Raw genomic sequence first — 43,712 nt, 5'->3', positions numbered from 1 at the left:
CATTTTAACTGCGTTTCTTCAAGACTATTTTCGCGCGCCCGACACGCGGGTCCCAACCTCGGGTTCCTCATTCTGTCATCTGCCCAACCCCACCACACGGCCCGTAACGCCTCCAGCCCGGTCCTCGAAATCCGCGCTGAAACCTCGCTGTCACCTCACCCCAAAATCGCTCAAAAGTGTGACCAAAACACCCGAGAATCTTTTTAAAAATCAAGCCGTTCCTCCCGAGGTTTTTTCCTTTAGCTGTCATCGGATGCTGCGAAATTTCATACCCATGGCCTCACCCCTGGGTACCCCCCGGAACACAGCCCGGGACCGAAGCCATAGCGTCATCTACCCCAACGTACAAACACGACGAAAGGAGCTTCTTCATGTTTAAGCGCAACGTTCTCGCGGTATCCATGACCCTCGCTGCACTGTGCTCGGCCCAGGCTGCCATGGCAGACATCAACGGCGGCGGCGCCACCCTGCCACAACCGCTGTACCAGACCTCCGGCGTATTGACCGCCGGTTTCGCCCCGTACATCGGCGTGGGCAGCGGCAAGGGCAAACTGGCGTTCCTGAACAACGACTACAGCCAGTTCGGCACCGGCACCAAGAACGTTCACTGGGCGGGCAGCGACTCGAAGCTGACCTCGACTGAACTGTCCACCTACGCCTCCACCAAACAAGCGACCTGGGGCAAGCTGATTCAAGTGCCTTCGGTCGCCACTTCGGTTGCCATTCCATTCAACAAGGCCGGTACCAACGCAGTTGACCTGAGCGTTGATCAACTGTGCGGCGTGTTCTCGGGCCGCATCACCACCTGGAACCAACTCCCGGCTACCGGTCGCACCGGTAATATCGTGGTGGTTTACCGTAACGAAGCCAGTGGCACCACCGAGCTGTTCACCCGTTTCCTGGCGGCCAAGTGCGTCAATGAGTCCAAGAAATTTGTGGTTACCACCAACTTCGCGGACAGCTTCGGCGTGCCACCAGGCGCCGTGCCTGCCGTGACCAGCCAAGGCGTGATGACCGCGCTGAACGCCGGTGATGGTCGCATCACCTACATGAGCCCGGACTATGCCGCGCCTACCTTGGCTGGCCTGGATGACGCCACCAAAGTGGCCAAGGTCGCCGGTGTTTCTCCAGCCCCTGATAACGTTTCCGCCGCCATCGCTGCTGTGCCCGTACCGGCTGCTGCCAACGTCGCCAACCAGAACGCCTGGGTACCGGTGTTTGCTGCCGCCGCCGATGCCAACGATCCAAGCGTCGTGCCTTACCCAAGCAGCGGTTATCCGATCCTGGGCTTCACCAACCTGATCTTCAGCCAGTGCTACGCCGACGCCACCCAGACCTCGCAAGTGCGTGCGTTCTTCACCCGTCACTTCGGTGCCAGCGCCTTGAACAGCAACGACAACGCGATCAAGGCCAACCGCTTCGTGCCACTGCCAGCTGCCTGGAAAGCCGCGATCACCAGCAACTTCGTTACCGCAACCAGCGCGCTGAGCATCGGCAAGTCTGATGTCTGCAACGCCATCGGTCGTCCGCTGTAACCCACGCTTTTACCGACCGGCAACACCCGATCAGCAACGGCCTGTGCCGTTGCTGATTTTTGCGTTTGCGGCTCGGCTATCAGCCTTACATGAACTTTCCATGACAGAAGTTCAGTCCCGCCCCTCGCCAACCGCCTAACTCCCATACGTGACGCACGTCGCCAGTTCCCCATGGGCAATAACAAAGAAGGAAGCTTCCTGATGGTCCGCTGCAAACCACCGGTCAACCTGAATGCCCAAGGCCCTGGCGGCCAGACGATCCTGCGCCTCAAACCCCTGGCCCAGGCGATTGCCTTGTTCATGGTGGCAGGCAGCGCCCACGCGGCGACAGCGTTCAGCTCCGGCTGGTTTGCCGACAAGGGTGCCTCCCAGGCGGCGACAGCGGCCCGCCTCAACGGGGCGCAGGTGCCGGGGATTCCATCGTTGAATCAGCAGGCGCGGGCGAACCAGCAGTTGTCACGTTCCATCAGCACGCTCAACAACAGTGTCGCGGCGATTGCGGCCCAGCAGGCCGCCCAGGCCGCTGGCCGGCAAGCGGCGCTCGGCCAGGTCTCGACGATTCCCGACGGCCTCGGCAAGGGCGGCTTGCAGGTGGACAACAGCCTGACCCAGGGCTGGACCAACGCCAAGGGCCCGACCCAGAGCCAGTCCGGTGGCAAGACCACGGTGACCATCGAGCAGACCGCCGACAAGGCGATCCTCAACTGGGAAACCTTCAACGTCGGACGCAACACCACGGTCGATTTCCAGCAGCAATCGAATTGGGCCGTGCTCAACCGTGTCAACGACCCCAACGCGCGCCCCAGCGAAATCCAGGGCCAGATCAACGCCCCTGGCACAGTGATGATCATGAACCGCAACGGGGTGATCTTCAGCGGCAGCAGCCAGGTCAATGTGCGCAACCTGGTGGCGGCCGCTGCCACCATCACCGATGACCAATTCACCCAACGCGGGATCTATGTGGATGCCAACGGCACCCAGCCGACTTTCACCGACGCGGCGGGCAAGGTCGAGGTGCAGCGCGGCGCGTTGATCCAGACTCACAACCCGGCCACCTCTACCGACGCCGGTGGCTATGCCTTGCTGCTCGGCTCGGAGGTCGAGAACGCCGGCAGCATCATCACCGCCAGGGGCCAGGCCACCCTGGCCGCCGGCGACAGTTTTTATATCCGCAAGGGCGTCGGCACCACCGGCAACGACCGCTCCACCACCCGTGGCAATGAAGTGGCCACCAGCCTCAAGGCCGGCAGCACGTCGGGCAAGGTCAGCAACAGCGGCCTGATCATGGCGTCGACCGGCGACATCACCCTCACCGGGCACCAGGTGCAGCAGAACGGCGTGGCCCTGGCCAGCACCTCGGTGGATACCCGCGGCACGATTCACTTGCTCAACGCCGCCAGCGACACCAGCGCCAGCGTGACCCTGGGCGAGGGCAGCACCACGGCGATCCTGCTGGACGCCAGCGGCAGCACCGCCCTCAATAGCCAGAAGGACAACGGCCTGATCAAGCTCGACGGCTTGCCTGCCAACCTGATCACCGGCCAGTTCAACAACCTCAGCGCGGTGGCCGACCGCACTGACCAGTCGCGGATCGAGATCGTCAGCGGCGGCACTGTGGATTTGCGCAAAGGCTCGATCACCCTGGCCACCGGCGGCCAGGTGGCGGTCAGTGCCGGTCAGCGCAGCCTGGTGCGTGACGGCGCGATGATCGACGTGGCCGGCGCGATTGGCGTCAAGGTGGCGATGGAAGCCAACAACATCAAGATCAACGTGCAGGGCAACGAACAGCGCGACGCGCCCGCCAACCGTGACGGCGGGCAATTGATCAACAATGACGTGTGGGTCGACCTGCGGGACCTGGTGTTCGTCCCGGCCGGCACCAACGGCTATGCGACGGACCGCTGGTACACCGCCGGCGGGCTGCTGGAAGTCGGCGGTTACCTGGGCACCCAGGGCCACTCGGTCGGCGAGTGGATGGCCCAGGGCGGCACTGTGACGTTCACCGGCAAGGACGTGGTGACCCAGCAGGGTGCCCAGGTCAATCTGTCGGGCGGCACCGTCGATGTGCAGGCCGGCTACATCCGCCAGACCTGGCTCAAGGGGCCTGACGGCCAGCTCTATGAGCTGTCGAAAGCCCCCGGGGACATTCTCTACGCGGGGATCTACAAGGGCTTTGAAGACACCAGCGTCCGCTGGGGCCGCAGCGATTTCTACTACAACCCGCTGGTGGCCCAGCAAAGCCGCTACGAGGCGGGCTACACCGTGGGCCGCGACGCCGGCAAGCTGGTGGTGGGCACCACCAACGCGGTGCTGGAAGGCCAGTTGATCAGCGATGTATTCCAGGGCGATCGCCAGACCCAGGCACCGAATATCAACCTTGATGGTTATCAGCAGTCACAGCAGGCCATGGCCCAGCGGGCGCAGCTGATCATTGGCCAATACACGCCGGTGTACAACAAGGCCACCGGCACCTTGCGCTACGCCTTGACCCCGACCATCGACCAGGTGCTGATCGAGAGCAGCACGCAAAAAATCGCCGACGGCCTGGACCTGGCCACTGCGCTGCCGACCGAACGCCAGGGCAAACTGGTGCTCGACAGTGACCAGCTCAATGGCTACCGGTTGGGCGCGATCAAGGTCGGCGCAAAGCAGCAGATTGACGTCAATGGCGCACTCAAGGTGGCTGACGGCGGCGACATCACCCTGTTCGGCCCCGTGGTTTCAGTCAATGCCAACCTCACGGCCCACGGCGGCAGCATCAACGCGGGCAACCTGCTGAATCAGGTCGACCTCAATCGCTCCAATGTCGTTGGCGATGTGATTCTGCCGGGCATCGGCCGGCTCGATGTGGCCGCCGGAGTCAAGCTGGACAGTTCCGGGCGCTGGAATAATCTGGCGCTGGACCCTTCGGCCACTGACGGGGTGGCGTATATCAACGGTGGCAAGGTGTCGTTGCGCAACTCCGGCGACGTGAATCTCGCGGCGGGCAGCCTGGTGGAAACGTCGTCCGGGGCAACCATCGGCCTGGATGGCAAAGTCCGGGGCGGCAAGGGCGGCGACGTGACCGTGGGCGCACTGGGGGCTTTGGACCTGGGCGCCGAGATTCGCGGCTATGGCGTCAGCGCAGGCGGCACCCTGACCTTGCAGGCCAACAAGGTGCAGATCGGCCAGAGCCCGCAGGCGCCGGATGCCAAGACCTTGCAGTTGGCCGGGGATTTTTTCAACAAGGGTTTTTCGGCCTATGACATTACCGGCAACGAAGGATTGCTGGTCGCCGATGGTACTCAGGTGGATGTGAACGTGCCGGCCTACCGGCTCTCGGAGCAGGCCGCCACGACGCCGGGTGGCGGCGATGCGGCCAGCGTGATGGAGCGCTGGACCCCGCCGCTTTACCAGGAAGACGCGAGCAAGGGCGTACTCGGCCAACGCCGTGGCGCCAGCCTGACCCTTTCCGCCGGCCACCTGGAGTCGCCTGCCGAGCAACTGCCGACAACCGCGCTGGTGGTCGGCCAGGGCGCGGTGATCAGCGTCGACCCGGGCCAGTCGATCAACCTGCGCAGCATCGGCCAACTGACGGTCGACGGCACGCTCAATGCCTGGGGTGGCAGCGTCAACCTGAACGGCCTGACCACGCGCGCGTTCGAGCCGGCCAACGCGGTTGGCCACGGCCGCTCCATCTGGCTGGGTGAAAACGCACTGATCGATGTCGCCGCCCGGGCCGCGACCGCCGTGGAGAATCGTGGAAGCCAATACGGGTTGGTCCGTGACGGCGGCAAGATCAGCATCGGTGGCGAGATCAACCTGAGCACCGGCACGGTCACTGCCAGCGACCTGTTTGTGGTGGTACGCGAGGGCGCCCGGCTGGACGCGTCGGGCACGCAAGCGGTGTTGGATGTGCCGGGGCAGGGCGCAACCCGGGTGGCCAGCAATGGCGGCAGCATCAGCCTGGCGTCCAACAATGGCTTGTACCTGGACGGCAGTCTGGTGGCCCGGGCCGGCGGTGCCGGCGCAGCGGGCGGCAGCCTGAACGTAGCGCTGGACAGCCCGTATTACACCAAGAGCAGTGTCACGGATCGCGTGCTGAAGGTGCGTGAATTGGTGCTCGGCCAGACCCATCAGGCCCACACGCTCGCCGGCACCGCCGCCGACGCGGCCGACAGCCTGGAATACGGCCACGCTCGCCTGGGCGTCGACCAGGTCAGTGCGGGCGGCTTCGACAACCTGGCATTGATGAGCAACGGCCTGTTGAGTTTCGACGGCGATGTGTCCTTGAACATGGGCCAGAGCCTGCGCCTGTACAGCGGTGCCTTCAACCTCAGTGAGGGCGCGGCAGCCAATGCCCGGGTGAATCTGTCGGCACCGTCTCTGCTGCTGTCCGGCATGGATTCGCCGGCCCGGGAGTTCTACGTGAACCCGGTGTCGGTGTTGCCGTTACCCTCGCTGCGCGCCACCGAGGCGCAGTTCAATGCCAGCGGCAGCTTGATCGATGTGCGCGGCAGCGTGTTGTTTGGCAGCAAGGGCAAACTGCGCCAGGCCGACGACAGCCTGGTCGGCCTTGAGCGTCGCGGCTTTGATCAGGTCAACCTGACCAGCCAGGGCGATCTGCGCTTCCTGGCGGGTGCGAACCCGGACGGCGTGGCCTTGAGGGTCAGCACCCAGTTATTGACCCAGGGCGACATGACCTTGCGGGCGGCGCAGTTGTATCCGGCCACGGAGGTCGGTGCGCGGGTCATTGCCGGCTACCTGAGCGAATTCAACAGCCTCAACATCACGTTCGACCCGCTGCGCACCCTGACCATTGGCCGTACCGGCAACACGGATGCCGCGGTGCCTTACTCGGCATTCGGGCGCCTGCAACTGGGCGCCGCGACGGTGCGGCAGGGCGGTGTGGTGCGGGCGCCCCTGGGGTTGATCGATATCGGCAGCATGGGCAGCAGCCAGGTGCAATTGCTGCCGGGCAGCGTGACGTCGGTGAGCGGCAGGGGCCTGGTGCTGCCGTATGGCGGCACCCTGGACGGGCAGGTCTATAAGTACAACGGCAAGACCGTGACGTTTGTCGGCCAGGGCGGGCTGGTCAACCAGGACGCGGAACTCAGCGTCGGGGTGATTCTCGGCGGCCAGTCGGTGCAGGTGCAGCCTGAGGCTACCCTGGATCTGTCGGGTGGCGGCGAATTGCTGGGGGCCGGTTTCGTTTCCGGGCGCGGAGGCTCTACGGATGCGCGCTACAGCCCACTGGTGCAGTTTGGTGCCAATGGCGGTTTTGTGTTGCCGGGCCTGGGCACCAACCCGATTTACGCCATCGTGCCCGGGGTGCAGCCTGGCTCGGCGCCGGTGGCACCGGAGAAAGGCGCAGTCGATCCGTTGGTGGGCCAGCAGGTCACCATCGGCGCCGGAGTGCCGGGGCTGCCGGCGGGCACTTATACCCTGATGCCGTCCACCTACGCCTTGATGCCCGGCGCTTTCCGCGTCGAGATCAACGGCCTGGCCGGGCTCGGCAGTGATGCCGCCACCCAGCGCATGCGCAATGGCTCCTGGTCCACCGCCGGGCGCTTGTCCATCGCCAACACCGGGATCGGCAACAGCGTTGCCAGCCAGTTGATTCTGACCTCGGCCGATACCTTGCGTCGCTATTCCCAATACAACGAAACCAGCTACGCCCAGTTCGCCATGGCCGACGCTGCGAAACAGGGTGTGCCACGCCCGATGCTCGCCGTCGACGCCAAGACCCTGAAACTGGCCTTGCGGCCAGGGGGCGGCGCTGATGCGTTTTCGTTCCAGGGCATAGGCCGTTTTGAGGCCGCGGCGGGTGGCTATGGCGGCGCGGTGGCGGTGATTGATCCAGGCAAGCTTGGTATTGAAGTCGTCGCGGCGGGCAGTTCCGCAACCAGCGGTTTTTCCGGCATTACCTTCAACGATGACAGCCTCAACGCCTTGGGAGCCTCGCGTTTGATGGTGGGGGGGATGACGGCAGTTACGTATGGCCAGTCCGGGAATTACATCGTCCTGGCTGGCGGTACGAGTCGGGCCAACAGCACCGTCACGCTTCGGGAAGGTGTGACGCTCGCAGCGCCGGAAGTCTTTTTGTTGAGTGACACCAACGCGATCGTCCTGGAGCAGGGCGCATCCATCAACACCATCGGCCGTGGCAAAGCCAGCTACGACGCTCGTGACGGTTTTATCTACAAAGTCACCAATATGCTGGCGGCGTCCAACGGCTTGCTCAATGTCATTGCATTCAATACGACGGTGCCCAGCGGCGGGATCAGCATCGGTGTGTGTGACACGGGCCTGTGCAGCGGGCAAACCGGGCTGTACTCCGAAGGCAGCATCGTGGCGTTGACCAACAATACCTTCCAGTTGGGCGACCAGGTGCGCTACGGCACCCGTCACCTCAACCTGGGGGTCAACACCATTAACCTCGGCAGCGCCCAAGCCCTGGCCGCTGCCGCTGTGGCCAATCAGTTGCCGGCCGGCCTGACACTCACCCAGGCGCTTCTTGATCGCCTGCTCAAAGGTGATTCACAGTTCGGTGCGCCGGCCCTGGAAACCCTGCAGCTCTCGGCGCGGGACAGTTTCAACTTCTACGGCAGTACCTCCCTGGACACCTATGACCCACTGACGGGTAAGTCGCGGCTGAGCAACCTGATGCTCTCCACTCCGGCGATCTACGGTGCCGGTGGCGCTGGCGACGTGGCCAACATTCATACCGCCAACCTGATCTGGCAGGGCGCGACCACCCCACCGGGCTCGGTGATCGCCGGCGGGGCGGGTACTGGCAGCGGGCGCCTGGATATCAACGCCGAGCGTATTGAGTTCGGCTACGGCGCCTTTGCCCAGACCAACACCGTGAGCAGTTTCGATCGCCTGGCTTTGGGCTTTGCCAGCGTGAACCTCAATGCCAGCGAGCGCATTACCGCCAACCACAAGGGCAGCCTCTCGGTGTATCAGAGCCAGGGCGCCTATGACCCGGTGAAGGGCTTCCAGTACAGCGGCGGCGACCTGAATATCCTCACCCCGCTGATGACCGGCGAAGCCGGTTCGGTGAACCGCATCACCGCAGGTGGGGCGATTGATATTGCAGCGTCCGTGGGGGCGCGTGGCAAGGCCGACGGCCAGGGCGCCGAACTGTCCCTGCAAGGCGACAGCATTCGCCTGGCCACGGCGGTAGTGCTGCCCAGCGGTAAAATCAGCCTGGGCGCCCGGGGTGATGTGGTGCTGACGGATGCGGCGTTGATCGACGTGGCCGGTGGCGCCACTGTGTTCAACGATGTGAGCCAATACGGCGCGGGCGGCACTGTGCTGCTGGACAGCCGCAGCGGCAACATACTGCAGGCTGCCGGCTCGACCATCGACCTCTCGGCCAAAAACAACCAGGCCGGCAAACTGCGGGCGGTTGCGGTGGACGCGGCGGGCGGTATCGTCGACCTGCAAGGCACGATCCTCGCCGGCAGCAGTGGCTATTACGATGCGGGCGGGACCACGATGCCTTATGAGGCCGGTACCGTGGAAATCCAGGCCCAGCGCCTGGGCAGCAGCGGTTCGCTGGACCAGCAATTCGCCGACCTCAACCAGCGCCTGAATCAAGGCCAGGTGTTCGGCACACGCAGCTTCCAACTCAAGCAGGGCGACTTGACCATCGGTAATGGCCTCAAGGCCGGCACCGTCAACGTCTCCGTGGACAACGGCAGCCTGCGGGTCACCGGCCTGGTGGACGCCAGTGGCGAGCGCGTCGGCAGCATCAACCTGGCCGGCAAGCACGGCCTGACCCTGGACGGCGGCGCGGTACTCGACGCCCATGGCAGCAAGCTGCGGGTGGACAGCTACGGCAAGATCATCGACTCGCCCAACCGGGCCATGGTGGTGCTCGGCTCCGGCACCGGTCAACTGACCCTGGCCGATGGCGCACGCATCGACCTGCGCCACGGCACCGAGGCGGTCCAGGGCAATGACGGGCGCAACCGCGGCACCCTGGAACTGAATGCACCACGGCTGATCAACGTCGATGGCACCAGCAACGACATCAACATCGATGCCCATGGCCGCCTGACGATCCAGGGCGCGCGCTCGATCACCCTCAACGGCATGATCAGTTACGACGATGCGCCACTGGTCACCGATCCGACGGCCAGCGGGCGGCCTTACCAACAGATCGACCAGGCCTACCTGGATGGCAAGCATGTGCTGAGCACGGCCTTTATCAACGGTGCATTGCTCAACCAGAACCTGCTGCAAAACAAACTCGCCGGGCTTAACAATGCAACCTACGCCGATGCCTTCCACCTGCGCCCGGGCGTGGAAATCGTCAGCAAGACCGCGGACGGTGACCTGGTGGTGCAGGGCGATCTGGACCTGTCCGGCTACCGCTACGCCAGCCTCAACCCCAACAGCCAGAAAACCTCGGTGTATGGCTCCGGTGAGTCGGGCAGCCTGACCCTGCGCGCCGGTGGCGACCTGAATATTTACGGCAGCATCAACGACGGTTTTGCGCCGCCACCGCAGACCGTCGATGACAAGGGCTGGGTGTTGTTGCCGGGCATCGACTTTACCGGCGGCACGATCATCGTGCCGGGTAACGGCATCACCCTGGCGGACGGCACGACCTTCCCGGCGGGCACCGTGCTCAACTACGACCTGCCGATCAAGGCCGTGGGCGTGGCCGCCGGTACGCGCTTGCCGACCCGGGCGACGCTGAACCAGGACCTGACGCTGCCTGCCGGTACGGTACTGGCCGCAGCAGTGTTCGACAGCGCGAGCAATGTGCTGTTTGCCGCAGGCACGTTATTGAGCCAGGCACACACCCTGGCGGCCGGCTCACAGCTGGACGCCGGCAGCCTGCTGACCCAGGACACCCGGCTCGGGGCGCTGACCTGGCCCAAAGGGGTGCCGTTGCCGACGAACTACGAGGCGCTTAACCCGACGCAAAACCACGTGACCCTCAATGGCGACATACCGCTGCCGCGCGGCGCGTTGATTCCTTCCGGCACCAACGTCAAGTTGCCGGGCGGGGCTGAGTCGGTGGCGTTGCGTCCGGAAGTGGCGGGGCGCCAGGGCAAGCTGTGGGCCCTCTCGCCGATGCTGGCCGAAGGTTCGCAATCCTGGTCGCTGCGGTTGGTCGCAGGTGCTGACACCGAGGCGGCCGACAGCCGCATCCTGCAAGCCCATCCGCGCAGCGGCGACCTGCGTTTGGCTGACAGCCACTACGGCATGTTTGCCAAGGAGATGCCCGCCAAGGGCAAGTTGACCTGGACCGCCTTCGCGGTGGAGGACTTTGCGGCCAATGGGGTGGTGGTCAAGGAAGGCGACCCGATCGACCAAAAGATCCTCGATGATTTCGGGCTGGGTTCGATTGATGATTTCTGTGGGGGCAATCCGGCGTACTGCGCCGTGAAAGTTGGCTATGTCTGGACCGAATTCGGCGCCAAGGACCTGGCGGACAACGGGATTATCGTCACCGTCGGAACGCCGATCGAGCAAAGCATCCTGGACCAGTTCGGTATCCCGTCCATCGATGAGTTCTGTGCAAGCTCGCCCGCCTACTGCCAGGCCCAAAGCGGCAAAGAGTATGCGGCGACCCCCTCCAGCAGCCGTTTCAGTGTGATTCGCACCGGTACGGGCGACCTCGAACTGCTCAGCGCCGGCGACTTGAGCATGGACTCCCTGTACGGGGTCTACACCGCCGGTACATCGTCCACTGCAACCGGTGCCGGTGACCCCTACAACCAGCCCAAGGCGCTGAACAGCGCGAAGACGGTGCTGAACGATACCAACAGTTATTTTGAACAGTTCGTCAACGGCTCATCTGACAGCCTGTACCGTGCCTGGTACCCGGAGGCAGGGGGGAATTTGAGCGTGAACGTGGGGGGCAACCTGACGGGGAATATCCTGGGAGGCGTCTTCAACCCAAGTCGGCCCAACCCCCTGGATAACGGCATCGACTCCGCCGATGTGGCCAACTGGCTGTGGCGCCAGGGCAGCGGCACGGTGAACACCGGCGGGCAGGCGCAGCCGACGGCCTGGTGGATCAATTTCGGTAGCTATACCGCCAACGCCTCCAAGGCTGATGCGTTCGTCGGGTTTACCGGTTTCGGCACCCTCGGCGGCGGTGACGTGGATGTACAGGTAGGCGGGGATGCCGGTGTGCTTCGGCGCATGGACGGCAACCCAATGTCGGCCTCTGCCAACCCGCGCAGCCAGGGGCTGGTGCTGGCGGTTGGCAGTACCGGGCGGGTTGCCGGTGATGGCAGCCTGCAGTTGACGGGCGGTGGTGATCTGCGGGTGCGTATCGGTGGCGCCCTGAACCCTGGCAGCGTGGTTGATGTAAACGATCAGAACGGCCAGTTGGTGAATATCCGGGGCAATGTCCAACTGCAAAGTGCGACCACGGGCCGGATCGACCTGACCTACGGCAGCAACAGCTCTGAGCAGAGCCCGGGCGAAACCCGCGCATTCGATCCGTTCCAGGCGACCCGTGGTCGGGCAGTGGGGGGTATCACCCTGGTGCCGGGGGATGCCACATTCAACCTGACCACATTGGGTGACCTGGTGCTGCAGCAAGTGATTGACCCGGGCCGTGTCGTCCTGCTGAACAACTCATCGTTTACCCGTGGCGGGACGAGTGGGACCGGCGAAAGTTGGTTCTCGTTGTGGACCGGTCACACGGCAATCGACCTGTTTTCAGCGGGGGGCAACTTGACGCCATCTGTCTCCGCCGCAGCGTCCGACCTGGCAACTGTCTACCCATCGATCGTTCGAGCGACGGCGGCTGGCGGCAGTATTTATTACGGTAACGCCGTCCTGGGGTACCAAGCCGATACGAGTCCGATAAATGCCTTGGTGCTCGCCCCCGGTGCCAGCAGCCAGTTGCAATTCCTGGCCCATGACTCGATTTATGCGGGCGGTATGTTTGTCACGCCTTCCGGGGCCGACCCCAGCATCATGGCCACACCTTGGCGGCCGGCGTTCGTCGGGACCATTGATGGTCAGGTGGTTGTCGATGGCAACAATCTGTCGGAGAACGGTAGCTCGCCGGGTTCCCTTCCGCGGCCTCTGTTTGCCTTTGGCTCCGCCACGGCGTCGGCAGCCGCTTACGCGCCAACGGAACCGACGCGGTTCTATGCCTTGACCGGCGATCTGGTGGGGGTCAGCAGCGGCCGGACCCTGACGTTCAATTCTTCCCCCACGTTTTTGCATTCGGGGCAGACCTGGTACGAGGGCAACGGGCCGGTTTGGATGATGGCGGGGCGAGACATTGTCAGCAGTGGCAGCCGTTTTAATACGGCCCCCGGTGCGGTCAGCGAGCAGTCGACCGGCAACCTGTTCATCCACAACAACCCCACTGACATCTCCATCGTCTCCGCCGGGCGCGACATTCTGTACAGCAACTTCCAGGTTGCCGGTCCTGGCCTGCTGGAAGTGACGGCGGGCGGCAATATCCTGATGTCCGGGCGTGACCCGGCGAAGGGCGGCGAAGTCAGCATCACCAGCCTGGGCCCGGTGGTCGCGGGCGACAACCGCCCTGGCGCAGGCATCGTCATGCAAGCTGGCGTCGGCCCCAACGGCCCGGATTACCGGCGCTTTGTCGAGGCCTACCTGGACCCGGCCAACCTCGTCCAGCCAGGCGAAGCCCTGTCGATCCAGGGCGGCAAGGTCGCCAAGACCTATGAGAACGAACTGGTCACCTGGCTCGCCGAGCGCTTCGGTTTCGTCGGCACCCGCGAGCAGGCCCGCGCGGTTTACGCCGCACTGCCCGCTGAACAGCAACGGGTGTTCGCCCGTGATGTGTACTTCGCCGAACTCAAGGCCGCCGGCCGTGAGTACAACGCGGTGGGCGGTGTGCGCCAGGGCAGCTATGTACGGGGGCGTGCAGCGATTGCCGCGCTGTTCCCGGACAAGGACGTGGCCGGCAACCCGATCACCTACAAGGGCGATATCACGTTGTTCGGCGGCTCGGGTGTACACACCAATTTCGGTGGCTCGATCCAGATGCTCACCCCGGGCGGTGGGCAGACCTTCGGCATCGAAGGCGCGGCACCGCCGTCCACCGCCGGTGTGATCACCCAGGGCGCCGGCGATATCCAGCTGTATTCCATGGGCAGCATCCTGCTGGGCCAGAGCCGCATCATGACCACCTTCGGCGGCTCGATCATGGGCTGGTCCGGCGAGGGCGACATCAACGCCGGTCGCGGATCCAAGACCACCGTGGTGTACACGCCGCCCAAGCGTGTCTACGACAACTGGGGCAACGTGACCCTGTCGCCGGCGGTGCCGAGCACCGGGGCGGGGATTGCCACCTTGAACCCGATTCCGGAAGTGCCGGCCGGAGACATCGACCTGATCGCCCCGCTGGGCACCATCGATGCGGGTGAGGCGGGGATTCGGGTCTCGGGCAACATCAACATTGCCGCGTTGCGCGTCGTAAACGCCGCCAACATCCAGACCCAGGGCAAGTCGTCCGGGGTGCCGGTGTCGGCGGCGGTAAACACCGGGGCCATGACCTCGGCGAGCGCAGCCGGTGCGGCGGCGTCCCAGGCGGCGGAAGATGCCGCGCGCAGCCAGCAGGCGGCGGCCAAACAGGGCCGGGCGTCGATTGTCACGGTGGAAGTGTTGAGCTTTGGCAGCGAGCCAGTGGAGCGCAAGCCGGAGGACGGGCAGAAGACCTCGGGCTACAACCCCAACAGCCCGGTGCAGGTACTCGGCGCCGGACCGTTGAGTGACCAGGCGCGGGCGCGGTTGACGGATGAGGAGCGCCAGCAGATCAGCTTGTAGTTTTAGAAAAGGACCTCTCGTTGTATTTGGGGCGATCATTGATCGCCCCTTTTTTTCGTCTTGGGGGCCCGGCTTTCCCAGGTGGGATGGTGGTGCGGTCGAGCCGGTAGTCACTGAGGCCGGGATGAGTGATATCTCGGCCACCAAGTGCGAGCTCTATCACCCTGATCTGTCAGGCCAGGAGCTGGAGGCGATTAAAAGTACGAAGCGCTCAGCATTGGAAACCTACAGCGTTTCACAACTTTGGTCGGTGGCATGGACTGAGTAAATTGGTCAGGCGCTTCGCTCGTGAATTATTCAGCCAGTTGTTTGAATTGCCTCGCCAACTCCAACACGACTCGGCCGCTATTCGCGGTGGGCACCAAATGGGTAAAGGGAATATCGATCATCCGGTTCTCCCGCACCGCCCGCAAACGCGACAGCACCGGGTCGGTGGTCAGCAACTGACGTTTGCGGCTGGCCGGTGACCACAGCGCATCTGCCAGCAAAATCACATCCGGGTCACTCATCAGCAGGGTTTCGCTGCTCACGGTGACGCGGTATTGGTTGATCCCGGCAAATAAATTGCGCGCACCAGCAGCCGCCACCAACGTGGTGACAAAACCACGCCGACCCTCGCTGTCCAACCCGTTGACCTCACTGTCCAGGTAAAACACCGACAGCGGTTTACCCTCACCAGCCAGCGCCTGGGCACTGGCCAGGTCGGCGTCCATGGCATCGCTCAACGCCCGCGCCCGTTGCTGTTTGTGCACCAGGGCGCCGAGGGTAAACAGGTCGTTGCGAATATGCCCGAAGTAATCCAGCGAGTGCCCGTCGCACGCCGACTCCAGCAAGTACGACCCAACCCCGTTGCCTGCCAACCCTGTGCGGGAGGTGACACCAGTGCCAAAGGCAGTGGCGAATCCACCGACCACCAGATCCGGTTTCTGCGCATAGAGCACTTCGCTGGACGGGTACTTGGGCGCAATCACCGGCACGCCGAAATACTCGCCGTGTCGGTGGGCCACACCGTTGTCATCCAGATACGCCACGCCCACCAAGGCCGGGCCGACATCCAGCGCCAACAGCAGGTCTGCGGCATGCTGGTTGAGGGCCACGATGCGCGAAGGCGGTGAGTGGGCGGCGGTCCAATCCTGGTTGCAGTTGCGAAAGCTGTCGGCCAATACCGATGGCGCGCAGAGCAGGGCGCCCAGCAGCAGCCACGAGGCCTTCATGGGCGCTCCTTGATCAGCAGATCCTCGACGACTTCGCCGCCCACCAGATGCACTTCCACCAGCCGTTGCACATCGTCTTTGTTGTGCACGCCGTACCAGCAAGTGTCCGGGTACACCGTCACGATTGGCCCCAGGTTGCACGGGAACTGGCAGTGGGTGCGTGTCAGCAGCACGCCGCCAGGCTTTTCGATGCAGTCGTGTTGCAGCAGGTGGCGGCGCAGGGTTTTCCACAGTTGCAGCGCGCCACGCTGCGTACAGCGTGGGCCAGTGCACAGGAACACGTGACGGGCGTGGTCAGGCACGTGGGACCAGTCCGGATGAGTTTCCACGGGCGTACTCATCAGAAGCGATACGTGTAGCGTACTTCGGAGGTGAACGGCCGCCCGAGGTTGTCGACGTTGCTGGCGCGGCTGGTGACGTAGTCGCGGTCGAACAGGTTCTCTACCAGCAGGCTCACGCGGTGTTGGTGGGCGTTGTCGAGGTAGCGATAGGCGTCGGCATCCACCACGGTGTAGTTGCCGTATTCGACCTTTTTCGAGCTGACGATATCGCCGATGTAACGCACGGCGGTGCCGGCGCCCCACAGGCGGTCCGCCGATTCATAGCCGACCCGCGAGCGGGCGAAGAAGCCCGGGATATCGTTGATGGTGACACCCGCACGGGACTCGGTGAGGTTGCGGGTCATGTCGGCCTGCACGCTCCATTGTTCATTGAGCTGCAGCTTGGCGTCGGCCTCGAAACCACGCATCTGGATCTGCCCCTGGCCGTTGACCCACTGGATATCGTCCAGGGTGATCAGGTCGGTGATCTTGCGTTTGAACAGCGTGACGCTGGCGCTGAAGTCCCGGGCCAGCAGGCTGCCCTTGTAGTCGATGCCCAGTTCGGCGTTGCGGCTCTTCTCCGGCTTGAGGTTGCGGTTGCCTTTCTCATCGTCTTCGTTGACGAACAGTTGCTCGGCGTTTGGCAGTTTGTAGGCAGTGCCGTATTGGCCGCGCAGGGCCCAGTTGTCGTTGAGGTCGTAGAGCGAAGTGAGCATGCCGACAGTGGCGCTGTCGCCGCCGCTCATGGCTTCGTGGCGTACGCCGATGCTCGGGTGCCAGTTCGGCAGGGCTTCAATATTCGGGCGCAGTTGGGTGTACAGCGCGTGGGCCTGGGCCTTGTTGTCGTCGATGATCAATACATCGTCCTGGCCCTTGAACCACTGGTTGTCGGAACCGAATACCAGCACATGCTCACCGGGCAACACGGCCTTGCCTTCGGCCTGCACGCCCCAGTCGGTGAAGCCCCAGTAGTCGTTGTGGTTGATGGCCCGGGTGCCGCCGCCTTCGATATTGTTGATGCGGGTATAGCGCGTGTCCCAATCGTTGATATGGCCTTTGACGAAGTAGCTCAGGCGCTCGTTGAGGGTTTGCTCGAAGGTGGCCGTGGCGATCTGTTGCACGCGGTCGTTGGTGGTCTTGTGGTTGTCCACCGGGCGGGCGAAATCGAGGTTGGCGTCGGCGTACTGGTAAAACAGCTCAAGGCGCGTGTCATCGCCAAACGACTGGATCGCCTTGGTGCCGAAGGTGGTGACTTCGTAGGAGCGCTTCTTGTCGCTGACGTTTTTCATGTCGCGGTTGCGAAACGGCTGGTAGCCCTCGGAGACGTTGCGGCTGACGTAGGCCAGCAAGCCAAGATCGCCAAAACCGTTGTTGAAGATCTTCTCGACCCGGGCGTCGCCGGTGGTGCCGCCGAAGGTGTCTGCACCCAGGTTCACCTCGCCGGACGCCTCGCGGGTTTGCGGGCTGCGGGTAACGATGTTGATCACCCCCGACACCGCCTGGGTGCCGAACAGCAGGCTCTGGCCACCCTTGAGCACTTCGATGCGCTCGATGGCGTTGGCGGGCAGGGTGTCCAGGTACAGGCCGCCGTACAGGCGGTTGTTCAGGCGCACGCCGTCCAGCAGGATCAACGTGTCGTCGTTGCGCCCACCCAGCAGGGAATAAGTGCCGTAGTCGAACGGGCCATTCTTGGGTGCCACGTACAGGCCGGGGATGAACATCTGCATCACGCGCGACACATCGGCGGCGGGGCCGGCGCGTTCGATCTGTTCGCGGGTGACGATCTCGACCTTGCTGCCGTACTGGGCCATGTCGGCCACGGTAGTGGATTCCACCGAAGGTGCGGAAATGATCTGCTGCTTGAGCTCAAGGGGAGGGTCGTCGGCCAGCAGCAGGGGGCTGAACAGGCAGCCGAGCAACAGGCTGGGCACGGAAGTAGTGTAAGGTCGAATCATAGTCTTCTCGGAAAAGTATCTTTCGCGAAAAGCACGCACGAGTAGGCACCGAGCACACGCCAATACCGGCCCATGCCCGCCCACCGCAGGATTTTGCCAAACAGAATTCCAGGCCGGTCTCCGGGCTCACGCGTATGGACACCTTCACCTTCCCATGGCGCGCAGGCCACAGTGGTGTGTCGAAGGGGTCACGCGTCTACCGTTGCGGGGGCAGCACCGGACTGGCTCGAAAAGAGCGGCACCGGTTTCCCGTTTCACCCCATGCACGGCGGCATGAGGCACCTGAAACAGGCCGGCATCTGAACATTCGAAAGACCGTTCGTCAACTTGGCGGGTACTTTTCCGGTGGCTGCATGGGAAGCGACTGACGGATATTGCCAGAAAATTCCCACAGGAGTACAAATGTACTCCATGAAGAATCTAACGCCCCGCCGTACCGCCATCCTGACCTTTATCCGCGACCGTATCGCGCAGCAAGGCCAGTCTCCCAGCCTCGCCGAGATCGCCGAGGCGTTCGGCTTTGCCTCCCGCAGCGTGGCGCGCAAGCATGTGCTGGCGCTGACCGAGGGCGGCTTTATCGAGGTCAATCCCAACCAGGCGCGCGGCATCCGCCTGCTCAATCAACCGGCGCGGCCGGAGCTGTTGGATATTCCGGTGCTCGGCCGGGTGGCCGCCGGTTTGCCTATTGGCGCCGATGCCGAAGTGCACAACCGTCTATTGCTCGACCCGGGCATGTTCGCGAAAACCCCGGATTACCTGCTGCGGGTGCAGGGCGATTCGATGATCGAAGACGGCATCCTCGATGGCGACCTGGTAGGCGTACGCCGCAGTGCCGAGGCCTTGAACGGGCAGATCGTGGTGGCACGCCTGGACGGTGAAGTCACCATCAAACGTTTCGAACACGTGGGCGAGCGCGTGCGCCTGCTGCCGCGCAACCCCGCCTATCAACCCATCGTGGTGCGGCCCGATCAGGACCTGGCCATCGAAGGGGTGTTCTGCGGCCTGGTGAGGCAAGGCTGATGGGCGCCGTCGTTGCACTGGACTCGCTGTTCAATGGCGGCCGGGTCTGGAAAGGCCGGCCCGCCGCGCCGCCGGCCAGCGTCCATCCCACCGGGCTTGCGGCCCTGGATGCGGTGCTGCCCAGCGGTGGCTGGCCGGAAGCGGCGTTGAGCGAAATCCTGATGGCGAAGGAGGGCGTGGGCGAGTTGCAGCTGGTGTGGCCGACCCTGGCACGGTTGGCGGCGGCCGGTGAGCGCATCGTGCTGGTGGCGCCGCCCTACACGCCGTACCCCCACGCCTGGCAAAACGCCGGGGTGGATGTGCGCCAGCTGTCAGTGATCCAGGCCGATGAACGCGATGCCTTGTGGGCAGTGGAGCAATGCCTGCGTTCCGGCAGCTGTGGCGCGGTGCTGTGCTGGCCGCGCAAGGCCGATGACCGCGCCTTGCGCCGCTTGCAGGTGGCGGCGGAAACCGGCCAGACCCTGGCCTTTGCCTGGCGCTCCTTGAACGAGGCCATCAACCCGTCACCGGCCGCGTTGCGCCTGGCGGTTGAGGCGAGCCCTGCGCAAGTGCGGGTGCTCAAGTGCCGGGGTGGCCTGGCCCATCCCGCGCCCATTGCGCTTGGGCACTGAGGTTGGCATGCGCTGGGTGTGTATTGTGTTCCCGCAATTGGCGCTGGACGGGGTGCTGCGTCTGCGCCCCGAACCGGATCAGCCATTGGCCCTGTTGGCCGGCACGCCGCAGCGGCGGGTGCTGCAAACCGTCAATGACGCCGCGCGCAAACTCGGCCTGCGCCCCGGCCAATCCCTGACGGCGGCCCATGCCTTGACCAAGGCGTTCGCCTGCGCCGAATACGACCCGGCGCAGATCGAATACTGGCAGCAGTTTCTCGCCGCCTGGGCCTACCGTTTCAGCTCCCAGGTCAGCGTGTTCTACCCACGGGCGTTGCTGTTCGAGATCGAGTCGAGCCTGGGCCTGTTCGGGCCGTGGCCGTTGCTCGAAGCACGCTTGCGCAAGGAGCTGACCGAACTGGGGTTTCGTCACCGCATCGTCGCCGCGCCGAACCCGGCGGCGGCGCGGATATTGGCGAATGTCTACGACGGCCTGGCCGTGGCCGATGAGCAATACCTGCAACACGCCCTGGCACCGATCCCCATCGACCGCGCCGGCCTCGACCCGCAAGCCGCCAGCGCATTGTCGCGCATGGGCTTGCGCACCCTGGCCCAGGTGCAGGCGTTGCCTCGGCATACCCTGGCCCGGCGCTTCGACGCTGCGCTGCTCAAGCACCTCGATGCACTGTGCGGCCAACGGCCCCTGGCGCTGGCGTTCTACCAGCCGCCGGACCGGTTTGATGTGCGCATCGAGCTGAATTTTGATGTGTTGTCCCACCAGGCCTTGCTGTTTCCCTTGCGCCGTTTGACTGGCGATCTGTCGGCGTTCCTGTGTGGTCGCGACAGTGGCGTGCAGCGTTTTGACCTGCACCTGGAGCACGCGGCCGAGCCCGACAGCGTGATCAAGGTCGGCCTGCTCAGCGCCGAGCGTGACGCAGCGATGCTGTTCGAACTGGCCCGTGGGCGCCTGGAGCAAGTGCAAGTCACCTCGCCGGTGCGCGGCTTTCGCCTGGTGGCCGAGGACCTGCCGGTGTTTGTGCCCCAGCGCCAGGACCTGTTCGACGAGCGCCCGCAACAAACCCTGCCGTGGGAACAACTGCGCGAACGCCTGCGGGCGCGGCTGGGGGATGACGCGGTGCAAGGCCTGCGGTTTCACGCCGACCACCGCCCCGAATGCGCCTGGCAAGCCGGTGCAGACACTCGCCCATGCACCCCCTCAAATAACGTGCAGCGCCCGGGCTGGTTGCTGCATGAACCGACGCCTCTGGCCGAGCAAGGTCTACACATCCTGATGGGCCCGGAACGCATCGAGTCCGGCTGGTGGGATGGCGCCGATGTGCGCCGCGATTACTACCTGGTGCGCACCCGCGCCGGCCAGCAGGGCTGGGCTTACCGCACCGTGGGCGAAAGCGGCACGCTGTGGCTGCAAGGCTGGTTTGCATGAAGTACGCGGAGCTGCACTGCCTGTCCAACTTCAGTTTCCAGCGGGGCGCCTCCAGTGCCCGCGAGCTGTTTGAACGGGCCAGGCAGCAGGGTTACGAGGCGCTGGCCATCACCGATGAATGCACCTTGTCGGGCATCGTCCGTGCCTGGCAGGCGGCCAAGGAAGTCGGGTTGCCGCTGATTATCGGCAGCGAGATGCGCCTGGAAAACGGCCCCAAGCTGGTGCTGCTGGTGGAGAACCTGGAAGGCTATCAACAGCTGTGCCGGCTGATCACCATCGCCCGTCGCCGTGCGGAAAAAGGTCACTACCGGTTGCTGCAGGAAGACTTCACCGCGGTACACGGCTTGCTCGCGTTATGGATGGTCGAAGACACCGACACCCAGGCCCATATCCAATGGCTGTGCAGCACCTTCACCGATCGCCTGTGGTTGGCGGTGGAACTGCATTGCGGCCAGAACGATGCCCGTCACCTTGAGCAACGCCTGAACCTGGCCGCCAGCCTGCACCTGCCGGCGGTGGCCTGCGGCGATGTGCATATGCATGTGCGCGGTCGCCGTGCGTTGCAAGACACCATGACCGCAATCCGTCACCACGTCCCGGTGGCCGAAGCCGGCGCGCGCCTGCATCCCAATGGTGAACGGCACTTGCGCAGCCTCGATGCATTGGCCGCGCTGTACCCGGCGCACTTGCTGGAAGAGTCCCTGAACATTGCCCGGCGTTGCACCTTTGACCTCGGCCAATTGCGCTATCAATACCCCAGGGAGTTGGTACCTGAAGGCCAGGATGCAAAATCCTGGTTACGCACCTTGACCGAGCAAGGCATCGCCCAGCGTTGGCCGAAAGGGGTCGACGCCAAGACCCTCCAGCAGATCAATAACGAACTGGAACTGATCAGTGACCTCGGCTACGAAAGCTATTTCCTCACCGTACACGACATTGTGCGCTTCGCCCGCAGCCGTTCGATCCTGTGCCAGGGCCGCGGCTCGGCGGCCAACTCGGCGGTGTGTTTTGCCCTGGGCATCACCGAGATCAACCCGAGCCTGATGAACATGTTGTTCGAGCGCTTCCTGTCTCGCGAACGCAACGAGCCGCCGGACATCGACGTGGACTTCGAGCACGAACGCCGCGAAGAAGTGCTGCAATACGTCTTCCAGCGCTACGGTCGTACCCGCGCCGCGTTGACGGCGGTGGTCAGCAGCTATCACGGCGCCGGCGCGGTGCGCGACGTGGCCAAGGCCCTCGGGTTGCCGCCGGATCAGGTCAACGCCCTGGCCGACTGTTGTGGGCGCTGGAGCGACGAAGCACCGCCCCTGGAACGCTTGCGCGAAGGTGGTTTCGACCCCGACAGCCCGGTGCTGCGCCGGGTGCTGACCTTGACCCAACAACTGATCGGCTTCCCCCGGCACCTGTCCCAGCACCCCGGCGGTTTCGTGATTTCCGAACACCCGCTGGACACCCTGGTGCCGGTGGAAAATGCGGCCATGGCCGAGCGCACCATCATCCAGTGGGACAAGGACGACCTCGACGCCGTGGGCCTGCTCAAGGTGGACATCCTCGCGCTGGGCATGCTCAGTGCGATTCGCCGCTGCTTCGACCTGCTGCGCCGCCATCGCAACCGGGACATGAGCCTGGCTTCGGTGCCCAAGGAAGATGCGGCAACCTACGCGATGATCAGCAAGGCCGACACTATCGGCGTGTTCCAGATTGAGTCGCGGGCGCAGATGTCGATGTTGCCCCGCCTGCGACCGGAAAAATTCTACGACCTGGTCATTGAGGTCGCCATCGTGCGGCCGGGGCCCATCCAGGGTGGCATGGTGCATCCGTACCTGCGGCGGCGGAACAAGGAGGAAGAAACCACCTACCCGTCGCCGGAACTCAAGTCCGTACTGGAACGAACCCTGGGCATCCCGCTGTTCCAGGAACAGGTCATGCAGATCGCTATGGTCGCCGCCGATTACACACCCGGCGAAGCCGACCAACTGCGCCGTTCCATGGCCGCCTGGAAACGCCACGGCGGCCTCGAACCCCATCAGCAACGCCTGCGCACCGGCATGCTGAAAAACGGCTACAGCGAAGCCTTCGCCGCGCAGATCTTCGAGCAGATCAAGGGCTTTGGCAGCTATGGTTTTCCCGAGTCCCACGCCGCCAGTTTCGCCTTGCTGACCTATGCCAGTTGCTGGCTCAAATGCCATGAACCGGCAGCGTTCGCCTGCGCCCTGATCAACAGCTGGCCCATGGGTTTCTACAGCCCCGACCAGATCCTGCAGGACGCCCGTCGCCATCATTTGCAGATCCGCCCGGTGGATGTGCAGGCCAGTGACTGGGATTGCAGCCTTGAGCCGATCGAAGGCCAGCAACCGGCGATTCGCATGGGCTTGCGCATGATCTCCGGGTTTCGCGAAGAGGACGGCCGGCGTATCGAAACGGCGCGCCAGGCCCGGGCGTTTTTTGATATTGCCGACTTGGGCGAGCGTGCCCAATTGGACACTCGCGCCCAGGAACTGCTGGCGGATGCCGGTGCCTTGCGCGGCCTGGCCGGGCATCGGCACCGGGCGCGTTGGGAGGTGGCCGGGGTGCAGAAACAACTGGGCCTGTTTGCCGGTATCGCCAGCCCGGAAGAGGCGGTGGTGGAGCTGCCGCAACCGACAGTCGGCGAAGATTTGTATGCCGACTACGCCAGCGTCGGCACCACCCTGGGCCCACACCCGTTGGCGCTGTTGCGCGATGAACTGCGCGCGCGGCGTTGCCGCAGTTCCAGGGAATTGCTGCAGGTTGAGCATGGCCGCAACGTCAGCGTCGCCGGCCTGGTCACCGGTCGACAACGCCCGGGCACGGCCAGCGGCGTTACCTTCGTCACCCTGGAAGATGAGTTCGGCAATATCAATGTGGTGGTCTGGCGCGATTTGGCCGAGCGCCAACGCCAGGCGCTGGTGGGCTCGCGGTTGCTCAAGGTCGATGGCCGCTGGGAGGCGGTGGGCGAGGTTCGGCACCTGATCGCCGGGCGCTTGACCGACCTGACCCCGTTGCTGTCGGGCATCAGTGTGCGCAGCCGGGACTTTCGCTGAGCCGGCCCTTGCTCCTTCCTGCCGGCATAAGCAATATGCGATGAAACCAACCGCCACTGCCGGGCTCAAAGTTTTCATCGCCGCCCACCTTTTATCTTTTGCAGAGCCGACCGATGCAGTTTTTATCCAATACCCACGGCTGTGAGGGTTGGGCTGGGGAAATGGCCCAGAGGATTCGTGCTTTCGATTGGTCCACCACCGACCTCGGCCCGATGAGTGCCTGGCCCTCCAGCCTGACCAGCGCCGTGCAGATGATGCTGGCATCGCCCATGCCCATGGTGATGCTGTGGGGGCACGCCGGTTACATGATCTACAACGACAGCTATTCGGTGTTTGCCGGCGGTCGCCACCCTTATCTGCTGGGTGCGCCGGTGGAACTGGGCTGGCCGGAAGTCGCCGACTTCAACCGCAATGTGGTCGACACCTGCCTGGCTGGCGGCACCTTGTCCTACCGCAACCTGCCCCTGGAACTGTTGCGCGACGGCCGCCCGGAAGAAGTCTGGATGGACCTGTATTACAGCCCCGTAGCCGATGACGACCAACGACCGGCCGGGGTCCTGGCGATTGTGGTGGAGACCACCGAACATATGATCTCCGAGCGCCTGCGCCAGGAACTCACCCACAACCTGGAGCAGCGCGTGGCCGCGGAGGTGCAGGCCCGTTCCGCCGCGGAAGAACAGTTGCGTCAATCACAGAAGCTGGAAGCCATCGGCGGCCTGACCGGCGGCGTGGCCCACGACTTCAACAACCTGCTGCAAGTGGTCGCCGGCAACCTGCACCTGCTGGCCCGGCATGAGCCGGACAACCCCCAGGTGCAGCGCCGGGTCAGCGCCGCTATCGCGGCAGTGGAACGTGGGGCCAAACTGACCTCGCAACTGTTGGCCTTCGCCCGTCGCCAGCCATTGTCACCGGCGGTGTACAACCCGCTGCGCATCTATGAAGGCCTGGGTGAGCTGCTGCAGCGAGCGCTGGGAGAAACCATCCACATTGATGTGCAACTGCCCCAGGATCCGTGGTGCATTAACGTCGACCGCAACCAACTGGAAAACGCACTGCTCAACCTGGCGATCAACGCCCGGGATGCCATGAAAGGCGAGGGCGTGATTCGGATCACCGGCGAAAATATTATTCTCAACCCTCCGGATTGCGCCGGTAAAAGCATCAACCCCGGTGAATACGTGCGCCTGGCCGTCGCCGACAGCGGCGCCGGCATGTCACCAACGATCCTGGCACGGGCCTTCGAACCGTTTTTCACCACCAAGCCGAATGGCCACGGTACCGGCCTGGGCCTGAGCATGGTGTTCGGGTTCGTGCGCCAAAGTGGCGGGCATGTTGAGGTCGAGAGCGTGGAGGGCAGCGGCACCGTGGTGCAGATGTATTTCCCGCGCAACCTGGGAGAGCCGGAAAACCACGATGCGCCCGTCGAGCTCACACAACCCACCGGCGGCCATGAGACGATCCTGGTGGTTGAGGACAACGAAGGCGTACGCGCGGCCGCGGTGGAATTGCTCGAACAATCCGGCTACACCGTGCTCACCGCCGAAGACGGCGACCGGGCCATGCTGATGCTCCAGGCCGGCCTGCAACCGGACCTGATTTTTACCGACGTCGTAATGCCGGGCCGTGTCAAAAGTACCGACCTGGCCAAGTGGGCGCGAGAGCAAGTGCCGGCGATAGCGGTGCTGTTTACCTCCGGGCATACCCGCGACATCCTTTCCAGCAACCACCTGCTGGGCACCGACATTCACCTGCTGAGCAAACCCTATGGCCCGGATGAATTGGCGCAACGGGTGCGCTCGGTGCTGACCTCACGAATGATGTGACGGATGGAGATCCAGCCAGCAACACCAAACCACTTTGGGAGCCGGGCTTGCCCGCGATGGCGGAGTGTCAGGCACCCCATTCGATAACTGGCACTCCGCCATCGTGGGCAAGCCCGGCTCCCACAGTTGATCTTCACTGCCTTGAACACACCGATAAGGTTACCCATGACTTCCCAGCGCAACCTGCCACCAGACACCTCACTCACCTCCCAACGCCCTGGCTTCGTGCGGGTGCGGGGTGCCCGGGAACACAACCTGCGCAACGTCGACGTGGACATCCCCCGCGACGCCCTGGTGGTGTTCACCGGCGTGTCAGGCTCCGGCAAGTCCTCGCTGGCATTCTCCACCGTCTACGCCGAAGCCCAGCGGCGCTACTTCGAATCCGTGGCGCCCTACGCCCGCCGCCTGATCGACCAGGTCGGCGTACCGGACGTCGACTCCATCGAAGGCCTGCCGCCCGCCGTGGCCTTGCAACAACAGCGCGGTACACCCAGCACACGTTCATCAGTGGGCAGCGTCACCACCTTGTCCAGCCTGATCCGCATGCTCTACTCCCGCGCCGGCAGTTACCCGGCGGGGCAACCGATGCTGTACGCCGAAGACTTTTCCCCCAACCTGCCCCAGGGCGCCTGCCCGCAATGCCACGGCCTGGGCCGCGTGTACGAAGTGACCGAGGCCCTGATGGTGCCCGATCCTTCCCTCACCATCCGCCAACGCGCCGTGGCGTCCTGGCCGTTGGCATGGCAAGGCCAGAACCAGCGCGACATCCTCGTCACCCTGGGCTACGACGTCGACATCCCGTGGCGCGACCTGCCGAAAAAACAGCGCGACTGGATCCTCTTCACCGAAGAAACCCCCACCGTACCGGTGTACGCCGGCTTCACACCGGCCCAGACCCGCGACGCCCTCAAACGCAAACTCGAGCCCAGCTACCAGGGCACCTTCACCGGCGCCCGCCGCTACATCCTGCACACCTTCACCCACTCCCAAAGCGCCCTGATGAAAAAGCGCGTGTCGCAGTTCATGCAAGGCAGCCCGTGCCCGCTGTGTGAAGGCAAACGCCTGAACAAGGCCGCGCTGTCGGTGAAATTTGCCGGCGTGGACATTGGCGAGCTGTCGCAAATGTCCTTGCTGCAACTTGCCGAACTGCTGCGCCCGGTGGCTGAAGGGCAGGGCGATAAAAAGCTCTCCGTGGAAAAACGCCTGGCTGCCCAACGCATCGCCCAGGACCTGCTCGAACGCGTCAGCACCCTGACCGACCTCGGCCTCGGCTACCTGGCCCTGGAACGCAGCACACCAACCCTGTCCTCCGGCGAACTGCAACGCCTGCGCCTGGCCACCCAACTGGGCTCGCAACTGTTCGGCGTGATCTACGTGCTCGACGAACCTTCCGCCGGCCTGCACCCTGCCGATGGCGAAGCCCTGTTCGCCGCCCTCGACCGCCTGAAGGCCGCCGGCAACTCACTGTTCGTGGTGGAACACGACCTGGAAACCATGCGCCGGGCCGACTGGCTGATCGACGTCGGCCCGGCTGCCGGCGAGCACGGCGGCCAGGTCCTGTACAGCGGCCCACCCGCCGGCCTGGCGCAGGTCGAAGCCTCGCAAACCCGCGAATACCTGTTCGCCGAAAAACGCCCGGTCAGCCAACCACCGCGCCAACCCACCGGCTGGCTGAGCCTGGAAAGCGTCACGCGCAACAACCTCAACGACCTCAGCGTGGACTTTCCCCTGGGCTGCTTCACCGCCGTCACCGGCATTTCCGGCTCGGGCAAATCCAGCCTCGTCAGCCAGGCGCTGTTGGAACTGGTAGGCGCAGGCCTGGGCCGCGTGGTGGAAACCGAAGACGAACCCAGCCTCGAAGACGACGCCCCACAAACCAGCGGTGGCCGCATCAGTGGCGGGCTGGAACACATCCGCCGCCTGGTCCAGGTGGACCAGAAACCCATCGGCCGCACGCCACGTTCCAACCTCGCGACCTACACCGGGCTGTTCGACAACGTACGCAAACTGTTCGCCGCCACACCCGCGGCGAAAAAGCGGAATTACGACGCCGGGCAATTCTCCTTCAACGTCGCCAAAGGCCGCTGCCCGAACTGCGAAGGCGAGGGGTTTGTCAGCGTTGAATTGCTGTTCATGCCCAGCGTGTACGCGCCATGCCCGACGTGCCACGGCGCGCGGTACAACCCGGAAACGTTAGCGATCAAGTGGGAAGGGCTGACCATCGCCCAGGTGCTGGGGCTGACGGTTGAACAGGCGGTAGAGGTATTTGCCGAAGAGCCGGGTGTGCTGCGCTCGCTGCAAGTGCTGCGGGATATTGGCTTGGGTTATTTGCGCCTTGGCCAGCCGGCCACGGAGCTGTCGGGCGGGGAAGCGCAGCGGATCAAGCTGGCGACCGAGCTGCAACGCAATGCCCGGGGCGCGACGTTGTATGTGCTGGATGAACCGACGACCGGGCTGCATCCGCGGGATGTGGACCGGTTGTTGAGCCAGTTGAATCATCTGGTGGAGGCGGGGCACACGGTGATTGTGGTGGAGCATGAAATGCGTGTGGTGGCCCAGAGTGATTGGGTGATTGATATTGGGCCGGGGGCTGGGGACAGAGGCGGGAAGGTGGTGGTGAGCGGGACGCCGCAGAAGGTGGCGAAGAGTAAGGGGAGCCGGACTGCGCCGTTTTTGGGGCGGGAATTGGGATAGCTAATGGCCGGAAGGGGTCTATTCATGGCTTTGCTCTCTAGCGTTCGGCACCTGGCGGGTGACCAAAGTAGGCCTTGTAGGCATGGTTGAAGTTAGCGGGATTGGCATAGCCCAGGCGGTAGGCGATCTGCGCCACCTGCCACTTGCGCTGACGAAGCAGATTGCGCGCAAGCTCCATGCGTTGCTGGCGCACATAATCCAGCATCGACTGGCCGTAGATTTGACTGAACGCCCGGCGCAGCGTGGTTTCCCCCACACCCAGGCTACGGGCCAGCGCTTGAGTGCCGGGAGGGTCGATCAGGTTGGCATCCAGTTGAAACCGCGCTTCATGGGCCAGGTCTGAATGACCGCGTACCGCAGGTATTGGCCTGGCAGGTTGAGGGGCAAGATGGGCTGCCAGCTCCACCAGCGCTGCCAGGCTCAGGCTTTCCTGATTAAGGCGCTCCAAGGCGCCTTGGTAGGGAGAGTGATATATCCGCTCCAGCAAACGCCCCAGTGCCGGGCACCCGTGCAGTCCCGAAAATTGAACGCCGTCATTGAGCAGGCTGAGTAACGGCTGGAGCGCCGAGTCTTCTTCGGCCAGCTCGCGCAAATAATCGCCTGCGATGCGTAGCCCGGCCATGCGCGCATGACTGCCGGCGGGCAGTTGATCGACGGTTTCCATGCTCTCACTCAGGCCCAGCACATGGACTGCGCCCGTGGTGTATTCATTGAGCACACCGTCGACCCGATGCTGCCACTGGCCGCCGAGCACCTGCACGATGCACACACTGTCGGGCAATACCTTGTGGATCTTCAGCGGCTCGGGGAACTGCAAGTCACAGTCGAAATACTGCAGGTCTGGCCGAACGGTCCGTGCGCGGTAGTGGCCGATGGCAGAACCAATAACCTGACGAGCGCTGTCGTCGAATACGCCGGCCTGGTCCAGGGGACCCGGGTGATCGAAGCAGAAGTGTGTGTCGAGATAAGGATTCTGGCGTTTCATCGAGAAGGGTTTGAGTCATGTCCTTATGTGTTCGCGCCATTGTACCCCGTCACTCGTCGTTGTGAACCGCAGTCTCATTGTTGTGCGCAACGGCCTGCACGGTTGGCAGATCGCCGAGGGTGACTTTCAATGGTCGGCCGTGAAATTCAAGGAACCTGAGTATGCTGATTTATCGCAAATGGGCTGCCGTGCTAAGCATGGTACTGGCCGTCATGACGGGCAATACCTTCGCTCAAGATCGCCCGGAAGTCGCAGATAAGGTCGCTGCGTATTCGGGTGAGGCCGGGGTGAAAGTCTGGACACTGCGTATCGGGGCCCGTGACGAAAATCAGGCACTGGTGCAAGTGGAAGGGGCTGACCACGACTGGAACCTGAAAATCCAAAAGATGTCTGTCGAGAAGACCAGCAAGGACACGCGCTATTACACCACGGTAGACGGTCAGAAGTTCGTCGTACTGATTCTGCAAAACGGCTGGGGAGAGCTGTACTTGCCAGGCGAAGCAAAAGCGCTGGCCGTCGCCTATAACGAGGCGCTGGCGAGTCAGGGCAATGCGCAAGCATTTCTCACTGACTATCTCCAGGCGAACTGAGCCATGAGCCTGTTGAGACGATGGTCGTGGGGCCTGGCGATGTTGCTGCTGCCGCTGGTACTGATGGGCTGGAGCAGCCTTCAGAGCTGGCGTGCCGACAGTACCCTGGAAGAAGCGCAGGTGATGCGCCAATGGCTCGCCAGCCCGAGCGATGAATTGAGGCAGCAACTGCCGCAACAATGGCGCAAAACGCCGGTACTCCCGGACGACAGCCTGCGCGGCTACCTGCAGCGTGAGGTCGCTCGGGCCGATGCCGACCAGGGCTCGGTGCACATGCGCCAGGTCTTGGCGTTTCTCGGTTACTGGCTGGCGGTCGCGGCCGTGCTGGCGGGCTGCGCGACCTGGGTAAAACTGCGCCTGGATGCCTGGCGCGCGTTGCGTTCGCGGGACTTTCTTTATGACCGACTGGTCCTGAGCTGGCGTGCGCTGGGGCAGTGGCTGGTGGTCTACACCGGGTTGATAGTGGGGGCGCTGGCGATGGCCCTGCTGTATGAAGTCAGCTGGGGCTGGAGCAACCGCCAGAACAGCGGCATGGTGATACTGCTGGTGGTGGTGCCCTTGCTGGTGATGCTGTACCTAGGCGTGCTGTTGATTGGGCGCCTGCGTCGGCAATGGCAGGATATGGAAACGCCGCAATCCGGGTTTCTGGGGCGTTCAATCAGCCGGGCCAGCGCCCCGGCCTTATGGGAGTGGATAGAAAAACTGGCAGCCGTCACCCGCGCGCCCGTGCCAGACCACATCGTGATTGGGGTCGACCAATCGTTTTTCGTCACCAGTGTCCAGGTGGCCCTGCAACCCTCGGGGCAACTGTTGACGGGCCGTACGATGTACCTGCCGCTGACTTTCCTGTCGACCCTGAGCCAGGAAGAAGCCGCCTCGATTATCGGCCATGAGCTTGGCCACTTCAGCAGCCGCGACACCGAGCGCGGCAGTGAAGCCGGGGCACGGTTCAGCCTGATGTACATGCATTTCCTGAACATCAGCGCGGTGGATGACATGCCGTCCTGGATCGAACGCCCGGCGATCTGGATGACGTGGCGCTTTCTGCACCACTTCCAGATAGCCGTGCACCATTGGAGTCGTGCGCAGGAATTGGTGGCGGATAAGGTCGGGGCGCAAATTGCCGGCGAGCGGCTGTTTTGCCAGGCGCTGCTGCGCGTCATCGCCCTTGATGCCGAAGTCAACAAACTGCTTGGGCAGCGTACCCACAGCAACTTGATCCAGGCGTTAGCGGACCACCTTCGCCAGGCTCCGGTGATCTTGAACGAGGCGGTGATGGATCACGCGATCGCTCATCCGTTCGATACCCATCCCCCCACTGCCGTGCGCCTGCAGCAACTGGGTGTGGTTCTCGACGACCAGTTGCTGGCCCAGGCAACACGGACGCCCACCGCGCACGACCGGCAGTGGTTCAGTCAACTCACTCATGATCCGCAGTCGGCTGAAGATGCCAACAAGAATGGAGTACCGGTATGAACCACCCTGATGATCCACTGGCCAGCCTGGCCCAATCCCTCACTGAGGATTTTAATCAGCACACTGGCGATCAGTTGCAGGCGGCCATCCAGGAACGCGAGGAGTGGTTGGCCGAGGTTCCCGCAGTCACCGAACTGGCCTACCCACGCAAGGTGCGCCGCACCCTGTTGCTCTTTTCAGTGTTCGCTTTCGTGATGGCTGGCGGGAGTGCATGGGATGGCAAAAACGCGTTCATGGGAGGCATTTTTGCAATCGTGGCGCTGGTTTTGCTCAGCGGGGTGTGGCTGCACCGTCGGGCCGGCGAGGAGATCCTGATGCGCCTGACCCATAGCCACTTGTGGTTTCGCAACCTTGATGCAGAAATCGATCTGCTGGATATCGGTGATATCCACATCAAAGAGGGCCGCATCAAGCTATGGATCACGCTGACATTGCGCGAGGGTGCGCCATTGCCCGCCTGCAAAAACGCTGCGGGCCCCCTGATGCCCCACGTCAAGATCAAGCGCTCCCGGGAGCCTCAGATATGCTTGACGCTGTTCGGCCTGCAACTGAACGGTAAAATCCTCACCGGCGAACAAGTGCTGGAAATGCTGGACACCTACTGCAACGCGGCGCGTGTAGAGGGTGAGTTGCGGGCGTTGAAGGCTTCCTGAAGGGGTAGGGGGCTACACCCGTTTGTGGCGAGGGCGCTCGCTCCTCGCCACACACATTGATGTATTCGACAGTTTCAGCGACTTGCCTCGGTACGCCACAGCACAGGCCAATGAACCTGCTCCAGCCCCATGCAGGTGTTCATTTCAGCCGCATGCGTCAGCGTGAAACCGTTACCGTCGTAGCGCCAGCGCAGCGCAGTGCCACAACCGCCCATGCCCATCGCCATTGCCTGGCTGCTCAGTTCACCCGTGGCCGGATCAAAATCGACCAGGCCGTTGGGCTCTCTTTCCGGCAGATTTGGCACTTCGGCGACCCGTGCTGGGCGCGCCTGCTCAGGGTGGTCCAGGGGCGCCTGGTAGATATTGTAGAAACAGTTGTATGCCCCACAGCCGGTTTCGATGATCACCAGCGCTTGATCTGCACTCAAGGCATAGGCGTTAGCCTTTGGCGCAACGCCTTCATTCAGATCCGCTTGCCACTCCTTGCGCGTGGCCGCCACCACAGCATCCGCGACTTCTTTTGCCCTGTCCGGGGTTAGCGCAACGGGTGCCTGCCAACTCGGTACCGGCGGTGCGGCCGGTGCTTGCGGCACGCTGCTGGCGGGCGCCTGCCCCTTGGAAATCAGTGCGTCCTGTGTGCCAACCCGCCCCTGAACCGAGTCGATCAGCAAAAGCGCCGCGCTCATCCCGTTTAGCGAGGCGACGGAGGTACCGCCCTCAATGGGTAAAATCAACTCCCGCCCGTTGCGCAACTCTGCAATCAAGGCGTCGGCATTCGTTCCGGTCAGAGCAAACACCTCAGATACCTCACCTTTTTTGAGTTCGCCAGGCTCGAATCGATTTTTCAGCGGCTTGCCATCGAGTGTTGGCTGACCATGGGGGGCGGTGTAGCTGAACACGCCTACCCGCAAGTCTCCATGTGGGCCGGCTTCACGCGTTACCCGCAGGCTGAACGTCGAGATACCGATATCGTCACGCTCCGGGACGGCACCGATAGCCGTGCAGGCACGCGTGTTATCACAGCCGACAATCCAGTCCTTGATAGAACGCTCCAAAGGGACATTGTCGGCGGCGTTCGCACTGGTAACTGCAGCAGCCATCAGGAATATGAGGGGGAGTCGGGTCATCAAACAGGTGCCTGTAGACTGGAAAAACGCTATTAGGGCAGGGTTCTTTGCCAATACCTATTGCATGGCCGTCAGGCACAACAGAAACCCCGGCTGGAACAATCGGTACGGTGTTCCAGCCAGCGCCTGAACGTGGGATGTCGCCAGTCCAGCGCGCTGCAAGTCAGGGTGACTTTGCGCCGTTGCGCCCCTCAATGCTGCGCACCAACGCCCCAAAAAGCTCACCCCGCGGCATCTTGCTCAAGGGAATATTCGCCTTCTCGAACCACTCCCGATCCGCCTCAGGGTGCGGGCCACTCAGCACCACGACCCCGTTTTCATAGGTGTAACGCGCTGCCGCCACATCACCATTCCGGTAGGTCGCAATGGTTGAAGAAGGCGAGGTCGCGTCAGGCTTGGGGAAGTAAGGCCCATCCTGATAAAAGACGCTATCGGCTTTCCCATCCCACACAACCTGCACCGCCGCGTCCGCAATGCCCGCGACCTCAAACCCAGGCCTGCCCGCCTCTGAATCAAGGTCGTAGGGTATCAGGCCAAAGTTGCTGTCGTCGGCCAGATAAGCGCCCATACACAGCCCCAGGTAGCGCCCACCCTGGGCGACAAAGTCACGAATGGCCTGCACCCGCGCATCCCCCAAACTATCAAGCGCCGCAGGGATGTCCTGACCGCCACCCGGTTGAACGTAGAGGTCATAACGAGCGAGGCTTTGCGGCGTGATGTCGATCGATTCATCGGCACCTACAAAGTCAATCTGCGCATTCGGGCGGACGCGCAGCAGGGCTGTTTTGACATTCTCTGAACATCCCTCGCAGCCCGCCGGGCCTCGGTAGATAGCGACATGGGCGATGGGGGTTGCGGCGTGCACTGAGGAAGGAAACAGTGTGAAAAACGCAAAAAGCGTCGCGGCGATGGCGTGCAGATTCATGGTTGTAGAGTCGTCTTAGAGCTGATTGGGTCCGATCGGACTTTGTAATTCGAAGCCTAAAGCCAATAGCCAGTTGAAGGCGTTAACATTTGTAAAACGGCTAGGAAAAATCGGGGTTGATGATCGCAACGACGGTTTTTCCATTGAAATTTATGGGTTTTCCTTTAGTGCGTATAAATATCGAATAGAGCGTTTATTCCATTTTCAATCCCCGGAATTTTTCAGGCCGTTTGAGTCAGCTCTCGGCCATGCGCGAATGCTATCGGCCAATAGCACACACTCAAGTATCGACTACGCTTGGAGCGATTCAGCCCTGTACCTGAAGGATCTAAACAATGGGGTACCTTGTCGTTGCTCACGCGATGAATGTGAAGTCGGAGTTAGAACCACTTTCTACGTTGCCGGTGAGCATTGGTTGGTCATTGCACCAGGATGAAAACGCCACGTCGTTCTACTTAGACACGTTCAAGGCTGGCGAAGAACGGAAATGGCCCTTTACGTCTATGCCACCCATCAAGGATGTACCGCTTGAGCTCCCTCAAGAATTGGCAGCGCTATCGCGGATATACAAAGTGCTTAGGGATGCTCAGCTAGCCGACTACTTCAAGAGAGCTTTCCTGAATGTGAATTTAGCGCTGAGTAAAAGCCTTCAATTACACGTTTGCAGCTTTTGCACGGATGACGACGGGCTGGATTTTGTGTGTGTATCGTCGAATGGTGAACTGCAAAGGCTGCGTTGCGTTTGCGGTGATCTGGATATCACCTACGAGCTTGGGACGGTCATGATCCAGCCGCTTCTGATAGACGGCGTTGAAGGCACCGATGTAAGTGGTCTGCATGACCCAGAGAGCGGCATTCACGTCTTGAGTCGGAATATAACGCCCTCATCGTTACTGCATGCGGTGGCTTCAGCAGAAACCACTCGCTTTCTACAAGCAGAAAGCCCCCCTCTGGGTCTAGGTAGCTTCGATGGTCTGGACGTCGCACCGGTAAAGATTGCTGGCTCTAAGATCGCCTCGCTGAAGCCTGAGGTGGTTGCTCAGAAAGCGTGGTGGAGGCGGTGGTAGTTGTATCGACGACTTCGACCCAAGCCAGGAGGTTTTCCGGGGAAAAGTAGCCAATTATCAGCATCGAAAAATTGGGGCCGATAATGGGGGCCAGTTTTCAAGAAGTTACCCGTCATGATGGGCTGCAATCGGCCAATAGCGGTCCCTCCGTCCAGAACCATTTTCCACCCTTAGCAGTCACTCAAGCCGACCACTTTTTCTTATTCGCCTTATCTCTACCTTGTAAATTTGCTCGTGTTCGAGCCGCATATTAGATGACATAGTCATCCACTGATCCGGACCGAGCCCCAAGCTCTTCAACCTCCCGAACCACCGTGCCAAGAATGCCGATCCCTTCATGAATCTGCTGCGTTGTCAGGCCGGCATAGCCCAAAATGAGCCCTGCCGGTCGCTCGTATTCTACCGACGTGGGTTCGGCAAACAGCGGCGAAAGCGGATATACGCCAACCCCGCGTTCGAGCGCTATCGCCTGCAACGTCGGCTCATCCTGAGCGCGAAGCGCGGGTAGCGTTAATACGCCGTGTAAGCCCGCCGCCATGCCGGCCAGTTGCCCATATTCCGCCAGATGCTGTTCAAAAGCCTCCAGTAATGCCCTTCGCCGCAGTTCATTTTCCCGCCGCAGGCGGCGAACGTGACGCTCATAGGTTCCACTTTCGATCAATGAGGCGAGCACGTTTTGCTCCCAGCGCGGTGAGTGTCGATCGGTCAGCCGTTTTGCTTCACGGAAAACGTGAACCAACTCGCGTGGAAGAACCAGATAACCCAACCTGAGTTGCGGTGAGAGTGCCTTGGAGAACGTTCCGACATAAATGACGCGAGCATCTGCGTCCATGGATTGCAGTGCGTCGATGGGCCGCTGGCCATAGCGAAACTCGCCGCCGTAATCGTCCTCAATGATCCACGCGCGATGTCGCTTCGCCCAACTCAGCAGTTCGAGGCGACGTGCGACAGGAAGCACCGCACCCATTGGAAACTGGTGCGACGGAGTGACAAAGGCCAGGCGCACGCGATCACCTTCCGGCAGAGCACTGGTATCCAGTCCAGAGGCATCGACGGGTATGGGCAACGCCGTCGCGCCCGTGGCCTCAAAGCAATATCTGGCCATGCGGTAGCCAGGCTCTTCGAAGACGAATGCATCTTGCGGGTTCAGCAAAAGCCGGGCGCACAGGTCAAGTCCTTGCTGCGAGCCATGCACTACGAGTATTTGATCCGCATCGCACGCCAGACCGCGTGCGCGTCGCAGATAACCTTGCAGCGCATTGCGCAAGCGCTCTTCCCCTTCGGGGTGGCCGTAAGCGAGGCTCGGTTGACGCTTGACTAGTTCGGAACGGTAGGCGCGCTGCCAACCCAGCGCCGGAAAATCCCTGGTAGCGACCGAGCCGTACCTGAAATCGATGCGGGCTTGGGGTGACGCCATGTTGTACGGCTTCATGATGGCCACTCGTTGCCCGTAAAGGGAAAGCACTGGCGGCAGTTCCTTTTGCTGCGCCGAGTCCCCTTGGGCATGCCCGGATTGAGTGCTGATTATGCTCGCTACCGTGGCGGCCTTGCCCACTGATGTCAGGACAAAGCCTTCGGCCGCCAGTTGCTCGTAAGCCGCCGTTACCGTGGTTCGCGACACGCCGAGTTCGGCCGCGATTGCCCGCGTCGACATGAGCCTCGTGCCGGCGGCAAGCGTGCCGTCTTCTATCTGCGCGCGCAGCCTGGCATAGATCCGACGTTGCGCGCCGCGGGAAAATGCATCCGGATTGGCTGAAAACTGGCCCATGGAAAAACCTCGAAACTGGCACTTTCGATGATGCAGGTCGTGGTCGACATTATGGACTCCCAACAATCCGTAGTGAAATCCCATGTACATTCCCGAACACTTCGCAGAGCACCGCCCGGAACAGTTGCACCGAATTATCCGCGACAATCCGCTGGGCATCCTCGTGACTGAGGGTGAATCCGGCATGGATGCGGACCACATTCCCTTTGAACTCGATACCGGCCACGGAACATACGGGTTGCTGACCGCTCATGTGGCCCGCGCCAATCCTGTGTGGCAACGTTGCGCCGGCGGCACGCCTGTCATGGTGATCTTCAGGGGGGCAGAAGGCTACATTTCGCCCAACTGGTATGCGTCCAAGCACGAAACGCATCGCCAGGTTCCCACATGGAACTACGAGGTGGTGCATGTGCATGGCGTCATGCGCGTGATGTCGGAAGAAAAGCTCCTGCGCCGCACCCTGGCCCAGCTGACTCGCCACCAGGAGTCCAAGGAGATCAAGCCCTGGAAGATGGGCGATGCGCCGCGTGAATATCTGGACGAGATGGTGTCGAGAGTCGTCGGTATCGAGATCGAAATGCAGTGCGTTGAATGCAAGCGCAAGCTCAATCAAAACAAGTCGCACGCTGATCGCTTGTCTGCGATCGCGCACTTGCGCGAGCGCGGGCACGTTGAGCTTTCTTCGATAATGCTGGCCAACCTTGAGCAGCCGGATCAGGGGGCAGCACCGTGGACTTTGAGTTGACCACCACCACGATTCTGGTGACCTTCGCCGGAGTTTTTTTGATCTGCTTTATGAAAGGTGCCTTCGGTGGAGGCTTCTCCATTGTCGGCATTCCGCTGCTGTCGCTGGTGATGGATCCGCTCACAGCCGGCGGACTGCTAGCGCCGTTGTTTATCGCGATGGACCTGTTCGGCCTGCGTTACTGGAAGCCATCCACTTGGTCTAAACCCGACCTGGTGCTGTTGTTACCAGGTCTGATTGTCGGCATCGGTGTCGGCTATCTACTCTTTCGCGTCATGGATCACCGCGCAGTCGCGTTAGTGATGGCGGCGGTTACCCTGATTTTTGTCGGCCTCTGGTTCAAAGCCGGTGGGGAAATCAGGGTCAGCCAGCGCTCATCGCTCAAGGCGGTGTCCGCAGGCGTCACCTCTGGGATCACGACTATGGTCGCGCATTCTGGTGGGCCACCATTAGCGATGTACCTGTTGCCGCTCGGTCTAAGCAAGAAAACCTATGCCGGCACCACCAGCATGTTCTTTACCGTAGGCAATCTGCTCAAGGCAGTGCCTTGGCTGCTGTTAGCCAGGCCCACCGGTAACGTGCTAAGCCTGATGGTCATCTGCCTGTTAGCAGTTCCAAGTGGTGTCTGGCTGGGCTGGCGACTGCACACCAAGCTGGATCAACGCCAGATGTACCTTGCCTGCTACTGCCTGCTCGTAGTCACGGCGGTAAAACTTCTATGGGACGGCATAAGTGGCTATATCGTCTGAAAATGCCTCACCACTATGAGGCCCAACGTTACGGCCATTATCCGACTGGCTGCCAACGGAATGTTAGCAGTCAGAGGCCGTTCAAATGGCCTGTGACACTAGGATGCTCTGCTCGGCTAGGCGTGCTTCATCGAACTAAAATTAGCGCTTGAGGACTTCGTCAGGGTAGTAAGCGAGCATCTGAACTGGACGCAGATACTCAGACGGCGCTCCGAACAATTTAATCGAGCTGCTTAGAATGACGAAGTTGGGATTGAGCGGCGGCGTAATATCACCGGCGTTGCGTGCCGTCGCTTGAGCCTCATCGAGTGCCTCGGAGATGCTGTTGATTGCAGCTCCGGAACACTCCGAGGAAGGCATCACACAGCATTTGTGTGAACTGGCTTGCCTGCATTTTGGCTGAGCCGAATTCGGACTAAGCGGCAGTAAAACCGGTCAGGGCTTGGACAAGCTCCTGAACCCAGCTTGGCCACCCACCTTAACAACCAACCAGGCCAGCAGCACCAATCCCAAGGTTGCCCAGGGGATCGATCCCACGCCTGTCGTCTCAAGCAGTACACCGCCCACTACGGCACTGCCCGCAAACGCGAGGTTCAGCACGGTCACCAGCATCGACTGAGCCACATCGGCACCGTCGGCAGCAGCATTCGCCAAAGCTGTCTGTAGCAGGGTCGGTGCACCGCTGTAACTCAGGCCCCAGGCAGCCATCGCCACATAAACCGCTATGGCAGGCAAGCCACCCAACGCCAATGCCAGCGATACCAGCGCAAACCCGGCCAGGCTCAACAGCACCAACCGCCGCAGCCAGCGGTCAATCAATAGCCCAGTGAGCCAGATACCCACGAGAGCCGCAATGCCGAACGCAAGCAATGCCTGCTCGACCTGTCCATCCAACCCGACCGATGCCAGGAATGCCGCAATATAGGTGTAGAGCATGTAATGAGCCATGATCCACAGCATAACTACCGTCAGCACCGGTCGCACGCCTGGCCTGCAAAAAACGTGACCCAGGGACAAGCGCTGGCCAGCCCGTTGCCCGGCAAAGTCAGGGACATTCAGCCGAATCCAAACCATCAGCGCCAGGCTCAACGCCGCTAGCAGCCCGAACACATTGCGCCAACCGATCTGTTCACCCAGCCAGGCACTCAGTGGTACGCCCAGCGCCAAGGCGACGGGGATACCCAGCATAGCCACTGCCATCGCGCGGCCTTGCAAGGGCGCGGCGACCATGCGTCGCGCATAACCGGCCAACAGGCTCCACGCCACACCAGTGGCGACCCCGACGATCAGGCGCGCGACCAGGGTGAGGGCAAAATACGGCGACAAGGCAGTTACCGCGTTGCACAAACAGAACACCCCCACTGTCAGTAATAACACAAGGCGCCGTGGCCAACCTTGCAAGGCCAAGGTCAAGGGAACGGCCGCCAGCCCGGAACCGAGGGCACACGCGGTGACCCATTGCCCCGCCCATGCCTGGGAAACCTCAAACGTGTCGGAGATGTGTGGCAACAGGCCGGCGGGTACGCTCTCGTTGGCAGTGGCGATAAAACTCGCGGTGGTCAGGGCCAGTAAGCCAGTGATAGGTAGTTCTGAGGACGGCGGGGGGGTGGGTTGAATCGATTCTTCGCGGTTCATGAGCTTGCTCGAAAAACAGGTGAGGCCTGATTGTGATGAAGTGTCTGTGATTTGATAATTGGTCTAGAATTTGATGCTTAATCAAATCTGGATTGAAGATGGCCACTGATCGATTGGGGGACATGCGCTTGTTCGTTGAGGCTGCCGACCTCGGCAGTCTTTCAGCCGCTGGACGCAAGTTGGGGTTGTCGCCGGCGGCGGCCAGTGCACGGTTGCTCAAATTGGAGGCGGCACTGCATACCCGCTTGTTTGATCGCACAACCCGTCAACTGCGGCTGACTGATGAAGGCCGGTTCTATCTGCAGCAATGCTGGGTCGCCTTGCGCGCCATTGATGAGGCGGAGGCGGGGTTGCAGGCGAGTCAGCAGGAAGTACGCGGTAAAGTCCGTCTGTCTGCCTCTACTGACTTTGGCCGTCACCTGCTTAATGACTGGCTCGAGACCTTTTGCGCGCAGCATCCGCAGTTGAAGGTGGCGCTGACCTTGTCGGACGCTATGTCTAACCTGGTACAGGACGATGTCGACCTGGCCATTCGTTTCGGCCCACTGCGTGATAGCTCGTTGATCGCCCGGCAACTGGCACCCAACTGGCGGGTGCTTTGTGCCTCGCCGGACTACCTGGCGAGCCACGGCGAGCCGCAGACGCCGGCCGAGCTCACCGGGCATAAATTTATTCTGCTGGTGACTCCGGCGGGTCCTTTAAACACCTTTCATTTCAGGGTGGACGGCCAGACATGGAACCACAGTGTGCCATTGGAAAGCGCCTGGGAAACCAACGATGGCGCCGTGGCACGTGCTTGGGCATTGGCCGGTCATGGCATTGCACGCAAGACCATTTGGGACGCAGCAGCGGATATCCGTGCCGGGCGGTTGAAGGTGCTGCTGCCTGACTATTGCGTAGCAGAAGCTGGGGTGTTTGCGGTGCTGCATGGCAATCGGTACCGAATTGCCAGAGTGCGGGTCCTGTTGGACTTTCTGGTGGAGCGTTTCAAATGTGCCACCGAGGAACTTCTGCGCGACGTCGATGTGCCGAGGTTTTAAATGAATATGAACAGCTCTGGCTGACTTACCATTTTCGCCATAGGCGCAGCAGCTTTTTACATCTACCGTTCGCACAAGCGGAAGGTAGATTACGAATCTGTTTCAACCATCTGCCAAGCGGTACAGCGCCTGAGCATGAGACGCCGCCAGCCCAATGCGCTGCAAATTACGGCGACTCTGTGAACTTGGAAGCGCAGTTGCAGCAATCACCAGGCTGCCGTGCTTCTTTGCTTGCTCTATCCGGTGAGATATCAGCGCTCCATGATAGCCCAAGCCTCGTGCATTTTTTCGAGTGGCAGCCGTGCCCAGGTAGGCAACGCCATTGCTGGCCAGGTACATCAACGCGCCTGCAACGACTTGCCCATCAGCTTTAAGGACGTAGATTTTCAGGCGTTCATTCGACATCAGTCCTGCAAAACAAGCCTGGCTCAACTGACGATGCTCTGGCTTGGTATGAAAGCCACTCGCATGAACTGCCGCGAACTCCGGGAGAGAGTCTGAAGTGGCCTCTTCGATGTTGAATAATTGGGGGGTCAACACCGCATCCTCGATGGGGCACGCAAGCTGCAGATGCGTCCACCCCCTCAAACGCTCGAATCGCTCCTCACCCACAAAAGCGAATTGCTCCAACGTCGAGGCTTTCCCGATAAGGGGCGTTACTGTTGAATACTCCGCTGACTCCTTGAGCAAGCTCAGCAGTGAAAGGGGGTTGCCGGTGCTGTCACCGTAGATACGATTGAACATCGGGCTAGGTGTTGCCTTCACCTGAAAGCACGGAAAGGCCCCATTGAAAAACACACGAGCACCAAAAGGATTTCCACTAACCCGCGACAAGCTCTCAACGCGGGAACACAAGTACTCGCTTTCTGCGGCTTCGATGGCATGCGCCCATTCAACATCCATGTGCATCGTCTCTTTGCAAGATTTCCAGGGAAGGTAGCGGTAAATCAACCCCTACGCACCTGCGAGGGCAGTGAAATAGATTGTCGGGCCAATGGGAGAAGTTTGGGCATCTGCCACAGAAGAGACATCGCCTGGCTTGTCGATAATCGACCCGGCTGCGTACATGCTCAAAGCCAATCCGATGTGCGATGACTTGATGGAAGAGGCAAGCCGCTATGCGTTATCCGGCCCACGCTCAAAATGAACACGGCACGTCCAAATAAAGGAGCAGAAAGGGCCCGATTCATTTGATTGAAACCCGATCTGCCCGTAGCGACGCTCACGCCTGGACTAACAATCCGCGTCAGAAGCAGCGCTTGAATCAAGCACCGGCCCATGCTCCCAATCACTGATGAAACCGGCGCCCCAGCGCATCCAGCCGTACCGCAATCGGCGGTAACCGCTCACTGCTCCTGGCCAGCGTCTCCACATCCTGCGCCGTATTCTGCGCGATGCTCTGCACCGACTGCAGCCGCCCGACAATCTCCACATTCGCCGTGGATTGCTCACGGGTGGTCGACACAATCCGCCCATTCAACTGATCGATCTGCGAAATATCATTGCCCACCGCCTGCAGCATCTCCACCGCCAACTGACTGTCCTCCACGCAGCGCTCCACGCCCTGGCGACTGTCGTGCATGGCTTCAACCGCTTGCCGACTGCCGTGTTGCAACCCTTCAATAATCGTCTTGATCTCCTGCGTCGACACCGCCGTGCGTTGCGCCAGGCTGCGTACCTCATCGGCGACCACGGCAAACCCGCGCCCTTGCTCACCCGCGCGGGCGGCTTCGATGGCGGCGTTGAGGGCCAGCAGGTTGGTCTGGTTGGCGATGCTGTTGATCACCTCCAGCACCGAGCCGATCTGTTCGGCTTGCACGGCCAGCCCTTCGACCGTCTCGTTAGTGTCGTGGAGGCGGGTGGCGAGTTGAGTGATTTCCAGCTGGGCGCGGCCGACGCTTTCCTGGCCACGGATGATCTGCTGGCTGGCTTGCCCCGCGTGCTCGACGGCATGCTCCACGTGCACGGCGATATGGCCCATGGCATCTTCCATGCGCTGCATGGAACCGGTCATCTGGGCGATTTCCGCCAGTTGGTGGCGCGCGCCTTTTTCCAGGGTGCCGCTGGCGTGGGCTAGTTCCTGCCCGAGTTGGCCGAGGCCGTGGGAGTCACGGGCGACGCCGTCGATCAGGCCGGTGATCTGGGTCAGAAAGTGGTCAAAGCGCGTCGCCAGTGAGACATGAACTTTTTCCGGGCTGCCCTTGACGGCCTCACCGCTGAACTGGGTGGTGACGGCGAGCATCTTTTCGAGCATCTCCTGACTTTCTACCGCCTCTTTCTGGCTGTGAACCGCGAGGTAGAGCAGGGCGACCGTCTCCATCACCACGTAGAACGCGTGGACGAAAATCATGCTCCAGCCGCCGTGATGCTCCATCACAAACACCGGGAAACCCTGGTGCTGCAAGGCATGAAACACCACGTGGTGCACCGCGATGGTGACGGCGGCCACCAGGATAGGCAGCCAGTCGCGGTAGAACGTCAGCACCGCCAGCAGCGCGAAGATACCGAAGTGCGATTCGATGACACC

At 62.2% G+C, this 43,712-nt stretch carries 25 protein-coding genes and 1 riboswitch; of the genes, 15 read left to right on the top strand and 10 right to left on the bottom strand.

The window, feature by feature from the left end:
• Window positions 1-371 precede the first annotated feature (371 nt).
• Complete coding sequence (locus tag HX786_RS08960; protein WP_003210472.1) at window positions 372-1,535, top strand: substrate-binding domain-containing protein; 1,164 nt, start codon at window positions 372-374, stop codon at window positions 1,533-1,535.
• 201 nt (window positions 1,536-1,736) lie between these two features.
• Window positions 1,737-14,300 carry a filamentous hemagglutinin family protein gene (locus HX786_RS08955; protein WP_178911967.1) on the top strand — a complete coding sequence of 4,188 codons (12,564 nt, stop codon included), beginning with the start codon at window positions 1,737-1,739 and terminating at the stop codon, window positions 14,298-14,300.
• Between the two features lie 293 nt (window positions 14,301-14,593).
• On the opposite strand, the gene HX786_RS08950 is transcribed toward HX786_RS08955, so the two are convergent.
• Genes HX786_RS08950 through HX786_RS08940 form a run of 3 tightly spaced genes read right to left on the bottom strand, consistent with a single transcriptional unit; the run spans window position 14,594 to window position 17,789 of the window.
• Window positions 14,594-15,514, bottom strand: a complete 921-nt coding sequence (locus HX786_RS08950) for an ABC transporter substrate-binding protein (protein WP_177019852.1) — start codon at window positions 15,512-15,514, stop codon at window positions 14,594-14,596.
• Window positions 15,511-15,843 (bottom strand): ferredoxin, encoded by a 333-nt coding sequence (locus HX786_RS08945; RefSeq protein WP_008432571.1) that lies wholly within the window; start codon window positions 15,841-15,843, stop codon window positions 15,511-15,513. Before HX786_RS08945 ends, HX786_RS08950 begins: the two co-directional genes overlap by 4 nt.
• 11 nt (window positions 15,844-15,854) lie before the next feature.
• Window positions 15,855-17,789, bottom strand: coding sequence for a TonB-dependent siderophore receptor (locus tag HX786_RS08940; RefSeq protein ID WP_178911966.1), 1,935 nt, complete (start codon window positions 17,787-17,789; stop codon window positions 15,855-15,857).
• A gap of 93 nt (window positions 17,790-17,882) precedes the next feature.
• A riboswitch (cobalamin riboswitch) is annotated at window positions 17,883-18,090 on the bottom strand.
• 101 nt (window positions 18,091-18,191) lie between these two features.
• On the opposite strand from HX786_RS08940, the gene lexA reads away from it, so the two are divergent.
• The 6 genes from lexA (at window position 18,192) to uvrA (ending at window position 28,425) form a co-directional block, all read left to right on the top strand.
• Window positions 18,192-18,809 carry a transcriptional repressor LexA gene (gene lexA, locus HX786_RS08935; RefSeq protein WP_003210482.1) on the top strand — a complete coding sequence of 206 codons (618 nt, stop codon included), beginning with the start codon at window positions 18,192-18,194 and terminating at the stop codon, window positions 18,807-18,809.
• Window positions 18,809-19,420: a translesion DNA synthesis-associated protein ImuA gene (imuA, locus tag HX786_RS08930; RefSeq protein ID WP_008432576.1), complete on the top strand. Its 612-nt coding sequence runs from the start codon at window positions 18,809-18,811 to the stop codon at window positions 19,418-19,420. Before lexA ends, imuA begins: the two co-directional genes overlap by 1 nt.
• A gap of 7 nt (window positions 19,421-19,427) precedes the next feature.
• Window positions 19,428-20,843 carry a DNA polymerase Y family protein gene (locus HX786_RS08925; RefSeq protein WP_178911965.1) on the top strand — a complete coding sequence of 472 codons (1,416 nt, stop codon included), beginning with the start codon at window positions 19,428-19,430 and terminating at the stop codon, window positions 20,841-20,843.
• On the top strand, window positions 20,819-23,908 hold the full coding sequence (locus HX786_RS08920; RefSeq protein ID WP_372846549.1) for an error-prone DNA polymerase: 3,090 nt from the start codon (window positions 20,819-20,821) through the stop codon (window positions 23,906-23,908). The genes HX786_RS08925 and HX786_RS08920 overlap by 25 nt, the downstream gene beginning before the upstream one ends.
• A gap of 113 nt (window positions 23,909-24,021) precedes the next feature.
• Window positions 24,022-25,731 carry an ATP-binding protein gene (locus tag HX786_RS08915; RefSeq protein ID WP_178911963.1) on the top strand — a complete coding sequence of 570 codons (1,710 nt, stop codon included), beginning with the start codon at window positions 24,022-24,024 and terminating at the stop codon, window positions 25,729-25,731.
• A 165-nt stretch (window positions 25,732-25,896) separates the two neighbouring features.
• Window positions 25,897-28,425: an excinuclease ABC subunit UvrA gene (gene uvrA, locus HX786_RS08910; protein WP_178911962.1), complete on the top strand. Its 2,529-nt coding sequence runs from the start codon at window positions 25,897-25,899 to the stop codon at window positions 28,423-28,425.
• A 37-nt stretch (window positions 28,426-28,462) separates the two neighbouring features.
• Here the strand turns inward: uvrA and HX786_RS08905 are convergent, their stop codons facing one another.
• Window positions 28,463-29,410 carry an AraC family transcriptional regulator gene (locus HX786_RS08905; RefSeq protein ID WP_087694703.1) on the bottom strand — a complete coding sequence of 316 codons (948 nt, stop codon included), beginning with the start codon at window positions 29,408-29,410 and terminating at the stop codon, window positions 28,463-28,465.
• Between the two features lie 161 nt (window positions 29,411-29,571).
• On the opposite strand from HX786_RS08905, the gene HX786_RS08900 reads away from it, so the two are divergent.
• Genes HX786_RS08900 through HX786_RS08890 form a run of 3 tightly spaced genes read left to right on the top strand, consistent with a single transcriptional unit; the run spans window position 29,572 to window position 32,129 of the window.
• Window positions 29,572-30,000: a hypothetical protein gene (locus HX786_RS08900; RefSeq protein WP_003210496.1), complete on the top strand. Its 429-nt coding sequence runs from the start codon at window positions 29,572-29,574 to the stop codon at window positions 29,998-30,000.
• Window positions 30,001-30,003: 3 nt separating this feature from the next.
• A complete protein-coding gene (locus HX786_RS08895) occupies window positions 30,004-31,476 on the top strand; it encodes a M48 family metallopeptidase (RefSeq protein WP_023658733.1) in 1,473 nt (490 codons plus the stop codon).
• Entirely contained in the window at window positions 31,473-32,129 is a 657-nt protein-coding gene (locus HX786_RS08890; protein WP_178911961.1) for a hypothetical protein, read from the top strand. The genes HX786_RS08895 and HX786_RS08890 overlap by 4 nt, the downstream gene beginning before the upstream one ends.
• A 74-nt stretch (window positions 32,130-32,203) precedes the next feature.
• Here the strand turns inward: HX786_RS08890 and HX786_RS08885 are convergent, their stop codons facing one another.
• Both HX786_RS08885 and HX786_RS08880 read right to left on the bottom strand, forming a co-directional pair.
• Complete coding sequence (locus HX786_RS08885) at window positions 32,204-33,256, bottom strand: DUF1176 domain-containing protein (RefSeq protein WP_003210506.1); 1,053 nt, start codon at window positions 33,254-33,256, stop codon at window positions 32,204-32,206.
• Between the two features lie 163 nt (window positions 33,257-33,419).
• Window positions 33,420-34,181 (bottom strand): BPL-N domain-containing protein, encoded by a 762-nt coding sequence (locus HX786_RS08880; RefSeq protein ID WP_178911960.1) that lies wholly within the window; start codon window positions 34,179-34,181, stop codon window positions 33,420-33,422.
• Between the two features lie 335 nt (window positions 34,182-34,516).
• Between HX786_RS08880 and HX786_RS08875 the strand changes: the two genes are divergently transcribed.
• A complete protein-coding gene (locus tag HX786_RS08875) occupies window positions 34,517-35,248 on the top strand; it encodes a hypothetical protein (protein ID WP_178911959.1) in 732 nt (243 codons plus the stop codon).
• A 250-nt stretch (window positions 35,249-35,498) separates the two neighbouring features.
• Here the strand turns inward: HX786_RS08875 and HX786_RS08870 are convergent, their stop codons facing one another.
• The gene (locus HX786_RS08870) at window positions 35,499-37,100 is read right to left on the bottom strand and encodes a PLP-dependent aminotransferase family protein (RefSeq protein ID WP_256735260.1); all 1,602 of its coding nucleotides are present in this window, start codon (window positions 37,098-37,100) and stop codon (window positions 35,499-35,501) included.
• Here HX786_RS08870 and HX786_RS08865 point away from each other — a divergent pair.
• Both HX786_RS08865 and HX786_RS08860 read left to right on the top strand, forming a co-directional pair.
• On the top strand, window positions 37,099-37,761 hold the full coding sequence (locus HX786_RS08865; protein WP_008432591.1) for an FMN-binding negative transcriptional regulator: 663 nt from the start codon (window positions 37,099-37,101) through the stop codon (window positions 37,759-37,761). The two genes, HX786_RS08870 and HX786_RS08865, sit on opposite strands and share 2 nt — an antisense overlap.
• Entirely contained in the window at window positions 37,746-38,510 is a 765-nt protein-coding gene (locus HX786_RS08860; RefSeq protein ID WP_178911958.1) for a sulfite exporter TauE/SafE family protein, read from the top strand. Before HX786_RS08865 ends, HX786_RS08860 begins: the two co-directional genes overlap by 16 nt.
• A 435-nt stretch (window positions 38,511-38,945) precedes the next feature.
• Here HX786_RS08860 and HX786_RS08855 read toward each other — a convergent pair whose 3' ends face one another.
• Window positions 38,946-40,145, bottom strand: coding sequence for an MFS transporter (locus HX786_RS08855; protein WP_178911957.1), 1,200 nt, complete (start codon window positions 40,143-40,145; stop codon window positions 38,946-38,948).
• Window positions 40,146-40,243: 98 nt separating this feature from the next.
• Between HX786_RS08855 and HX786_RS08850 the strand changes: the two genes are divergently transcribed.
• Window positions 40,244-41,185 (top strand): LysR family transcriptional regulator, encoded by a 942-nt coding sequence (locus tag HX786_RS08850; protein WP_177036102.1) that lies wholly within the window; start codon window positions 40,244-40,246, stop codon window positions 41,183-41,185.
• Window positions 41,186-41,287: 102 nt separating this feature from the next.
• Here HX786_RS08850 and HX786_RS08845 read toward each other — a convergent pair whose 3' ends face one another.
• Both HX786_RS08845 and HX786_RS08840 read right to left on the bottom strand, forming a co-directional pair.
• Window positions 41,288-42,088, bottom strand: a complete 801-nt coding sequence (locus HX786_RS08845; RefSeq protein ID WP_177036103.1) for a GNAT family N-acetyltransferase — start codon at window positions 42,086-42,088, stop codon at window positions 41,288-41,290.
• A 385-nt stretch (window positions 42,089-42,473) separates the two neighbouring features.
• On the bottom strand, window positions 42,474-43,712 hold a 1,239-nt coding region (locus tag HX786_RS08840; protein ID WP_178911956.1), incomplete at its 5' end, for a methyl-accepting chemotaxis protein.

This window comes from Pseudomonas sp. 21615526 (genome assembly GCF_013386245.1).
Classification (GTDB): Bacteria; Pseudomonadota; Gammaproteobacteria; order Pseudomonadales; family Pseudomonadaceae; genus Aquipseudomonas.
Note: the sequence above shows the minus strand (reverse complement) of the source record. Positions and strands in the feature narration are given on the sequence as shown.

What these genes read in the sequence shown, in the direction of transcription:
- HX786_RS08960 (WP_003210472.1), top strand. Translation starts at nt 372, where the DNA reads ATGTTTAAGCGCAACGTTCTCGCGGTATCCATGACCCTCGCTGCACTG.
- HX786_RS08955 (WP_178911967.1), top strand. Translation starts at nt 1,737, where the DNA reads ATGGTCCGCTGCAAACCACCGGTCAACCTGAATGCCCAAGGCCCTGGC.
- HX786_RS08950 (WP_177019852.1), bottom strand. Translation starts at nt 15,514, where the DNA reads ATGAAGGCCTCGTGGCTGCTGCTGGGCGCCCTGCTCTGCGCGCCATCG.
- HX786_RS08940 (WP_178911966.1), bottom strand. Translation starts at nt 17,789, where the DNA reads ATGATTCGACCTTACACTACTTCCGTGCCCAGCCTGTTGCTCGGCTGC.
- lexA (WP_003210482.1), top strand. Translation starts at nt 18,192, where the DNA reads ATGTACTCCATGAAGAATCTAACGCCCCGCCGTACCGCCATCCTGACC.
- imuA (WP_008432576.1), top strand. Translation starts at nt 18,809, where the DNA reads ATGGGCGCCGTCGTTGCACTGGACTCGCTGTTCAATGGCGGCCGGGTC.
- HX786_RS08925 (WP_178911965.1), top strand. Translation starts at nt 19,428, where the DNA reads ATGCGCTGGGTGTGTATTGTGTTCCCGCAATTGGCGCTGGACGGGGTG.
- HX786_RS08915 (WP_178911963.1), top strand. Translation starts at nt 24,022, where the DNA reads ATGCAGTTTTTATCCAATACCCACGGCTGTGAGGGTTGGGCTGGGGAA.
- uvrA (WP_178911962.1), top strand. Translation starts at nt 25,897, where the DNA reads ATGACTTCCCAGCGCAACCTGCCACCAGACACCTCACTCACCTCCCAA.
- HX786_RS08905 (WP_087694703.1), bottom strand. Translation starts at nt 29,410, where the DNA reads ATGAAACGCCAGAATCCTTATCTCGACACACACTTCTGCTTCGATCAC.
- HX786_RS08900 (WP_003210496.1), top strand. Translation starts at nt 29,572, where the DNA reads ATGCTGATTTATCGCAAATGGGCTGCCGTGCTAAGCATGGTACTGGCC.
- HX786_RS08895 (WP_023658733.1), top strand. Translation starts at nt 30,004, where the DNA reads ATGAGCCTGTTGAGACGATGGTCGTGGGGCCTGGCGATGTTGCTGCTG.
- HX786_RS08890 (WP_178911961.1), top strand. Translation starts at nt 31,473, where the DNA reads ATGAACCACCCTGATGATCCACTGGCCAGCCTGGCCCAATCCCTCACT.
- HX786_RS08885 (WP_003210506.1), bottom strand. Translation starts at nt 33,256, where the DNA reads ATGACCCGACTCCCCCTCATATTCCTGATGGCTGCTGCAGTTACCAGT.
- HX786_RS08880 (WP_178911960.1), bottom strand. Translation starts at nt 34,181, where the DNA reads ATGAATCTGCACGCCATCGCCGCGACGCTTTTTGCGTTTTTCACACTG.
- HX786_RS08875 (WP_178911959.1), top strand. Translation starts at nt 34,517, where the DNA reads ATGGGGTACCTTGTCGTTGCTCACGCGATGAATGTGAAGTCGGAGTTA.
- HX786_RS08865 (WP_008432591.1), top strand. Translation starts at nt 37,099, where the DNA reads ATGTACATTCCCGAACACTTCGCAGAGCACCGCCCGGAACAGTTGCAC.
- HX786_RS08870 (WP_256735260.1), bottom strand. Translation starts at nt 37,100, where the DNA reads ATGGGATTTCACTACGGATTGTTGGGAGTCCATAATGTCGACCACGAC.
- HX786_RS08855 (WP_178911957.1), bottom strand. Translation starts at nt 40,145, where the DNA reads ATGAACCGCGAAGAATCGATTCAACCCACCCCCCCGCCGTCCTCAGAA.
- HX786_RS08850 (WP_177036102.1), top strand. Translation starts at nt 40,244, where the DNA reads ATGGCCACTGATCGATTGGGGGACATGCGCTTGTTCGTTGAGGCTGCC.
- HX786_RS08845 (WP_177036103.1), bottom strand. Translation starts at nt 42,088, where the DNA reads ATGGATGTTGAATGGGCGCATGCCATCGAAGCCGCAGAAAGCGAGTAC.